Annotated in this window: 48 protein-coding genes and 1 pseudogene (2 of these 49 only partly in view); 20 read left to right on the plus strand and 29 right to left on the minus strand. The window is 70.3% G+C overall.

What is annotated here, in order from left to right; translation table 11 throughout:
• On the plus strand, positions 1-74 hold the 3' portion of the coding sequence (locus ACWC2T_RS02115; protein WP_450668536.1) for a bifunctional DNA primase/polymerase. It extends 649 nt beyond the left edge of the window; the window shows 74 of its 723 coding nt (coding positions 650-723); its start codon lies off the left edge, out of view; it ends in the stop codon at positions 72-74.
• Between the two features lie 40 nt (positions 75-114).
• On the opposite strand, the gene ACWC2T_RS02120 is transcribed toward ACWC2T_RS02115, so the two are convergent.
• Positions 115-1,107 (minus strand): hypothetical protein, encoded by a 993-nt coding sequence (locus ACWC2T_RS02120; protein ID WP_450668537.1) that lies wholly within the window; start codon positions 1,105-1,107, stop codon positions 115-117.
• Between the two features lie 167 nt (positions 1,108-1,274).
• On the opposite strand from ACWC2T_RS02120, the gene ACWC2T_RS02125 reads away from it, so the two are divergent.
• The gene (locus ACWC2T_RS02125) at positions 1,275-1,919 is read left to right on the plus strand and encodes a PhzF family phenazine biosynthesis protein (RefSeq protein ID WP_450668538.1); all 645 of its coding nucleotides are present in this window, start codon (positions 1,275-1,277) and stop codon (positions 1,917-1,919) included.
• Between the two features lie 10 nt (positions 1,920-1,929).
• Here the strand turns inward: ACWC2T_RS02125 and ACWC2T_RS02130 are convergent, their stop codons facing one another.
• Together ACWC2T_RS02130 and map are read right to left on the minus strand one after the other, a co-directional pair.
• Entirely contained in the window at positions 1,930-2,577 is a 648-nt protein-coding gene (locus ACWC2T_RS02130; RefSeq protein WP_450668539.1) for a biliverdin-producing heme oxygenase, read from the minus strand.
• Positions 2,578-2,707: 130 nt separating this feature from the next.
• Entirely contained in the window at positions 2,708-3,565 is an 858-nt protein-coding gene (map, locus tag ACWC2T_RS02135) for a type I methionyl aminopeptidase (protein ID WP_450668540.1), read from the minus strand.
• A gap of 58 nt (positions 3,566-3,623) precedes the next feature.
• On the opposite strand from map, the gene ACWC2T_RS02140 reads away from it, so the two are divergent.
• Positions 3,624-3,857, plus strand: a complete 234-nt coding sequence (locus ACWC2T_RS02140) for a hypothetical protein (protein WP_450668541.1) — start codon at positions 3,624-3,626, stop codon at positions 3,855-3,857.
• Here the strand turns inward: ACWC2T_RS02140 and ACWC2T_RS02145 are convergent, their stop codons facing one another.
• Together ACWC2T_RS02145 and ACWC2T_RS02150 are read right to left on the minus strand one after the other, a co-directional pair.
• On the minus strand, positions 3,858-5,132 hold the full coding sequence (locus ACWC2T_RS02145; protein ID WP_450668542.1) for an MFS transporter: 1,275 nt from the start codon (positions 5,130-5,132) through the stop codon (positions 3,858-3,860).
• Between the two features lie 55 nt (positions 5,133-5,187).
• Positions 5,188-5,784, minus strand: coding sequence for a hypothetical protein (locus tag ACWC2T_RS02150; RefSeq protein ID WP_450668543.1), 597 nt, complete (start codon positions 5,782-5,784; stop codon positions 5,188-5,190).
• A gap of 114 nt (positions 5,785-5,898) precedes the next feature.
• Between ACWC2T_RS02150 and ACWC2T_RS02155 the strand changes: the two genes are divergently transcribed.
• The 3 genes from ACWC2T_RS02155 to ACWC2T_RS02165 all read left to right on the plus strand — a co-directional run bounded on the left by ACWC2T_RS02155 (position 5,899) and on the right by ACWC2T_RS02165 (position 8,035).
• Complete coding sequence (locus ACWC2T_RS02155; protein WP_450668544.1) at positions 5,899-7,065, plus strand: sialidase family protein; 1,167 nt, start codon at positions 5,899-5,901, stop codon at positions 7,063-7,065.
• Positions 7,062-7,784, plus strand: a complete 723-nt coding sequence (gene npdG / locus ACWC2T_RS02160) for an NADPH-dependent F420 reductase (protein WP_450668545.1) — start codon at positions 7,062-7,064, stop codon at positions 7,782-7,784. Before ACWC2T_RS02155 ends, npdG begins: the two co-directional genes overlap by 4 nt.
• Before the next feature lie 71 nt (positions 7,785-7,855).
• Positions 7,856-8,035 carry a hypothetical protein gene (locus ACWC2T_RS02165; protein ID WP_450668546.1) on the plus strand — a complete coding sequence of 60 codons (180 nt, stop codon included), beginning with the start codon at positions 7,856-7,858 and terminating at the stop codon, positions 8,033-8,035.
• Here ACWC2T_RS02165 and ACWC2T_RS02170 read toward each other — a convergent pair.
• Positions 8,017-8,787, minus strand: a complete 771-nt coding sequence (locus ACWC2T_RS02170; RefSeq protein ID WP_450668547.1) for a site-2 protease family protein — start codon at positions 8,785-8,787, stop codon at positions 8,017-8,019. The two genes, ACWC2T_RS02165 and ACWC2T_RS02170, sit on opposite strands and share 19 nt — an antisense overlap.
• Positions 8,788-8,906: 119 nt before the next feature.
• Between ACWC2T_RS02170 and ACWC2T_RS02175 the strand changes: the two genes are divergently transcribed.
• Together ACWC2T_RS02175 and ACWC2T_RS02180 are read left to right on the plus strand one after the other, a co-directional pair.
• Positions 8,907-9,125 carry a DUF6578 domain-containing protein gene (locus tag ACWC2T_RS02175; protein WP_450668548.1) on the plus strand — a complete coding sequence of 73 codons (219 nt, stop codon included), beginning with the start codon at positions 8,907-8,909 and terminating at the stop codon, positions 9,123-9,125.
• Positions 9,126-9,139: 14 nt separating this feature from the next.
• Positions 9,140-12,406 (plus strand): BTAD domain-containing putative transcriptional regulator, encoded by a 3,267-nt coding sequence (locus ACWC2T_RS02180; protein ID WP_450668713.1) that lies wholly within the window; start codon positions 9,140-9,142, stop codon positions 12,404-12,406.
• 11 nt (positions 12,407-12,417) lie between these two features.
• Here ACWC2T_RS02180 and ACWC2T_RS02185 read toward each other — a convergent pair whose 3' ends face one another.
• The 3 genes from ACWC2T_RS02185 to panB all read right to left on the minus strand — a co-directional run bounded on the left by ACWC2T_RS02185 (position 12,418) and on the right by panB (position 15,365).
• Entirely contained in the window at positions 12,418-13,239 is an 822-nt protein-coding gene (locus ACWC2T_RS02185) for an ABC transporter permease (protein ID WP_450668549.1), read from the minus strand.
• The gene (locus tag ACWC2T_RS02190; RefSeq protein ID WP_450668550.1) at positions 13,236-14,261 is read right to left on the minus strand and encodes an ATP-binding cassette domain-containing protein; all 1,026 of its coding nucleotides are present in this window, start codon (positions 14,259-14,261) and stop codon (positions 13,236-13,238) included. The genes ACWC2T_RS02185 and ACWC2T_RS02190 overlap by 4 nt, the downstream gene beginning before the upstream one ends.
• 237 nt (positions 14,262-14,498) lie before the next feature.
• A complete protein-coding gene (panB, locus tag ACWC2T_RS02195) occupies positions 14,499-15,365 on the minus strand; it encodes a 3-methyl-2-oxobutanoate hydroxymethyltransferase (RefSeq protein WP_450668551.1) in 867 nt (288 codons plus the stop codon).
• 214 nt (positions 15,366-15,579) lie between these two features.
• Between panB and ACWC2T_RS02200 the strand changes: the two genes are divergently transcribed.
• From ACWC2T_RS02200 to ACWC2T_RS02215, 4 genes are all read left to right on the plus strand, one after another.
• Entirely contained in the window at positions 15,580-17,166 is a 1,587-nt protein-coding gene (locus ACWC2T_RS02200; RefSeq protein ID WP_450668552.1) for an MFS transporter, read from the plus strand.
• A gap of 95 nt (positions 17,167-17,261) precedes the next feature.
• Complete coding sequence (locus ACWC2T_RS02205; protein ID WP_450668553.1) at positions 17,262-17,888, plus strand: TetR/AcrR family transcriptional regulator; 627 nt, start codon at positions 17,262-17,264, stop codon at positions 17,886-17,888.
• Positions 17,889-18,075: 187 nt separating this feature from the next.
• A complete protein-coding gene (locus ACWC2T_RS02210; protein ID WP_450668554.1) occupies positions 18,076-19,116 on the plus strand; it encodes an endonuclease/exonuclease/phosphatase family protein in 1,041 nt (346 codons plus the stop codon).
• Between the two features lie 120 nt (positions 19,117-19,236).
• Positions 19,237-20,454, plus strand: coding sequence for an MFS transporter (locus ACWC2T_RS02215; protein WP_450668555.1), 1,218 nt, complete (start codon positions 19,237-19,239; stop codon positions 20,452-20,454).
• Between the two features lie 70 nt (positions 20,455-20,524).
• Here ACWC2T_RS02215 and ACWC2T_RS02220 read toward each other — a convergent pair whose 3' ends face one another.
• Together ACWC2T_RS02220 and ACWC2T_RS02225 are read right to left on the minus strand one after the other, a co-directional pair.
• Entirely contained in the window at positions 20,525-20,884 is a 360-nt protein-coding gene (locus ACWC2T_RS02220) for an ATP-binding protein (protein ID WP_450668556.1), read from the minus strand.
• Positions 20,881-21,104 (minus strand): annotated as a pseudogene (locus ACWC2T_RS02225) (hypothetical protein). The gene ACWC2T_RS02220 and the pseudogene ACWC2T_RS02225 overlap by 4 nt, the downstream one beginning before the upstream one ends.
• A 112-nt stretch (positions 21,105-21,216) precedes the next feature.
• Here ACWC2T_RS02225 and ACWC2T_RS02230 point away from each other — a divergent pair.
• A complete protein-coding gene (locus ACWC2T_RS02230) occupies positions 21,217-22,080 on the plus strand; it encodes a helix-turn-helix domain-containing protein (protein WP_450668557.1) in 864 nt (287 codons plus the stop codon).
• The gene (locus ACWC2T_RS02235; RefSeq protein ID WP_450668558.1) at positions 22,052-22,261 is read left to right on the plus strand and encodes a DUF397 domain-containing protein; all 210 of its coding nucleotides are present in this window, start codon (positions 22,052-22,054) and stop codon (positions 22,259-22,261) included. Before ACWC2T_RS02230 ends, ACWC2T_RS02235 begins: the two co-directional genes overlap by 29 nt.
• A gap of 64 nt (positions 22,262-22,325) precedes the next feature.
• On the opposite strand, the gene ACWC2T_RS02240 is transcribed toward ACWC2T_RS02235, so the two are convergent.
• A complete protein-coding gene (locus tag ACWC2T_RS02240; protein ID WP_450668559.1) occupies positions 22,326-24,266 on the minus strand; it encodes a S53 family peptidase in 1,941 nt (646 codons plus the stop codon).
• A 310-nt stretch (positions 24,267-24,576) separates the two neighbouring features.
• Positions 24,577-25,260: a DUF3105 domain-containing protein gene (locus ACWC2T_RS02245; protein ID WP_450668560.1), complete on the minus strand. Its 684-nt coding sequence runs from the start codon at positions 25,258-25,260 to the stop codon at positions 24,577-24,579.
• A gap of 152 nt (positions 25,261-25,412) precedes the next feature.
• Between ACWC2T_RS02245 and ACWC2T_RS02250 the strand changes: the two genes are divergently transcribed.
• The gene (locus tag ACWC2T_RS02250; RefSeq protein ID WP_450668561.1) at positions 25,413-25,865 is read left to right on the plus strand and encodes an RrF2 family transcriptional regulator; all 453 of its coding nucleotides are present in this window, start codon (positions 25,413-25,415) and stop codon (positions 25,863-25,865) included.
• 12 nt (positions 25,866-25,877) lie between these two features.
• Here the strand turns inward: ACWC2T_RS02250 and ACWC2T_RS02255 are convergent, their stop codons facing one another.
• On the minus strand, positions 25,878-27,074 hold the full coding sequence (locus ACWC2T_RS02255; protein WP_450668562.1) for a globin domain-containing protein: 1,197 nt from the start codon (positions 27,072-27,074) through the stop codon (positions 25,878-25,880).
• A 306-nt stretch (positions 27,075-27,380) separates the two neighbouring features.
• On the opposite strand from ACWC2T_RS02255, the gene glnA reads away from it, so the two are divergent.
• Entirely contained in the window at positions 27,381-28,742 is a 1,362-nt protein-coding gene (gene glnA, locus ACWC2T_RS02260; RefSeq protein ID WP_450668563.1) for a type I glutamate--ammonia ligase, read from the plus strand.
• Between the two features lie 444 nt (positions 28,743-29,186).
• Here the strand turns inward: glnA and ACWC2T_RS02265 are convergent, their stop codons facing one another.
• The gene (locus tag ACWC2T_RS02265; protein WP_450668564.1) at positions 29,187-29,885 is read right to left on the minus strand and encodes a type 1 glutamine amidotransferase domain-containing protein; all 699 of its coding nucleotides are present in this window, start codon (positions 29,883-29,885) and stop codon (positions 29,187-29,189) included.
• A gap of 429 nt (positions 29,886-30,314) precedes the next feature.
• Complete coding sequence (locus ACWC2T_RS02270) at positions 30,315-31,175, minus strand: alpha/beta fold hydrolase (protein WP_450668565.1); 861 nt, start codon at positions 31,173-31,175, stop codon at positions 30,315-30,317.
• A gap of 573 nt (positions 31,176-31,748) precedes the next feature.
• Between ACWC2T_RS02270 and ACWC2T_RS02275 the strand changes: the two genes are divergently transcribed.
• Entirely contained in the window at positions 31,749-32,432 is a 684-nt protein-coding gene (locus ACWC2T_RS02275; RefSeq protein ID WP_450668566.1) for an alpha/beta fold hydrolase, read from the plus strand.
• Positions 32,433-33,211: 779 nt separating this feature from the next.
• Here the strand turns inward: ACWC2T_RS02275 and ACWC2T_RS02280 are convergent.
• Genes ACWC2T_RS02280 through ACWC2T_RS02295 form a run of 4 tightly spaced genes read right to left on the minus strand, consistent with a single transcriptional unit; the run spans position 33,212 to position 36,721 of the window.
• Positions 33,212-33,502 (minus strand): hypothetical protein, encoded by a 291-nt coding sequence (locus ACWC2T_RS02280; protein ID WP_450668567.1) that lies wholly within the window; start codon positions 33,500-33,502, stop codon positions 33,212-33,214.
• Between the two features lie 54 nt (positions 33,503-33,556).
• Positions 33,557-34,576, minus strand: coding sequence for a TolB family protein (locus ACWC2T_RS02285; RefSeq protein ID WP_450668568.1), 1,020 nt, complete (start codon positions 34,574-34,576; stop codon positions 33,557-33,559).
• Positions 34,573-35,832: an MFS transporter gene (locus tag ACWC2T_RS02290; RefSeq protein ID WP_450668569.1), complete on the minus strand. Its 1,260-nt coding sequence runs from the start codon at positions 35,830-35,832 to the stop codon at positions 34,573-34,575. Before ACWC2T_RS02290 ends, ACWC2T_RS02285 begins: the two co-directional genes overlap by 4 nt.
• Before the next feature lies 1 nt (position 35,833).
• Positions 35,834-36,721 (minus strand): alkaline phosphatase family protein, encoded by an 888-nt coding sequence (locus tag ACWC2T_RS02295; protein WP_450668570.1) that lies wholly within the window; start codon positions 36,719-36,721, stop codon positions 35,834-35,836.
• Between the two features lie 610 nt (positions 36,722-37,331).
• Here ACWC2T_RS02295 and ACWC2T_RS02300 point away from each other — a divergent pair.
• A complete protein-coding gene (locus ACWC2T_RS02300; protein ID WP_450668571.1) occupies positions 37,332-40,325 on the plus strand; it encodes a bifunctional [glutamine synthetase] adenylyltransferase/[glutamine synthetase]-adenylyl-L-tyrosine phosphorylase in 2,994 nt (997 codons plus the stop codon).
• Here the strand turns inward: ACWC2T_RS02300 and ACWC2T_RS02305 are convergent.
• The 7 genes from ACWC2T_RS02305 to ACWC2T_RS02335 form a co-directional block, all read right to left on the minus strand.
• Entirely contained in the window at positions 40,313-41,176 is an 864-nt protein-coding gene (locus ACWC2T_RS02305; protein ID WP_450668572.1) for a phosphatase PAP2 family protein, read from the minus strand. The two genes, ACWC2T_RS02300 and ACWC2T_RS02305, sit on opposite strands and share 13 nt — an antisense overlap.
• 68 nt (positions 41,177-41,244) lie before the next feature.
• Entirely contained in the window at positions 41,245-42,279 is a 1,035-nt protein-coding gene (locus tag ACWC2T_RS02310; RefSeq protein ID WP_450668573.1) for a LacI family DNA-binding transcriptional regulator, read from the minus strand.
• 25 nt (positions 42,280-42,304) lie between these two features.
• A complete protein-coding gene (locus tag ACWC2T_RS02315) occupies positions 42,305-44,008 on the minus strand; it encodes a glycoside hydrolase family 13 protein (RefSeq protein WP_450668574.1) in 1,704 nt (567 codons plus the stop codon).
• Positions 44,009-44,097: 89 nt separating this feature from the next.
• Complete coding sequence (locus ACWC2T_RS02320; protein WP_450668575.1) at positions 44,098-45,015, minus strand: sugar ABC transporter permease; 918 nt, start codon at positions 45,013-45,015, stop codon at positions 44,098-44,100.
• 12 nt (positions 45,016-45,027) lie between these two features.
• Positions 45,028-46,026 (minus strand): carbohydrate ABC transporter permease, encoded by a 999-nt coding sequence (locus ACWC2T_RS02325; protein WP_450668576.1) that lies wholly within the window; start codon positions 46,024-46,026, stop codon positions 45,028-45,030.
• Between the two features lie 134 nt (positions 46,027-46,160).
• Positions 46,161-47,450, minus strand: coding sequence for an extracellular solute-binding protein (locus ACWC2T_RS02330; RefSeq protein WP_450668577.1), 1,290 nt, complete (start codon positions 47,448-47,450; stop codon positions 46,161-46,163).
• 379 nt (positions 47,451-47,829) lie between these two features.
• Positions 47,830-49,899, minus strand: a complete 2,070-nt coding sequence (locus ACWC2T_RS02335) for a carbohydrate-binding module family 20 domain-containing protein (protein WP_450668578.1) — start codon at positions 49,897-49,899, stop codon at positions 47,830-47,832.
• A gap of 190 nt (positions 49,900-50,089) precedes the next feature.
• On the opposite strand from ACWC2T_RS02335, the gene pulA reads away from it, so the two are divergent.
• Both pulA and ACWC2T_RS02345 read left to right on the plus strand, forming a co-directional pair.
• Positions 50,090-55,498, plus strand: a complete 5,409-nt coding sequence (pulA, locus tag ACWC2T_RS02340; RefSeq protein WP_450668579.1) for a pullulanase-type alpha-1,6-glucosidase — start codon at positions 50,090-50,092, stop codon at positions 55,496-55,498.
• A gap of 32 nt (positions 55,499-55,530) precedes the next feature.
• Positions 55,531-55,893, plus strand: coding sequence for a 5-carboxymethyl-2-hydroxymuconate Delta-isomerase (locus tag ACWC2T_RS02345; protein WP_450668580.1), 363 nt, complete (start codon positions 55,531-55,533; stop codon positions 55,891-55,893).
• A 1-nt stretch (position 55,894) separates the two neighbouring features.
• Here the strand turns inward: ACWC2T_RS02345 and ACWC2T_RS02350 are convergent, their stop codons facing one another.
• Positions 55,895-56,584, minus strand: a complete 690-nt coding sequence (locus ACWC2T_RS02350) for a TetR/AcrR family transcriptional regulator (RefSeq protein WP_450668581.1) — start codon at positions 56,582-56,584, stop codon at positions 55,895-55,897.
• Between the two features lie 36 nt (positions 56,585-56,620).
• Positions 56,621-56,848 carry the 3' portion of a PDR/VanB family oxidoreductase gene (locus ACWC2T_RS02355; protein ID WP_450668582.1) on the minus strand. The gene runs 795 nt beyond the window's last position, so 228 of the gene's 1,023 nt are visible here — the last part of the coding sequence; its start codon lies beyond the right edge, outside the window — the gene reads right to left on this strand; its stop codon occupies positions 56,621-56,623.

The following is a 56,848-nucleotide window of genomic DNA, read 5'->3' on the forward strand; positions in this document are numbered from 1 at the left end:
TGCTGGAGGCGCTGACCGACGCGTGTTCGCGGTACGCGGGCACGGAAAGGGCGGGCTGGCCCCTCCGGCACTAGGAGCCCGACGGTGCTGGGACGCTCCGCTTCGGGGCGTTGATCACTCGCCCTGCGCCGAAGTGAGCCCCGGCACCCGGCCCAGCACCGACACCTTCCCGCTCCCCGCCGGGTCCAGTGCGACCTCTCCCGACATGAACTCCAGGGTCAGGGACTGCTTCACCTCGCCCTTGGTCAGGGCCTGTACGTCCTTGTTCGTGACCGGCACGGTGGTTCCGGCGGCGGCGGTCTGCTTCTCGTAGTGGTGTGTGGTGAAGAACACCAGCGCCCCGCCGTCCGCCGTGCGCAGCGCCAGCGGTGCGTAGCTGCCGTTCGTCAGCGGCCCGTCGATGAACTGCGTGACCAGGCCCGGCTTGCGGTCCCGCCTGGCCCGGTCGGCACGCTCGCCGCTGGTGTAGCTGCCGGCGGCGAAGGTCTGGCCGCCCTGTTGCAGATACGTCGCGTACGCCTGGCTCAGCTTCCCCGGGGCGACGGCGAACTGCTGGGAGCCGACCGGTACCGCCTCGGCCCAGCCGTCCTGGTCCGTCTTGAACTCCGGTACCGCGGACGGCACCACGAGGGTGACGTAGGCCACTCGCCAGCGCTCGCCGAGGTCGCCCCGGGTGAACACCATCAGCCAGCGCTGGTCGCCGGTGGTGCTGCCCTTGGCGTCGGCGACGAACCAGCGCGGCCAGCCGGCCTTCTTCGGGATCGTGATCTTCACGTCCGACAGCTTCAGCGGCACGTGGTTCGGGTTGCCGGACGGGCTGTTGGTGTGCCTGGCCTTCAGCCGGGCGGCCGTGATGTCGCCGAACGGGCCGGTGAGATAGGGCGCGTCCAGGGAGTTGTCGTAGGCCTTGTCGGCCTGGTTGTACGCGGTCGTGAACGCGGTGAGCGCCTTGGCGGCCTCGGCACGGGTGGCGGCGGGGAGCACCTCGCGCTCCCCGTGCACCACCATGCACCCGCTCGCCGTCAGCGACAAAGCGGTCAGCGAAGCCGCTATGAGTGCCTTTCGGTCACGCCTGCGGAGCCTGCGCGGGCTGCGATCCCTGCTCATCGGGTCCCTTCACCTTCCCCTTCCCGGAGGCGAACCCTACCCTGGCCGACCGCCGGGGCCGGAGCCGTCTGGTTCTTGACATCCGGGGGCCGGAGCCGCCGTCGCTCGGTTGCTCGGCCGGTCGGTCTGGGACGCGCTCGCGGGCGCCGCGATGTTTCAATTCCCCCGTGACTGACTACGACGTACTCCGCGTCTTCTGCGGGCCGAACGGCGGCTACGGCAACGAACTCGGTGTCGTCCGCGACGGCTCGGTGCTGCCCGAGCGCGGCGACCGGCAGGAGCTGGCCGCCAAACTCGGCTTCAGCGAGACCGTGTTCGTGGACGACCCCGAGCGCGGCGTGATCGACATCTACACGCCCACCCTGCGCCTGCCCTTCGCCGGTCACCCCTGCGTCGGCACCGCCTGGCTGCTCGACGTGCCCGAACTGGTCACGCCCGCCGGGGTCGTCGGCGCCCGGCTGGACGGGGAGTTCAGCTGGATCGAGGCCCGCGCGGAGTGGGCGCCGCCGCGCACCCTGCGCCAGTACGGCACGGCCGCCGAGGTCGACGCCCTCGACGTGCCACCCCCCGGCGAGTGGATCTACGCCTGGGCCTGGGAGGACGAGGCGGCCGGCCGGGTCCGCGCACGTGCCTTCCCCGGCCGGAACGACGGCATCGACGAGGACGAGGCCACCGGCGCCGCCGCCCTCCTCCTCACCGACCGGCTGGGCCGCGCCCTGAACATCACCCAGGGCCGGGGCTCGCAGATCCTGACCGCCCCGCAGCCGGAGGGATGGGTGGAGATCGGCGGGCGGGTGTACCTGGAGCGCTGAACGACAGAACCTAGGCGCTCAGCGGGAACTCCTCGCCCAGGGCCCGGAACACGCCCGTGTTCAGGGCGAACGCCCGCTTGCACTCCGTTGTCACCCGCTGCTTCTCCAGCTCGTCCACGTCCAGCGCATCCAGCAGTTCGCGGTAACTCCGCTTGAACGCGGCCGGGTTGGGGACGCCCTCGAAGACGTAGAAGCGGACGCCGTCGCCCTTCCTGGCGAAACCCCAGGTCTTCTCCGCCCGGTCGCGGATGATCTGACCGCCGGACAGGTCGCCCAGGTAGCGGGTGTAGTGATGGGCGACATAGCCGGCGGGCCAGCGCTCGGCGCACTCGCGCACCCGGGCCGCGTACTCCTGCGTGGCCGGAAGGGCGCTCAGGGTCGCCCGCCACCCCGGCCCCCGCAGATGCGCCAGGTCCCGCTCCAGCGCGGCCAGCCGGAACAGCTCGGGCCGGACGAACGGCCCCGCCACCGGATCCGCCGCCAGCCGCCCGGCGCCGCCCTCCAGGGCCTCGTACACGAACCACAGCTGCTCGGTGTAGCGGGCGTAGGCGGCCACGCCCAGCCGGCCGCCGAGCAGGTCGCTCATGAACGTCGAGGTCTCCGCCTCCACGTGCTGCTCGTGCGACGCGGTGCGGATGAGGGACGAGAACGACTCCATGGACACTCCCCGGTTTGCCGACAGCCTGTCGGTAAGTTTACCGACAGGCTGTCGGAAACGCATCAGGGGGGGCGAGCGCGCAGCAAAAAGCCCGCCCTCCGAAGAGAGCGGGCCAAAGCCGAGTGCAGCGTTACGGCAGGGTCAGGATGTCCGCCCCGGTCTCCGTCACCACCAGCGTGTGCTCGAACTGGGCCGTCCGCTTGCGGTCCCTCGTCACGACCGTCCAGCCGTCCTCCCACATGTCGTACTCGTGGGTGCCCAGCGTCAGCATCGGCTCGATGGTGAACGTCATGCCCGGCTGCATGACCGTCGTCGCCTGCGGGCTGTCGTAGTGCGGGATGATCAGGCCCGAGTGGAAGGAGGAGTTGATGCCGTGGCCGGTGAAGTCGCGGACGACTCCGTAGCCGAAACGCTTGGCGTAGGACTCGATGACCCGGCCGATGACATTGATCTGCCGGCCCGGCCGGACCGCCTTGATCGCGCGGTTCAGGGCCTCCCGGGTCCGCTCCACCAGCAGCCGGGACTCCTCGTCCACGTCCCCGACCAGGTACGTGGCGTTGTTGTCGCCGTGCACCCCGCCGATGTACGCCGTCACGTCCAGGTTGACGATGTCGCCGTCCCTGAGGACCGTCGAGTCCGGGATGCCGTGGCAGATGACCTCGTTGACCGAGGTGCACAGCGACTTCGGGAAGCCGCGGTAGCCGAGCGTGGAGGGGTAGGCGCCGTGGTCGCACATGTACTCGTGGGCGACCTTGTCCAGCTGGTCCGTGGTGACCCCCGGCGCGATGATCCTCGCGGCCTCCTCCATCGCCTGCGCGGCGATACGGCCGGCGATCCGCATCGCCTCGATGGTCTCCGGGCTCTGCACCTCCGGACCGGTGTACGGCGCCGGCGCGGGCTTGCCCACGTACTCGGGGCGGCGGATGTTTCCGGGGACCGAACGGGTGGGGGACAGCTCCCCCGGTACGAGCAGCGACTGGCCAGACATGACAGCGAGTCTATCCAGCCGGCATGGGGGAACATGACGTTGGTGAGAGGAGCTGTTCATGCCCCTGTTCAAGAAGCGCACCGTCGGCAAGCCGGGCGAGTGGTACTACTGCCTGGAGCACAAGAAGGTCGAGGAGGGCCCGGAGTGCCCGGCCAAGGACCGCTTCGGGCCGTACGCCTCCCGGCAGGAGGCCGAGCACGCGATGGAGACCGCCGCCGAGCGCAACCTCCAGTGGGAGAACGACCCGCGCTGGCACGACGCGTCGGCGGGCGGGAGCACCGAGGAGGAGTGATCACACCTCGGTGGGTACGGCGGCGCGCTGCTCGCGCATCCGTACCGCGTGCTCGTTGGTGCGGGCGTCGTACGTCATGAGCCCCGGCAGGCACAGCGCGAGCAGGCCCATGGCGCCCGCGCACGCCAGCCCGCCGGAGACGACGGAGGTCCGTACGCCCGCCCAGGCGGCCATGCCGCCCGCCCGGACCTGGCCGAGCTGCGGGCCGACCGAGTAGGACAGCAGTTCGATCCCGGCGAGCCGGCCGCGCAGCTCGTCCGGGATCGTCTGGTTCCACATCGCCGACCGGAAGATCCCGCTGACCATGTCGAAGCCGCCGCCGACGGTCAGGAGGACGAGGACCAGCCACACGTTCCGGCACGCACCGGCCGCCGCGACCGCGAGCCCCCAGCCCGTCGCCGACAGCACCACCATCAGCCCGTGCCGGTGGATCCTCGACGCCCAGCCGCTGGTCAGGCTGACCAGCATCGCGCCGGCCGGGACGGCGGCGTACATCAGGCCGAGCGCCCAGTCGGCGTGCAGTTCGTCGGCGAGGAACGGCAGCACCGCGAGCGGCATGGCCAGGAACATCGCCGCGAGGTCGACGACGTAGGTGCCGAGGAGTTCCTTGCGGCTCCAGGCGTACCGGGCGCCCTCCAGGATGGCGTGCAGCGAGGGCTTCGAGGCCTCGTGCGAGGCGGGGGAGGGGGCGATACGGACGATGTACGCCAGCGAGACGGCGAAGGTCAGCAGGTCGGCGGCGTACGCCGAGCCGAGGCCCGCGTAGGCGACGACCACGCCCGCGAGGGCCGGGCCCGCGACTCCGCCGACGGTCCAGCGCAGCGAGTTCAGCGAGGCCGCGGCGGGCATGTCGGCATGGGCGACGATCCGGGGCCACAGGGAGTCGAGGGCCGGGCGCTGGACGGAGACCAGGGCGGAGGAGAGGGCGGCGACGGCGTACAGCGGCCAGACCATGGGGTGCGGGGCCAGCGCGTTGAGCAGCAGGACGGCACTCAGCACACCCTGCCCGGCCTCCGTCCACACGATGAGCTTCCGCTTGTCGAGCGCGTCGGCGAGGGCGCCGCCGTACAGGCCGCACACGATGAGGGGCAGCAGCTCCACGGCGCCGATGGCGCCGACGGCTGCGGTCGACTCCGTCAGATCCTTCAGCTGGACCGGGAGCGCGACGAAGGTCAGGAAGCTGCCGAAGTTGCTGATCAGCCCCGATTTCCAGAGCCGACGGAAATCTGCGGAGGCCTTCCAGGGGGAGAGGTCGGGGAGGAGGGCGCGGGTCACCTCAGGGATGGTGGGCCGAGCGGGATCACCGGGCAACTGGTTTTCGCGGGCACGGTCACCAAGGGGCCGGCGGCGGTGCCGTCAGGATCTCCGCCAGCCTTGCCAACCTGTCCCGGAACCCCCGTCGCACCCTCGGAGAGCCGCCGTTCTCGCCGGCCGCCGCGCTGACCAGGTGCTGGACGGTGTCCAGGTCCAGCTCCGCCCCGTCCGGCACGGCCAGCGTGTCATGAGCCATGGCCGCGAGGTCGCCGTCGCCCGGCCCCAGGGCCAGTACCGTCACCCCGGCCCGCCGGGCCGAGTGGACCCGTTCCAGCAGCGGCGCGGGCTCCTCGGGAGCCACGACCAGCAGGGTCTCGCCCCGCCGCGCCGCCTCGATCCGGCCCGGCCCCACGGCCAGGTGAGGCGGGTCGGAGGGGCGCGCGTGCTGCCGTACCAGGGTCGGCGCCAGCTCGGGCGTCCCCGACCATGCGGCCTCGTCCACCAGATGCGCCGCCAGATGCCACGGCTCGTACTCCGGCGTGCCCACCAGCAGCAGCCCGCCCCCGTGTGCCACCACCGACCCGCGCAGCATCCCCGCGAATCTCCGGGTGGCCCCCAGCCACTCGGTCCCGGCGAGCACTTCCCGCAGCAGCGCGACCCGTACGGCGTCCATACGCCCGCATCCTGCCGCAACCGGTCACTCGTGACGCGGAGTTCACCCGGAATTCGCCCGCCCCGGGGACGTACCCCGCTCCACGGGTACCACCACCTGCTCAGGAGCCGCCCGATGACCGAGGTCACCGTCCCCTTCCGCGCCGGACACGAGGGGTACGCCAGTTTCCGGATCCCGGCGGTCGTGGCCACCGGCGCCCGCACCCTCCTCGCCTTCTGCGAGGGCCGCGTCGACTCCGCCGCCGACCACGGGCACATCGACATCGTGCTCAAGCGGTCCACGGACGGCGGCCGCACCTGGGGGCCGCTCCAGGTCGCCGCGAGCAACGGCACCGATCTCGCCGGAAACCCCGCCCCCGTCGTCCTCGACACCGGCCGCGTCCTGCTCGTGCACATCCGGGCCGCCGCCACCGCCACCGAGGCCGCCATCGTGCGCGGCCGGGTCGGCGACGCCGACGGGCGGCGCGTCTGGGTGCAGCACAGCGACGACGACGGCGTGACCTGGTCCGCGCCGAGGGAGATCACCGCACAGGTGAAGAAGCCCGGCTGGCGCTGGTACGCCACCACTCCCGGCCACGCCCTCCAGCTGAGCACCGGCCGGGTCCTCGTCCCCGCCAACCACACCCTGCCGCCCACCGGCACCGACACCGGCGCCGAACCGCGGTACAACAGCGGCCACTGCCTGCTCAGCGACGACCGCGGGGAGTCCTGGTACCTCGGGTGTCTCGACGAGCACACCGACGGGTACATCAACGTCAACGAGACCACCGCCGCCGAACTCCCCGACGGGCGCGTCTACTTCAACACGCGCAACGACTCGCCCGCCCGTCTCCCACCACCGCCCTTGCCGGAGGCGCTTCGCGCCGCCCCTCTCATGCCCGGCAACCGCGCCGACGCCCGTTCGCAGGACGGCGGGCGGACGCTCGTCACACCCTTCCGGTCGCAGGCCGGGCTGACCGCACCCGTCTGCCAGGCCTCCGTGCTCCAGCTCCGCGACCCGGACCTGCTCCTCTACTCCGGCCCGGCCGACCCCGCCGCCCGCGCCCGGATGACGATCCGCGCCTCCGCCGACGGCGGCACCACCTGGCGCCCGGCGCTCACCGCCGACCCGCTGCCCGCCGCCTACTCCGACCTGGTCCGCGTCGATGCGGACACCGTCGGACTCCTCTACGAGACCGGCGACTTCGGCGCCTACGAGACCATCACCTTCCGCCGGGTTCCGGTGGCGCGGCTCGCCTGGGCCGGTGCCGTCCCCCGCACGGACGTAGAGTCGCACTCATGACCTCTACGACCTCTTCCGACAGCGCACAGACCCCGGCCAAGGCCCCCACCAAGGACCCCTGGGACCTGCCCGACGTCTCCGGGTACGTCGTCGGCGTGCTCGGCGGCACCGGACCGCAGGGCAAAGGCCTCGCCTACCGGCTCGCCCGGGCCGGCCAGAAGGTGATCATCGGCTCCCGCGCCGCCGAGCGCGCCCGGGCCGCCGCCGAGGAGTGCGGCCACGGTGTCGAGGGCGCCGACAACGCCGAGACCGCGCGCCGCAGCGACATCGTGATCGTCGCCGTACCGTGGGACGGCCACGGCGACACGCTGAAGGCACTGCGCGACGAACTGGCCGGCAAGCTCGTCGTGGACTGCGTCAACCCGCTCGGCTTCGACAAGAAGGGCGCCTACGCGCTCAGGCCCGAGGAGGGCAGCGCCGCCGAGCAGGCCGCCGCCCTGCTGCCGGACTCCCGCGTCACCGCCGCCTTCCACCACCTGTCCGCCGTGCTGCTCCAGGACCCTCAGATCGAGCAGATCGACACCGATGTGATGGTGCTCGGCGAGGAGCGGGCCGATGTCGAGATCGTGCAGGCCCTCGCCGGGCGCATCCCCGGCATGCGGGGCGTCTTCGCGGGCCGGCTGCGCAACGCCCACCAGGTGGAGTCGCTGGTCGCGAACCTGATCTCCGTCAACCGCCGCTACAAGGCCCACGCCGGGCTCCGCGTCACCGACGTCTGAGCGGATGGGGGACACTGGTCGGCGAAGCAGTGAAGCAGTCCCGAGCAGTGTCCCCTACAGGAGCCACCCCCATGCCCCGCATCGCCCTCTACACCCTCGTCGTCTGCGTCCTCGCCGTGGCCGCCGCCGTCGTCTCCTTCGCGCAGGGCAGCTGGCTGGGGATCGTCTGGGTGCTGCTGGCGGGTCTGACGTCCAACATGACCTGGTACTACGTCAAGCGCGACCGGGCGACTCAGGCCCAGAACCGGTAGAGGCTCCAGCCGTACGAGGTGTCCAGGTCGCTCACTCCCAGTGCGCGCAGGATGGCGTGGATCATGTCGAAGAACGCGATGTTGATCGACGGCACCCACAGCAGCGCGAACGCGAACAGCAGGCCGAACGGCGCGAACGGCTCCACCTGGCGCTTCACCTGGTACGACAGCCAGGGCTCGAGCACGCCGTAGCCGTCCAGGCCCGGTATCGGCAGGAAGTTCAGGATCGCCGCCGTCACCTGCAGCAGGGCCAGGAAGGCGAGCGCGCACCGGAAGTCGACCGGTACGCCGTCCAGCGCGTCCAGCCAGAAGGGGGCCGTGCACACGGCCGCGAACAGCACGTTCGTCAGGGGGCCCGCCGCCGAGATCAGGCTGTGCCGCCAGCGGCCCCGGATCCGGCCGCGCTCGATGAACACCGCCCCGCCGGGCAGCCCGATCCCGCCCATGATCAGGAAGACCACCGGGAGCACGATGCTCAGCAGCGCGTGCGTGTACTTCAGCGGGTTCAGGGTGAGGTAGCCCTTGGCGCCGATGGTGATGTCACCGCTGTGCAGGGCCGTGCGCGCGTGCGCGTACTCGTGCAGGCACAGGGAGACGATCCAGGCCGCCGTCACGAACAGGAACACCGCGACGCCCCGCTGCGCCGCATACCCCGTCCAGGTGGCCCAGCCCGCCACCGCCGTCACGGCCAGGATCCCGACGAACACGGGACTGACCCGGCGATCGCCGCGAGGGGTGGTGGCGGTGGCCATGGCGGGCTCCCGTGCTCAAGGGGGGACGGTCAAGGACTGCGACCGTACCGGCCGCGCGCTCGTCGGGGAAACGTCTCGCGCCCGCCGTCCGGTTCCTGGACCCTGGAGGAATGCCACGGATGAGGGTGTTCTACGAGAACTGGCAGATGGAGTGCTGCGGCACGCCCTTCGCGGTGGGCGACGAGGTGGCCTGGCGGCTGGTCGCCCACGACGCCGAGGACATCCGGGAGGGGTGGGGCTACGGCGCCGAGGCCTGGGTGGAGCGCCACGGCTCAGGCCCGGACGTCACCCCGGACGTTCCGGACGGCACGCCGCCGAAACCCGGTGACCACCGGTGACCGCTCCGGCGACAATGGTCCCCGTGCGCTTTTCGCTGCTCGGCACCACCCAGGTACTCCGCCCCGACGGCACGGCCGTCCCGGTCGGCGGGGCGCGGCTGCGTGCCCTGCTGGGCGTGCTCGCGCTCCGGGCCGGGCGGACCGTGCCCGTGGGCGTGCTGGTCGACGAGGTCTGGGGCGCCGACCCGCCCGCCGACGCCGCAGGGGCGCTCCAGGCGCTGGTCGGCCGGCTACGCCGCACCCTCGGCGCGGACGCCGTCGCCTCCGCCGAGGGCGGCTACCGGCTGACCGCCGCGCCCGACGACATCGACCTCAACCGCTTCGAGCGGCTGACCGGCGACGGCCTCGCCGCCCTCGCCGACGGCGACCCGGCCAAGGCCGCCGCCGTCCTGGACGACGCGCTCGCCCTGTGGCGCGGCCCCGCGCTCGCCGACCTGCCCGACCACACCGCCGAGGCGGCCCGCTGGGAGACCCGCCGCCTGGACGCACAGCGCGCCCGGCACACCGCCGCACTCGCCCTCGGGCACGCCGAGCAGTCCCTGCCCGAGCTGACCGCCCTGTGCGACGACCATCCGCTGGACGAGCCGCTCCAGGCGCTGCGGCTGCGCGCCCTGCGCGACACCGGCCGCCCGGCCCAGGCGCTCGCCGCCTACGAGGACGTACGACGGCTGCTCGCGGACCGGCTCGGCTCCGACCCCGGGCCCGAACTGCGCGCCCTGCACACCGAGTTGCTGACCGAGACGCCCGCCGAACCCGAGCACCGGGCACTCGGCAACCTGCCCGCCCGGCTCACCTCCTTCGTCGGCCGGGAGACCGACATCGAGGCCATCGGCGCCGACCTGGGCGCCGCCCGCCTGGTCACCCTGCTCGGTCCGGGCGGCGCCGGGAAGACCCGGCTGTCCCAGGAAGCCGCCGAGGCGGTACGGCACACCGTCCCGGACGGGGTGTGGCTGGCCGAACTGGCGCCCGTGGACGACCCCGAGGCCGTACCGCAGGCCGTGCTCACCGCGATCGGCGCCCGCGACACCGTGCTGCACGGCGCCGGCGCCGAGAGCATCCGCGCCGTCACCGACCGGCACGACGACCCCCTCGAACGGATCGTGGAGCACTGCGCCCGGCGCCGGATGCTGGTCGTCCTGGACAACTGCGAGCATGTGATCGAGGCCGCCGCCCACCTCACCGAGCACCTGCTGGCCCGCTGCCCCGAGCTGACCGTCCTCGCCACCAGCCGCGAACCCCTCGGAGTGCCGGGGGAGTTGGTGCGCCCGGTGGAGCCGCTGCCGGAGCCGGTCGCGCTGCGGCTGCTCGCCGACCGGGGCGCGTCCGCCAGGCCCGGATTCCGCGTCGAGGACGATCCGGAGGCGTGCGCGGAGATCTGCCGGCGGCTCGACGGACTCCCGCTCGCCATCGAGCTGGCGGCGGCCCGGCTGCGGATGCTCACCCCGCGCCAGATAGCCGACCGGCTCGACGACCGCTTCCGGCTGCTCACCTCCGGCAGCCGCACCGTCCTGCCCCGCCAGCAGACCCTGCGGGCCGTCGTGGACTGGTCCTGGGAGCTGCTGGACGCCGACGAACGGGACGTCCTCGCCCGGCTGTCCGTCTTCGCGGGCGGCTGCGACCTGGCCGCCGCCGAGGCCGTGTGCGGGCCGGTCGCCCTGGACGCGCTCGGCTCGCTGGTCGACAAGTCCCTGGTGGTGGCCGCGCCGTTGCCGGACAAGAGGGCTGGGGGCGGGATGCGCTACCGGCTGCTGGAGACGGTCGCCGAGTACGCCGGTGAACGGCTGGCGGAGACCGGGCACCGCGCCGACGCAGAGCGCGCCCATCTGACGTACTACCGCGAACTCGCCCGCGCCACCGACCCGTTGCTGCGCGGACCCGAACAGCGCACCGCCATCGAGCGCTTCCAGCTGGAGTACGAGAACCTGCGCACCGCACTGCGGCACGCCGTCACCACCCGCGACGAGCAGGAGGCGCTGTGTCTGCTGCTGTCCCTTGTGTGGTTCTGGCAGATGCGCGACCAGCGCATCGAGACCCGCACCTGGTGCCGGGAGGTCATGGCGCTGGGCCCCGACCCCTTCGCCGAACCCGTCCGGCCCGCCGAGCCGGTGTGGCAGCGCTGCACCGACGCCCCGCCCCCGTACACCGGCGAGGTCCTCGCCGAGGCCCGGCGCGGCGTCCACCTCGCCCACCTCGCCTGCATGGACCATGAGCTGGAGGCCTGGCAGACCCCCGAGGCCCAGGCCAAGCTGCGCGCCATCACCCGGGTCTACCACCCCGGCCTGCCGCAGACCTGTCGCGCGCCCGGCATGCTGTGGTTCTTCGCCGTGATGCTGACCGGCGGTGTGGACCCGATGCGGGAGGTCATCGACGCCTGCGTGCAGACCTGCCGGGAGACCCCCGGCTTCGAGTGGGAGCTGGCCGGCGCCCTGCAGATGCGCGCCAACATCCTCGCCAACCGCTCCGCCTGGGCCGGCAACGCCACCCGGGACGCCGAGGAGGCCCTGGAGATCTACCGCCGCCTCGGTGACGCCTGGGGCACCGCCGAGGCGCTGTCCGCCCGGGGCGAGGCCCATGAGCGCCGGGGCGAGTACCCCGAGGCCGCCGCCGACTACCGGGCGGCCGTCGCACACGCCGAACGCCTCGGCGCCCGCGGCCAGATGGCCGTTCTCCGCGCCCGCCTCGGCAGCGTGCTCATGGAGGCGGGGGACATGCAGCGCGGCGAGCAGATGCTCCGGGACGTCATCGCGAGCCGGGACGGCTCCCTCAACGAAGCCATGCCCGCCGCCCGGCTGTTCCTGGCCTGCTGGCTCGGCCTGACCGGCCGCACCGCCGAGGCACGTGAGCAACTGCGCCTGCTGCGCGAGGAGTTCAAGATCTCGTACTTCGTCGTCTTCGACGCCATGATTCTCACCCAGGAGGCCTGGCTGGACGCCCTCGACCGCCGTGCCGAGGACGCCCTGGAGCGGATCAGGCGGGCCCTGCACCTCGCTCGGGACCCGCTGGCCGAGGCCATCGCCCCGCAACTGGACTCCATCTGCCTCTACGCCGCGGCGATGGCCCTCGCCCGCCTCGACGGCGGCAGCCGCGCCGTCGACGCCGCCCGCTGCCTGGGCGCCGCCCGCGCCCTGCTGCCCTCCGGGCATGTCCTCTCCGGCGTCGAACGCCGGTGCCACGACATGGCCGAGGGCCGGATCCGGGAGTCCCTGGACGAACCCGCCTACCGGGCCGCGTACGCCGAGGGCGGTGGCCTCTCCCTCGCGGAGGCCACCGCCCTGGTGTGACACCGGGAGTGTCAGCTCTTCGTACGGAACTTGTGGATGGCCACCGGCGCCATGACCGCGGTGATGCCCACCGACCAGGCCAGGGTCACCCACAGGCCATGGGCGACCGGTCCGCCGTTCATCAGGCCGCGTGCGGCGTCGGCCAGGCCGGACATCGGGTTGTAGTCGGTGAAGTGGCGCAGCCAGCCCGGCATCGAGTTGGTCGGCGCGAAGATCGACGAGCCGAACTGGAGCGGGAACAGCGTCAGAAAGCCCATCGCCTGCACGGACTGGGCGTTCTTCATGATCACACCGAGGGTCAGGAACACCCACATGATGGACGAGGCGAAGAGCGTCGCCAGACCCACGGCGGCGAACAGCCCCGCCCAGTGGGTGACGTCGAAGCCCACCAGCACACCGACGACCAGCAGCACGGCTGTCGCGATCAGCATCCGGGCCAGCTCCACCGCGATCTTCGCGAAGAGCACGGAGCCGCGTCCGATCGGCAGGGAGCGGAAGCGGTCCATGACCCCGCTGTTGAAGTCCTGGTTGAAGCCGGTGCCCACCCCCTGGGCCATGGACAGGCTGGTCATGGCCATCAGGCCGGGCACGACGTACTGGACGTAGGCCTGCTGTCCGCCGCCCAGCGCCTTGCCGATCGAGCCGCCGAAGACGTACACGAACAGCAGGGTGAAGATGACCGGCATCAGCAGCGCGTCGAACATCGACTCCGGGTCCTGGCGGATCCAGATCAGGTTGCGGCGCAGCAGGGCTCCGGTGTGCCGCAGGTGCCCGCGCAGCGGGATGCGGGTGTCGGCCGAAGTGACTGCGGACGTGACGGTGGTGGCGCTCATACGGCGACCTCCTCGCGGGCGTCGGCGGGCAGGGCGTCCTGCGGGGCACTGGCGCGGTGGCCGGTGAGGGACAGGAACACCTCGTCCAGGCTGGGCAGTTCGGTGGTGATGGAGGAGATGGTGATGCCGCGCGCGGTGACCGCGCCGACCACGGCGGTCAGCTGCTCGTCGCTGAGGATCGGCACCAGCAGGGTCCCGGACTCGGTGTCCACGGTGGTGGTCGCGAGCCCGGTGATGCCGAGCTCGTCCAGCATCGAGGCGAGCGGGCGCAGCTGCAGCGGGTCGACGGGCCGGACCCGGAGGGTGCGCCCGCCGACGCGGGCCTTGAGCTCCTCGATCCCTCCGGTGGCGATGACCTTGCCGCGGTCGACCACGGTCAGCTCGGAGGCGAGCTGCTCGGCCTCCTCCATGTACTGGGTGGTCAGCAGCACGGTGACGCCGTCGCCGACCATCGCCTGCACCTCGTCCCACACCTCGTTGCGGGTGCGCGGGTCGAGCCCGGTGGTCGGCTCGTCCAGGTACAGCACGGCAGGCCGCCCGATCATCGAGGCGGCGAGATCGAGCCGCCGCCGCATACCACCGGAGTACGTGCTCGCCGGCCGCCTGGCCGCCTCCGTCAGGGAGAAGCGCTCCAGCAGCTCGTCGGCGCGGGCGCGGGCGTCCTTGCGGGACAGGTCCAGCAGCCGGCCGATCATGTACAGGTTCTCCCAGCCGGGGAGCTTCTCGTCCACGGAGGCGTACTGCCCGGTGAGCCCTATGACCCGGCGCAGCTGCCGGGGCTGCCGTACGACGTCGTAGCCGGCCACGGTGGCCCGGCCGGCGTCCGGGGTGATCAGGGTGGACAGGATCCGTACGAGGGTGGTCTTGCCGGCGCCGTTCGGGCCGAGCACGCCCATCACGGTGCCCTCCCGCACGTCCAGGTCGACACCGTCCAGTGCCTTGGTCTCGCCGTAGTGCTTGACCAGTCCCCGCACCGTCACGGCGTGGCTTTCGCCGACAGGGATGTCTTCGATTCGTGTCATGCGTCAGACAGTGCCAGCGCCCACCGACAAACCACCGACAAGCGACCGACAGCGACCGACAACTCCCCGACGACCACCCCGACCATCACCCGAAGACCACCGCAACCATCAATTGAGCAACCACGACGGCGAGCAACCACGTCCGCGAGAGCGGCGCCGGCTCAGGCGCAAAAAAGGGGTGGCAGCCCCGCTGACGGGGGAAGATCAGCGGGGCTGCCGGGGTGTTGCCGCAGTGGCTCAGTGGACGGAGTGCTCCTCCAGCGGGAACGCTCCGGAGACGACCTCCTCGGCGAACGACCTCACCGCGTTGCCCATGACCTCACGCAGGTCGGCGTACTTCTTGACGAACTTCGGCACCCGGCCGGAGGTCAGGCCCAGCATGTCCGTCCAGACCAGCACCTGCGCGTCCGTCTCGGGCCCGGCGCCGATGCCGACCGTCGGGATGTGCAGCACCCGCGTCACCTCGGCCGCCAGCTCCGCCGGGACCAGTTCGAGGACGACGGCGAAGGCGCCGGCGTCCTGCACGGCCTTCGCGTCGCGCAGCAGCTGCTGTGCCGCCTCCTCGCCGCGCCCCTGCACGCGGTAGCCCATCGCGTTGACGGACTGCGGGGTCAGGCCGATGTGCGCCATGACCGGGATGCCGGACTCCACCAGCAGCCGGATCTGCTCGTGCGAGCGCTCGCCGCCCTCCAGCTTGACCGCGCCGACGCCCGCCTCCTTCACCAGCCGGGTCGCCGAGCGCAGCGCCTGTACCGGGCCCTCCTGGTAGGAGCCGAAGGGGAGGTCGCCGACGATCAGGGCGCGCTGCGTGCCGCGGACGACGGCCGCCGACAGCATGGTCATCTCGTCGAGGGTGACGGGCACGGTCGTCTCGTACCCGAGGTGGCAGTTGCCCGCCGAGTCGCCGACCAGGATCACCGGGATCCCGGCCTCGTCGAAGACGGACGCGGTCATCGCGTCGTAGGCGGTGAGCATGGGCCACTTCTCGCCGCGTTCCTTGGCGAGGGTGATGTCGCGGACGGTGATGCGGCGGGTGCCCTTCCCCCCGTACAGCGCCTTGCTGCCGTCGGAAGGCTTGTTCTGGGCAGCCGAAAGCTGCGTCATGGCAACGGCTCCTTCAGTCATCTCGAGGCGCCCTGACGGCGTCCCCGGATCGACTCCATGGTGGCACCTCGTGCCAGCCAGGGCCAGAGGGGTCCCCTGTGATCCCCACCCGCGGCCGATCGGCACTCATGCGTAAGGCCTTGACGTGTAAGGCCTTGGTAAAGAAGTGAGATACGAGACCGTTCCGTATCGAAATGGTCGTACGCTCGAACACATGACAAGTCCCGTCCCTGCCTCCCGGATACCGGAAGCGGTGCACCGGCGCCGCTGGGCGATCCTCGGCGTGCTGATGCTGAGCCTGCTCATCGTGGTGCTCGACAACTCGATCCTGAACGTCGCCATCAAGACCATCTCCAGCCCCGCGCCGACCGGCCTCGGCGCCTCCCAGGGGCAGATCGAGTGGGCGATCAACGCCTACACCCTCGTCTTCGCCGGCCTGCTGTTCACCGCCGGCCTCATCGGCGACCGCCTCGGCCGCAAGAAGGTGCTGCTGGGCGGCATCGCCGTGTTCGGCATCGGCTCGATGCTGGCCGCCGAGTCCGGCTCGCCGGACCAGCTGATCGCCTACCGCGCGCTGATGGCCCTCGGTGCCGCGTTCGTCATGCCCGCCACCCTCGCCGTGCTGATGAACGTCTTCGAGCGCGAGGAACAGCCCAAGGCCATCGGCATCTGGGCGGGCGGGGTCGGCCTCGCCATCGCCATCGGGCCGATCACCGGCGGCGCGCTCCTCGACCACTTCTGGTGGGGCTCGGTCTTCTTCGTCAACGTGCCGATCGTGATCGTCGCGCTGGTGCTGATGACCTGGCTGGTGCCCGACTCCCGGGACCCGAGGCCGGGCCGCCTCGACCCGGTCGGCGTCGTCCTGTCCGTCGTCGGCCTGGTCCTGCTGGTCTACGGCATCATCAAGGGCGGCGAGCTGGCCGACTTCACCGATGCCAAGGTGCTGGCGACCATCGTCGCCGGTCTCGTCGTGCTGACCGGCTTCGTCCTCTTCGAGAGGCGCAGCGACCACCCCTCGCTCGACGTCACCTACTTCAAGAACAAGGTCTTCTCGGCCGCCATGAGCGCCATCGCGCTGGTCTTCTTCGCGCTGATGGGCGTCACGTTCTTCGGTGTCTTCTACACCCAGAGCGTGCGCGGCTACTCCCCGCTGGAGTCCGGTGTGCTGATGCTGCCGCTCGCCTGCGCCCAGCTGATCTTCGCGCCGCGTGCCCGGCTGCTGGTCGACCGGTTCGGCAACAAGGCCACCACCACCGCCGGCCTGGTGCTCATCGCCGCCACGCTGGCCGCGTTCGCCGGCTTCCAGGCCGACACGCCGATCTGGATCCTGGAAGTCGTCTTCTTCCTCATGGGCACCGGCATGGCGCACATCATGACGCCGACCTCGGTCGTCATCATGCAGGCGCTGCCGCGCGAGAAGGCCGGCTCCGCCTCCGCGCTCAGCAACACCTTCCGCCAGGTCGGCGGCGCGCTCGGCATCGCCGTCCTCGGCTCGGTGCTCGCCACGTCCTACCGCAACGGCATCCAGGACAAGCTCGGCATGCTGCCGCCCGCCCTGCGCGACAAGGCGGCCGAGTCCATCGAGGCAACCCTCGGCATCGCCGGCAGGCTCGGGCCGCAGGGCAAGGCCCTGGTCACCCCCGCCGACGACGCGTTCCTGCACGCCATGCACGTCACCGCGCTGTGCGGCGTGGGCGTCGCGCTGATCGGCGCCGTGGTGACGGCCCTGTTCCTGCCCGGCAAGCCGCCGGCCGCTCAAGCGGGCGAGCAGGAAGCGGAGTTGGTCGCGGCCGCGGACTGACGCGGACGCGGCCGTAGCAGTCGTACGCACGGTCAGACGGGGGAAGGAGGCCGCTGCGGGACAATTCCCGCAGCACAGCGAGAGGACGGAACGACGTGAGCCTTGCCGAGAGCCGGCCGCGACCGGACGGGCCCGTGCGGGGACGACCCCGCAGCGAGGCCGTGGAACGGGCCATTGTGGAAGGCGTGATGAAGCTCCTGGAGGACGGCGTACCGCTCGCCGAACTCTCCATCGAGCGCGTCGCGCGCACGGCCGGGGTCGGCAAGGCCACCATCTACCGCCGCTGGAGCGGCAAGGAGGAGTTGTTCGTCGACGTCATGCGGGCCGCCGAACCCCCCGACCCCGTGCTCCCCGGCACCTCCATGCGCGACGACCTCGTCGCCCTGCTGGAGACGCTGCGTCAACGCGGCCTGGTCAGCCGCTCGGCGATCCTGCACAACGTCTACGCCCAGATGAAGTCCAGCCCCAGGATCTGGGCGGCGTACCACGCCGCGGTCGTCGAGCCCCGGCGCGCCCTCGGTCTCGAGGTGCTGCGCCGCGGACAGCGCGACGGCGAACTGCGCGCGGACGTCGATCTGGAGCTGGCCAACGACCTGTTCGTCGGCCCCATGCTCGTGCGTGCCGTGATGCGTCCCGAGGGCGAGCTGCCCGAGGGCCTGGCCGAAAGGATCGTCGACACCGTCCTGGAAGGCCTACGGCCCGTCAGCTCGACAGCCTCGTAGCACCCATGTGCGCGTTGTGTCACAGACCCACGCGTTCCGGGGCCGACCGGAACTCCCCGCCGCGCTTCGTTCGTCCTCGTCTTCCGTACGGCCGTCATGGGACGGCGGGGTCGGAGCCGATCATCCCCTAGGGTCGGATGAACGCGGGGGGACGACGGTGTGCACGGCAGGCAGTGAGGCAGACGGTATGGCGCAGCAGGCGTACACGACGGAGACGGTGGGCGGCGGCTCGGGGCCCGAGCGACCGGGATCCCGGCTTCGGCGCCTGCTGTACGGCGGCTGGCGGGACGACCCGCGCATCTGGCGCCGGGGCATCCTCCTCGCGGTCCTCGCCCTCCTCCTCGCCCTGGTGATGCTGCTGCACTCGCGCATCCCGAACCGGGTGGGCAACCTCGGCAGCCTCACCGAGACGTTTCTGCCGTGGCTGGGCCTCGCCATCCCGGTCCTGCTGCTGCTCGCGCTGCTGCGCAGGTCGGCCACCGCGCTGGTCGCCGTACTCCTCCCGGCGGCCGTGTGGCTGAACCTCTTCGGCGGGCTGCTCACCGACAAGACGGGCTCCGGCGGCGACCTGATGGTGGCGACCCACAACGTCAACGCCCAGAACCCCGACCCCGCCGCGACAGCCCGCGAGGTGGCCGCCTCCGGCGCCGACGTGCTGGCCCTGGAGGAAGTGCCCGGGACGGCCGTGTCCACCTATGAGAAGGCGCTCGCGCCGACGTACCGGTACCACGGGGTCGAGGGCACGGTCGGCCTGTGGAGCAAGTACCCGATGAGCGATGTGCGGGCGGTGGACATCAGGCTCGGCTGGACGCGCGCGATGCGGGCCACCGTCACCACGCCCAAGGGCCCCGTCGCGGTGTACGTCGCCCACATGCCCTCGGTGCGGGTGAAGATGGACGCCGGGTTCACCGCTCAGCAGCGCGACACGAGCGCCGACGCGCTCGGCGAGGCCATCGCCGCCGAGCCCCTGAAGCGCGTCGTCCTGCTCGGCGACCTGAACGGCACGATGAACGACCGTTCGCTCAACGCCGTCACCTCCCAGATGCGCTCCACGCAGGGCGCGGCGGGCAGCGGCTTCGGGTTCAGCTGGCCGGCGTCGTTCCCGATGGCGCGGATCGACCAGATCATGGTCCGGGGTGTCGAGCCGGAGAGCTCCTGGACCCTGCCGCGCACCGGCAGCGACCACCTTCCGGTGGCTGCCCGTGTGAAGCTGGACACGTCGTCGTAACCCCTTGGAATACCGGGCCTGAGAGGCTTTGTTCCGTACCTGAACATATGCTGGTACGGACTCCGCTCTCGTCGACTCCCACGTCGGGTCGACCCTTACGTTGAAAGGCACAGGCCCTTCATGCCCCTGGCCCTGCTCGCTCTGGCCGTCGGCGCTTTCGGCATAGGTACGACCGAGTTCGTGATGATGGGCCTGCTGCCCGACGTCGCGAACGACCTGCACATCTCGATCCCCACCGCCGGACACCTGGTCTCGGCGTACGCGCTGGGCGTGGTGATCGGCGCCCCACTGCTGGCCGCGCTCACGGCCCGCATGTCCCGCCGTACGGTGCTGATCGCCCTCATGGGGATGTTCGTCGTGGGCAACGCACTGTCGGCGTTCGCCCCCGGCAACGACGCGTTGCTCGCCGCCCGCTTCCTCAGCGGCCTGCCGCACGGCGCCTTCTTCGGCGTCGGTGCCGTCGTCGCCACGGCGATGGTCCCGCCGGAGCGCAAGGCCCGCTCGGTCTCCCTGATGTTCCTCGGCCTGACCGTCGCCAACGTCGCGGGCGTGCCGGTGGCGACGCTGGTCGGCCAGCACCTGGGCTGGCGGGCCACCTTCCTCGGCGTGAGCGTGATCGGCCTGGCGGCGATCGCGTCCCTGGCGCTGCTGATCCCGCACGACCGGGGGCAGGCCGCCCCCTCGGCCGGCCTGCGCGGCGAACTGGCCGCGCTCAGGTCGGTACCGGTCTGGCTGGCTCTGGGCACGACGGTGGCGGGCTTCGGCGCGCTCTTCGCGGCCTACAGCTACGTCACCCCGATGCTGACGGAGTCGGCCGGGTACGCGGAGGGCGACGTGACGCTGCTCCTGGCCCTGTTCGGTGTCGGCGCGACGGCCGGCAACCTGCTCGGCGGCCGCCTGGCGGACCACTCCCTGCGGGGCACCCTGTTCGGCGGCCTGGCCTCGCTGGGGCTCGTGCTGCTGCTGTTCCCCGTGCTGATGCGCGCCGAGTGGAGCGCGGCGCTCGCGGTCGCCCTGCTGGGCATGGCGGCGTTCGTCACCGGTTCCCCGCTTCAGCTGATGGTCATGGAGAAGGCGGCCGCGGCCCCGTCGCTCGCCTCCTCCGCCAACCAGGCGGCCTTCAACCTGGCCAACGCCGGTGGCGCCTGGGTCGGCGGCCTGGCCCTGGCGGCGGGCTTCGGTACGACGTCCCCCGCGCTGGCGGGCGCGATGCTGGCGCTGCTGGGGCTGGGCGTGGCCAGCGTGGCGTGGGCGGTGGACCGGAGGCGGATGACTCCGTCGGTGGGGCGGGTCATCAGCTCCCACGTGCCGGGGGAGGCGGGGGTGTTGCAGCCCTGAATTCTTTGCCCACCCGCCCACCCGACTCGGCCGGTCGAGAGGTGAGCGAGCGGGCGGCCCCACGGCAACTTCACAGCTCGCACCACACCGTCTTCCGGTCCGCCCACTGCTCCACGCCCCACCGCTCGGAGAGCGCGTCGAGCAAGGCCAACCCCCGCCCGGACTCCTCCGTTTCCGTGGCGGGCAGCAGGACAGGCGCGGCGCACGGGGCGGGGTCGGTCACCTCGATGCGGGTGCGGGGGCCGTGGTCCGTCGCCGTACCCATGACGCGTACGGTCACCGGTGTGCCCTCGCCGAGGTGGTCGATGACGTTCGTCAGTAACTCCGTCGCGCACAGCCGGACCTCGAAGTCGTGGTCCCGGAGGTGCCGGCGCAGTTCCGGCGCGGTCTTCGGCGTGGCGAGCAGGCGGAGTTCGAGCACCGTCCTCACCGGCCCGCCGTCTTCCTGAGCGCGGCGGCCAGCGCCCGTGCCGTGGCCGTGTTGCAGTTCCCGAGCGTGACGAGTCCGGCGGGCCGGCCGTATCTACCCGCGAAACTCGGCAGATCCACGCGGAGGGACGGGAGCGTGATGTCGTGCAGGGCGAGGCCGAGCGGAGTTCCTCCACGCAGAGGGTGATGTCGTAGGCGGTGGGGGAGCGGTGGTCGGGCATGGGGGTTGGCCGCCTTCTGTGCGTTGTGTGACGAACTCCTCACAGACTGTCCCCCTGCTGGCTACCGTAAAAGTGGTTTCGCGTTCGCGACCGGGGCAGCGAAAGGTGAACGATGGCACGGCGCAAGGACATCGACGGCTCGATGAGCGTTCCGACCTTCTACGGCGCGGAGTTGCGGTGGAAGAGGGAGGCGGCGGGGCTGTCGCTGGAGGCGTTCCTCGAAGGCAGCTTCTACGGCAAGACCTACCTCAGCGACATCGAGCGCGGGGAGCGGAGGATGCCGCTCGACCTGGCCCGGCATGCGGACCGGGTGCTGGGGACTGACGGGTTCTTCGAGCGGCATTGTGAGGATGTGCGGAAGGCGAGGAGAGGGCCGCATGCCGCGTACTTCGAGAAGGTCCTGGAGGCGGAGAAGTACGCGGAGGCCATTGAGGAATGGTGTCCCATTACCTTCCCCGGACTGCTCCAGACCGCTCCGTACGCCCGGATGCTGGTCCGGTCGGCCCACCCGGCGGCCTCCGACGAGTGGGTCGAGGAGAAGGTGACGGCCAGGCTCGGCCGAGCCTGCCTCTTCGAGGAGGATCACTCCACGCCGGAGTACTGGGCAGTCCTGCACGAGTCGTTGATCGCGGATCCGATCCTCCCGCCACTGGAGATGGCCACTCAGTTGGACCGGATCGTGGAGCTGGCCGAGCGGCATCGGATCACTCCGCAGATCGTTCCGCGGACATGCGGGGCGTATCCCCTGATGGCCGCGTCCGTCAAGATCATGGACTTTCCAGATGCTCCACCGCTGCTTTACATCGAGGCGTCCTACAGCGGGGACACCATCGATGATCCGGCCCTCGTGAAGCAGTACCGCAAGGCATACGATCGGCTCAGGGCCGTCGCACTGTCACCAGACACGTCCCTCGCCATGATCAATGCAGCGGCAGAGGATTATCGAAATGGCAAGCAACCGGATCGACTTGAGTGACGCTCTCTGGTTCAAGAGCAGCTACAGCAACGGTGACGGCGGGGATTGCGTCGAAGTGGCGCCCAGCATCCCCGGCCTGGTCCCCGTCCGCGACTCCAAGTCCCCCGGCGGCCCCGTCCTCCTCCTCACCCCCACCGCCTGGACCCCCTTCATCACCGCGCTGAAGTCCAAGTCCGCGTAACGCAAAGGGGGCGTGAGGTCACCAGGACCCCACGCCCCCCGCGCCTCAGCGGAGCGTCAGCGCGTCAGTGCTTCTTCGCGTACGACTGCACGTAACCGTTGGCCGGCGAACCGACACCCGTCACGTCGTCGTAGCCCTTGACCGCCGACAGGGAGCTGTCCTTGCCGAGGCTGCGGACCGAGTACAGCAGGCCGCCCTTGGCGTCGAAGCCGTTGGCGAAGTCCACCCGGACCTCCGCCAGGCCGGAGCCGGTCGGGTTGTCCGTGACATCGTGGAAGACGCCCTTGTCGTACTTGGCGTAGATCGTCGGGTTGGCGAAGCCGATCGCCGTGCCGCCGCGCGCCTCCTGAGCCAGGGCCTGGACCGCCGCGATGACCGGAGCGGCGAGCGAGGTGCCGCCGATGCGGTACTCGCTGTACTTCTGCGAGCCGTCCGGGAACGTCTGGGTCTGGCCGACCAGGAAGCCGGTGTTCGGGTCGGCGATGGCCGCGATGTCCGGGACGACGCGGTTGCCGTCGGCGCTGTTGGCCTTGGCGAGCGAGTCCGGGACGACGCCCTTCTGGTAGTACGGCTCGGCGACCGTCTTGCTGGTGCCACCGCCCGCGCCCGAGGTGAAGGCGCCGGGGAAGTTGGTCCAGCTCTTGCCGTCGGCCGACAGGGTCGCCTTCTCGGTGCCCCAGCCGGTCTCCCACTGGTACTTGTCGCCCTTGCCCACGGCCAGGGACGTACCGCCGACCGCGGTCACCCAGGCGGAATTGGCGGGGGTGTCGACCTGCTTCGTGCCGGTGTTGGCGACCTCGTCGCCGTTGTCACCGGAGGAGAAGTAGAAGCCGATGCCCTGCACCGCGCCCAGCTGGAAGACCTGGTCGTAGGCGGCCGCGAGGTCCGGGGTCTGGTTGGCCTCGACGTCGCCCCAGGAGTTGGAGACGATGTCGGCCAGGTGGTTGTCCACGACCTTGCTGAGGGAGTCCAGGAGGTCGTTGTCGAAGCAGGAGGCCGCGCCGACGTAGGTGACGTCGGCGTCCGGCGCGACCGCGTGCACGGCCTCGACGTCGAGGGTCTCCTCGCCGTACCAGCCAGCGGCCTTGCACTCCTTGATCTTGGTGTAGTTGGCCGGCAGCACCTGGTGCAGCTGGCTGGTCTTCCACGCCGCGTCACCGTGCTTGACCGCGTACGTGCCCGCGTCGTAGGCGATGGTCGGCGAGGCGTAGGCGTCGGTGATGGCGACGCGGACGCCCTTGCCTGTGTAGTCGCCCGCACCGTAGGCGGCGCGCAGCTGCTTGCCCGTGTAGCCCCTGATCGCGTAAGGAGCCTTGCCGCCGTACGCGTCCGGCAGCGTGCTCGCGATGTTCGAGCCGTAGTACGACGAGAACGGCCCGGAGTTCTTGAACACGGCGTCCGGCTGCGGCAACTGGTCGTCGTGGTGCGACACGTGCGGGGCGTTGTCCAGGCCGGTGACGGTCAGGACGGCGCCCTTCAGGCCCTCCGGCACGGTGGCGGTCTGCGCCGGGGCGCGGTAAGTCGCCGAGCCCTTGGCATAGTTGTGCAGCTGGGTGCCGAAGGCCTTCTCGGCGGCGGCCACGTCACCGGAGACGGCGACGTAGTGCTGGGTGACCTCGGTGACCTTCAGGCCGGCCGACGTCAGCCAGGACTTGACGGCGGCCACCTGGGCCTTCGTCGCCCCGAACTGGGCCTGTGCCTTCTTGGCGCTCAGGTACTTGCCGTAGAGCGGCGAGCTGGGGTCGGACACGGCCTTGGCGTAGGCGGCGAGGCCCGCCGCGTCCTTGCCGGCCAGGTAGACCCGGGCGTTCACCGCGGCGCTGTTCGCGGTCGCGCCCTTGTCCGCCTTGGGCGTGGCCCACAGCGGCTTGGTGCCCTTGATTGCGGAACGAGCGGGGCTGTCCGCGGCGTGTGCCGCGGGTATGCCCAGCGCCAGAGCGCCGGCGACCATGGGCAGTGTCGCTGCCATGCTCACGGCGCGCAGCTTGGCGCGGTTGGATCTCATAGAACCCCCTGCGATGCGGTTCGCATGCATGTCGTGGTCGGTACGTCATGCGTCCGCGTGCCGGCCCGCGGCGGTTCGGCCGGCCGTATGGATCACACGATGGGGGTCACTCTTTCGATGAACTGTTCATGCCAGGGGAACGGAAAGGTCAAGAGAAGCTCAAGGAACCGTCAGATGGGGGGATTTGGGGCTTTTGTTCTTGCGGTGGTGTTGTGAAAGAGCTTGCCCGTTGTTCACAAACGGCTGTGCGGGGGCGGCTGTTCACGAACGCGGCGCGGAACCCCGCTCCTGCCGACGTGCCGGCGCCTCACTACATCGCCCCATTGGTGCAGGGGGCATCCGCCTCCGGGGTCTGCGGGCCATGGACGTAGGCGGCGAAGAACTTGTTCACCTCGGGGTCGTCCGCGCTCTTGACGGTCACCTGGTGGCCCCAGGCCGACAGGATCAGCGGCGCCGCCTGGTTCTCGTACGGGCTCATCATCGAGTACGGCGTCTTCTTCACCTTCGCCGCCAGCGCGGCTATGTCGGCCTTCGCCGCCTTGCTGGTGTACGTCACCCAGACCGCGCCGTGCTCCATCGAGTGCACGGCGTTCTCGTCCTGCAGCGGCTTGGTGTAGACGGTGCCGTCGCAGGTCGCCCAGACCTGGTTGTGGTTGCCGCCGACCGGGGGGTGCATGGGGTACGACACCTTGGTCTGGACGTGCGTGCGCGCCAGTGTGCCGGACCAGATCCGCACGCCGTCCTTGCCGGTGGTCCAGTGCCCGGAGTCCCCGGAGTCCCCAGGGGTCTTGGAGTCGATCGCGCTGTTCGTCGTCTTCTTGCCGTCGGACCGGGAGTTCACGAGCACCACACCGCCGACCACGAGGCCGGCGACGACCACCACGCTCGCGGCGACGGTGAGCACGCGGTTGCGGCGCTCGCGCGCACGCTCGGTACGGCGCATCTCCTCTATGCGCGCCTTGCGCGCCGCGCTGCTGTTCTTGGTGGAGCCCATGAGTGTCCTTCTGGGGGAAAGGGCCGGCAATGGGAAGGGTGGGGCCCGCTGATCGTAAGGGGGAAGGAGTTGCCTTCCGTAGGCAGGAGAGGCAAAGAACGGGGACCCAGGGATAATTTGAACCGTGGATGCGTATTACCTAGGCTCGTGGTATGCGGCTCCTGCGCTCCACCGACCTGGCCCTGCGCGTCCTGATGCGCCTGGCCGTGACCGCCGACGCCATGCCCACCACCCGCCAGGTCGCGGAGGACATGGACGTGCCCTACACGCACGCCGCGAAGGTCGTGGCCGAGCTGCAGCACCTGGGCCTCGTCGACGCCCGGCGCGGCCGGGGCGGCGGCCTCACCCTGACCGCCAAGGGCCGCACGGCCTCGGTCGGCGCGGTGGTGCGCACCTTCGAGGGCGACGGCGACGTGGTCGACTGCGAGGGTACGGCGGGTACGGCCCCCTGCCCGCTGAACACCGGCTGCCGCCTGCGCGGCGCCCTGCGCCGGGCCCAGGAGGCCTTCTACGCCGCCCTGGACCCGATCACGCTCGCCGACCTCGTCACCGACCCGACGGGCCCGCTGCTGCTGGGCATCTCCCGGGCACCGCAGGGCGGTTGACGGCCCGTACGGTCAGGCGGCCTGCTGCGCCAGCCACAGGTCCGGGCCGAACACCTCGTAGTGGATGTCGGCCGGGGCCACGCCCTTCTCGATCAGCTGGGTGCGGACCGCCCGCATGAAGGCCAGCGGGCCGCACAGGTACGCGCGCGTGCCGGCCGGTACGGCGATGTCGGCCAGGTCGACCAGGCCGCTGCGGGTGCCGGGCTCGGCGTCCCGCTCGTAGAAGAAGTGCACGGACGCGTCCGCGAGCTTGCCCGCGTACGTCTCGTGGTCGGTGCGCAGGGCGTGGTCGGCGGGGGAGCGGTCGCCGTGCACGACGGTGACCGGGCCGCCGTGGCCGCCGGCCGCGAGGTCGGCCAGCATCGCGACCATGGGGGTCACACCGATGCCGGCGGAGGCGAGCAGCAGGGGGGTCTCTGTGCCGTCGGTGTCCAGGGCGAGGTCGCCGTACGGCTCGGACAGGTCCAGGACGTCACCGACGCGCACGCGCGCGTGGAGGTGGTTCGAGACCTCGCCGTCGGGCGCCGCGTCCGTGCCCCGCACGCGCTTGACGCTGAACTGGCGGAGCGTCTCGCCGGGCGCGCCGGACAGGCTGTACTGCCGTATCTGCCGGGCGCCGTCGGGCAGCTCGACCTGGACGGAGACGTACTGGCCGGCGCGGAAGTCGCGCACCGGGCCGCCGTCGGCGGGCCGCAGCCGGAAGGTGACGACGTCCGCGGTCTCCTCGACGCGCTCCACGACCTCCCAGGGCCGGCGCTCGGTGCTGCCGCTCTCCTCGTACAGCCGCTTCTCGATGGCGATGAGCGCGTTCGCCATCAGCCAGTAGACCTCGGTCCAGGCGGCGGCCACCTCGGGGGTGACGGCCTCGCCGAGGACCTCGGCGATGGCGGCGAAGAGGTGCTCGTGGACGATCGGGTAGTGCTCGGGGGCCACGCCCAGGGAGGCGTGCTTGTGGGCGATGCGGCCGAGCGTCGCGTCCGGCCGCTGGTCCGGGTGGTCGACCAGGTGGGTGGCGAAGGCGGCGATGGATCCGGCGAGGGCCTGCTTCTGGGCGCCGGAGGCCTGGTTGCCGCGGTTGAACAGGTCCCGCAGCAGCTCGGGGTGGGCGGCGAAGAGGCGGGCGTAGAAGCGCTCGGTGATCTCGCCGATGGCCGCGCCGACGGCGGGAAGGGTGGCGCGGACGGTGGCTGCGGACTGCTCGGACAGCATCGGGGGCTCCTTACGGCTCGACTCGTCGGCACACTATGAAAACTTGCATTTGAGATGCAAATTAAAGAGCTGTGGTCTCGCTCACGGGAGAAGCGGACCGGCCATTACGGATGTCGGTGTGAGAAGGCAAGATGGGCGGCAGAGCAGTACACCTGCCGTACGACAGGCGTTCAGGCCGAGGACGCATCCGCGATCAAGGTCCGCAACGCGCATGAAATGGTGTTGTGGTGGGATGCTCAGGTGCCCGACCGCCTCCCGCGGGACGGGGGACAGGCGGCCTGACCAGCAAGGATGGGGTAGCGGAAGATGGACAAGCAGCAGGAGTTCGTGCTCCGTACGTTGGAGGAGCGCGACATCCGGTTCGTACGCCTGTGGTTCACGGACGTGCTGGGCTTCCTCAAGTCCGTCGCCGTGGCCCCCGCCGAGCTGGAGCAGGCCTTCGACGAGGGCATCGGCTTCGACGGCTCGGCCATCGAGGGCTTCGCCCGCGTCTACGAGTCCGACATGATCGCCAAGCCGGACCCCTCGACCTTCCAGGTCCTGCCGTGGCGCGCGGAGACCCCCGGCACCGCCCGCATGTTCTGCGACATCCTCATGCCGGACGGCTCCCCGTCCTTCGCGGACCCCCGCTACGTGCTCAAGCGCGCCCTGGCCCGCACCTCCGACCTGGGCTTCACCTTCTACACCCACCCCGAGATCGAGTTCTTCCTGCTGAAGGACCGCCCGCTGGACGGCTCCCGGCCCACGCCGGCCGACAACTCGGGCTACTTCGACCACACGCCCACCAACGTCGGCATGGACTTCCGCCGCCAGGCGATCACCATGCTGGAGTCGATGGGCATCTCGGTGGAGTTCTCCCACCACGAGGGCGCGCCGGGCCAGCAGGAGATCGACCTGCGCTACGCCGACGCGCTCTCCACGGCGGACAACATCATGACGTTCCGCCTGGTCATGAAGCAGGTGGCGCTGGAGCAGGGCGTCCAGGCGACCTTCATGCCGAAGCCGTTCTCCGAGCACCCGGGCTCCGGCATGCACACGCACCTCTCCCTCTTCGAGGGCGACCGGAACGCGTTCTACGAGTCCGGCGCCGAGTACCAGCTCTCCAAGGTCGGCCGCTCCTTCATCGCGGGCCTGCTGCGGCACGCGGCGGAGATCTCCGCGGTCACCAACCAGTGGGTGAACTCCTACAAGCGCATCTGGGGCGGCTCCGAGCGCACGGCGGGCGCGGGCGGCGAGGCCCCGTCGTACATCTGCTGGGGCCACAACAACCGCAGCGCCCTGGTCCGGGTCCCGATGTACAAGCCCGGCAAGACCGGCTCGGCCCGCGTGGAGGTCCGCTCCCTGGACTCGGGCGCCAACCCCTACCTGGCCTACGCCGTCCTCCTGGCGGCGGGCCTGAAGGGCATCGAGGAGGGCTACGAGCTCCCGCCGGGCGCCGAGGACGACGTCTGGGCGCTCTCCAACGCCGAGCGGCGGGCCATGGGCATCGAGCCGCTCCCGCAGAACCTCGGCGAAGCCCTGACCCTCATGGAGAGCAGCGACCTGGTCGCCGAGACCCTCGGCGAACACGTTTTCGACTTCTTCCTGCGCAACAAGCGCCAGGAGTGGGAGGAGTACCGGTCCGAGGTCACGGCCTTCGAACTGCGGAAGAACCTGCCGGTGCTGTAGAGGCAGGTCGGGCGGGTTTCCGTCGAAACGATCCCTTGGGGCCGACGGTCGCGGACCGTCGGCCCCGGTGCGTCTCGCGGGAGCCGGGCCGTCTCTGGGCCGTCGGAACGGATACTGAGCGCGCCGTAGCCGCGTCCCATGCGGCCTCGAGAGTCTGCTCAGAGAATCCCTTGGCGTTGCTAGGGCGAGCCGAGCGCGGTTAAGACGTTCACTGCCGCCCTCGTCAAGGCACCCGGCTCCGCTGCGCGCTGCGCTCCTGCCTTCGGCCCGCTCCGCGCGCTGCGCCGACGCGCGCCCACGTGCGGATAGGGCCGGTGGCCAGGAGTCGATCACCGCGTACACGGCCGGTCAGGACAGTGAGCTGTTCCAGCAGGAACAGTCAGCCCTGCCGGGCCTCAACCCGACGGGAACCCGGGTCCTGTGACCGAGAGTCAGCAGATGCTTTCAGGAGGACAGAGCCGTGACGAGTTCCTTGGCGAGAGGCCCCGAGGACGCCGGGTTCTGGCCCGTGATGAGGTTGCGGTCCGCGACCGTGTAGGGCTCCCAGGCAGGGCCCCGCGAATAGTCGGTAGGCAGCTTCTTCAGCTCGTCCTCCAACAGCCACTTTGCCTTGTCGGCAAAACCGACACCGGCCTCCTCCTCGTTGCAGAAACCCGTCACCTGGTAGTTCGCGAAGGGCGTGTCGCCGTTCGCGTCACGGGTCGCAAGGAAAGCGGCCGGGGCATGACACACAACGCCGAGGGGTTTGCCGGAGGCAAGTGCCTCCCGCAGGAGCGCCGCAGAATCCGGGTCGACCGAAAGGTCTTCCATCGGGCCGTGGCCTCCGGGGTAGTAGACCGCGTCGTAGTCATCGAGACGCACGTCCTTGAGGGAGATGGGGTGCCGCAGCTCCTCGGCCTTCTCGATGACGGCTTCCTCCCGGAGGGAGTTTTCCTCGCCACCTGCCATACTCGGCCGCAGGCTCATCGTGTCCACAACGGGAATGACGCCCCGCGGAGTTGCCACGGTGACCTCGTGTCCGGCATCGGTGAACACGGTGTAAGGCGCCACGAACTCCTCGGCCCAGTAGCCGGTGGGGTGCCGATGCCCGTCCTTCAAGGTCCAATAGCTTGCGCCGGTCATCACGCACAAGATCTTGGCCATGGGATGCTCCTCTAGAAGATGCCACCCGGGGAGGGCGCAGTATGGCCAGTTTGAGACTTACATAACAAGCGTGAGTAGAAAACTCCTAAACTGCAACTTGCGACCGATTGGTTTATGCGTAGCGTATGTGGGCGTCAAAATGATAATGGAATTCTGGCGCCGAAAAATAGGATGCGCGTGGCCCCGACAGCAGAATATTTCGGTTGGGCGGTGACCAATCTGCCCGCCTTCGTGACCGACCTTCCGGCCGGGGCGGGGGGCGGCAGGGATCTGCCGGGTGGCGCGGTGACACTGGCCAACGACGCGGCTACAGAAGGTACCTCGGTCCGGGAACGCCTCCAGGTAACGGCCCGGACCGCTACTTCCTTGTGGTACACGCCTGCCTACCTGGAGTTCCTCGGCACCTTTGAGCGGGCCCAGCCTTTCATTTCACTTCTTCCGCATATAGTCCTCTGCGGCGTCGACGATCAGGTTCTTGACCGCCTGCGGGTGGGAAACGAGGGACACGTGCGAGGAGTTGATCTCCACTGTCTTGCGGGCGTTCGCGCGCTTCGCCTCGAACAGCTCCAGGGCCGGGTTGATCGCCTGGTCCTGTCTGCCGACGAGGACGTATACGGGCTTGTTCCGCCAGGCGGCGCCGGTGAGCTTGGCCGCGAACGCCGACAGCGCGATCGGGCGCTGGGTGGCTCCCATGAGGTTGGTCTGGCTGGTGGGCAGGTCGGCGGCGAAGACCTGGTGCAGTTTGTCCGGCTGTACGTAGACGTCCGTGCCGGTGGTGCTGTCACCGTTGCTGAAGGGCACCTGCTTTAGGGCCTTGGTGAGCGGGGCGGCCGGGAACTTCGCGGAGAGGCTGGAGAAGGACTCTCCCGTGTCCGGCATGATCGCGTTGATGTAGACGAGGGCCTTGACGTTGTCGTTTCCGGTGGCGGCCTGGGAGATCACCGCTCCGCCGTAGGAGTGGCCGACCAGGACGATCGGTCCCTTGACGGACTTCAGGAAACTTGCGAGGTAGGCCGAGTCCTGGGGAATGCCGCGGAGCGGGTTGGCCGGCGCGTCCACGGCGTAGCCGTGCTGCTGGAGCCGCTGCACGACCCCGTTCCAGCTGGACGCGTCGGCGAAGGCGCCGTGCACGAGCACGATGGTGGGCTTCGCCCGGCCGGGATCGCCGCTCGGACCACCGGCCTGCGCCGTTTCGACTGTCAGTGCGGAGGTGATTCCCGATACGGCCAGAAGAGCCGCAGCCCAACGGGCCGTGTGCACGCTACGGAGGGACTCGCGGGATATTCGCATGCCGGTCCTTCGGTGCGGGGACGTCGGACGACGCCCGGGATTCCATATTCGATGGCACCTGACGGCTCGTCCTGGCGCAGGGGCCATTCGAGTGAACTCAGAATCTCGCGACATCACTGCCGCGGGCTGTGGTGGGCAAAGATTCGTCGCCGAATTCCCGGAAGGTCGCCGGCCTCGACGCCACTTTATCTCGGCGCCTTCGGTTTCCCCGTCCGGCCGACGGCCACGAACTCGATTTGGATTTTTTTCCGAGTCACGGAATACGGCCGCCGAGTACACGAACGGTTCCTTTTCATCCCTGATCGGAGGACGCCCGTCGGGCCGCAGGTCGTTCGTACAGTGGCGCGCTCCACCTGGACGCCAGGAACCACGCCCGCTCCACTGTGTGGGTCGACGGCGTACGGGATGGGAGCTGGGGTGAGTGGTGGGTGAGGCAGGGGGCAGGCCGGTCGGAAGACCTGGACCTCGTGTCGGGCGAGCGGCACCTGTAGTTCCCACCTAGGGTTGAACAAAGAGGATCAAACGAAGTGGATCTCCGCTACAGGTAGCGACGTAGCGACAAAGGAGGCACTCATGGCCGGAAAAGCCAGCATCGTGCTGGCTCACGGCTTGTGGGCCGATGGCTCGTGCTTCGCAAAGCTCATCCCCGCACTCCAGGCCGAGGGGCGCGAGGTCTTCGCGTCGCAGCATGGGCTTGACTCGCTCGCAGGCGACGTCGACTGCGTAACCCGCGCGATCAACCACGTGGCCGGCCCGGTCGTGCTCGTGGGCCACTCCTACGGCGGCACGCTGATCACCAAGGCGGGCGTGCATGACCGGGTGGGCGCCCTGGTGTACATCTGCGCGCTTGCCCCGGACGACGACGAGACCTCGCAGCAGCACCTGGCCGCGTTTCCCAGCTCGCCGGTTTTCGAGCACCTTGAGGTCGCCGACAACCGCATCTACCTCAAGGAGTCGGGCATCGGCGACTTCTGCGGCGACCTGCCGCTGGAGGAACAGAAGCTCGTGCTGGCGACCGCCAACCCGCCGATCGCGGACCTCTTCGACCAGCAGGTACCCGGCAATGCCTGGCGAGCGAAGCCGAGCTGGTACATCGTGGGCACCCAGGACCGCACGGTGAACCCGGACCGGGAGCGCGCTTCCGCCGAACGGATGAAGGCCACGACCGTCAGCCTCGACAGCAGCCACGTCCCGATGCTCTCCCAGCCAAACGCTGTCCTTGAGGTCATCCGCAACGCTGCGAAGACCCTGGAGTAGGGCCGAGGACCGCGGGGCATGCCGCCTTTGGATCCGTGCGCGTCGCGGCCGGCCGCGATCCGATGTGAGTCGGGATCGCCAGCTGGTCTGAAGTTCCCCCTTGATCTTGGACAGCGGGTTTCTACGCTGCGGGGGTGAAGTCCTACTGCAGTCTCCAGCCGAGAGTCTTGCGTGGGCGCGCGTTGGGAGCCGCCGCGACGGCGTCGAGGTTGAAGCTCCAGTCCAAAGCCGCTCCGTCGATCGCGTGGACCAGCTTCCTGCATCATCAGCTTCCTGCATCAAGGTTCTCTATGAACCGTGACGAGCCGTCAGCCACAGTCAACCTGACTGAACGAACGAGCCCACCCAGTCACGCAGGCTTCCCGGCACGAGTGAAAGGGTGGGCGTGAACCTCTCGGAGGCTCAGACATGAGTGTGGCTCTGTCACCATGCGGCTTGTCAAACCCCAGGCTCAAACTGCGGGTGATCACGGTAGTGATCGTCATCGTGATCGCGTTCCATGCAGTCCTGGACATAGGGGGCGCATGCGCCGATGTGCTTGGCCTGGCGACGGCCCTTCTCGTCGAACGGGTACAGCAGCCAAATGCAGCAACCACGCGGACCGTCAATGAACGGCCTGGACCGTCGATGGCCGCCTGACCAAGCCTGCAGACCCGAGCGGCCTTTGTCCCATAGTTCGCTTCGAGGAGGCAGTCGTGCCCCAAGGGCAGGTCGGAGCAGGCGGCCGCGTCTGCCCGCAACAGGCGGCCCGCCGCTCGGGGCGAGCCGCCGCTTGCTTTTCAACGCCAGTCCGAGACCGAGACCGAGTTCGAGTCCGGGGCGGAGTCGGAGCGGGCCTGCTGGGAGCGCTCGGGGTGGACGTGTGGGCGGTTGTTGCACGCGTCGTGCACCGAGCTGCCCGTCCACGGTGCGGTGAGCGGGACGATCCCGAGGGCCGTCTCGCAGAGCTTGTCCGGGGACAGGGGCCGGCCGGCGATGTTGATGCGGCCGTGGGTGCCGTCGGCGTGGGCGGGGGCGGCGAGCGCGAGACCGGCGGCGGTGAGCGCGGCGAGAGCGGTGATCTTCTTCACGACTTGGTCAACGAGACCGAATCGACCCAGGTCACGCGGCTGACGACGGTGCGGTTATCCGACGTATGCCGGCGACACCGCGGCCGTGGCGATCCGCCGCGCCGCCCCCGACCCGTCCGCCGGGACCGCGTACAGATCGGCGCCGTAGTCTGCGGGCAGTGCGTACACGAGCGTACGGGAGTCGCGCCACACCACCTGGTCGTCCACACTCCTGCGCTCGGCCAGCGGGGTCTCCCGCAGGGTCCGCAGGTCCAGGACGTACAGCCGCCAAGGGGCGTCCTTCGGGGCGCCCTTGACCCGCTTCTTGTAGGCGATCCGCGTGCCGTCGGGCGAAAGGGACGGGCACTCGACGTTCGTGTGCAGGGTGGTGACCGTACGCGCGCGCAGGTCGCCCCGGATCAGATACGTGGTGCCCTGGGTCGCCAGCGTCGCGTAGAACGTGCGGTCGTCCGCCGCGAACGTCACGCCCCAGAAGTTGACGTCCGCCGCACGGTAGGGATGTCCGTCCTTGACGATCCGGAAGTCCTCCAGCGACGGGATCAGCGCGCCGCTCCTCGTGTCCACGATCGCCGCGCGCGTGGAGAAGTTCGTGCCGGCGTACGAGTCACCGCCCACGAACGCCGTCCAGGCGGCGAAGTGACCCGTCGGCGAGACCCGGGCCCGGGACGGAATGCCCGGGACGTCGTACCGGTGCACGGTCCGCAACCGCGCGTCCAGAACCAGCGCGCGATACGTGTCCGAGACCGGCCCGTGCACCGCCTGCAGGCAGACACCCGTGCCCGAAGCGGCGTAGAAACGCAGGCACTTGACCCCGGACGCCGTCCGCGCCCCCGACGGGTCGCCGGCCGGCACGCTCACGAGCTCGTCGCGATGCGGCCCCCAGGCCATGTTCCGGAACACCATGCGCCCGTGCCCGGTCAGCGTCACCGCGCCCGCCGTGACCCGTGGACCGCCCGCCTGCGCCTGGTCACGGCGGCCGGCCCGGGCCGAGGCGTGCAGCACGGACGCCAGCCCCACCGCCGCGAGCACGGCGACGGCGGCGACCAGGATCAGGACGCGGTTGCGTACGGTCATGCGGGCACCGTCCCCTTCGGGCGCAGGGTGAGGGAGAAGGCGGCACACGCGGCCAGCGCCACCGCCGCGCCCGCCAGCGCCGCCCGGTCGCCCCACACCGTCCAGGCCGCGCCGAACAGCAGACTGCAGGCGAACCGGGCCGCGGCCTGCCCGGTCTGCACGAGGGCCAGCCCCGACGAGCGCAGCGCCTCCGGCACCCCGTCCGAGGCGGCCGCCATCAGCACGCCGTCGGTGGCCGCGTAGAAGGCGCCGTGCAGGGCGAGGACGACGTACGGCAGGGCCGGGCCGTGCCACGCCGTGAGCAGCAACGCGTACGCGACCAGCAGGGCACCGTGCCCGCCCACGAAGACCGCCCACCGGCCCACCCGGTCCGCGAGCCGCCCGAGCGGCACCGCCAGCAGCAGGAAGGAGGCGGCCGTACCGAGCGGCAGCAGCGGGAACCACCGGTCCGGTACCCCGAGACGCCGCTGGAGCAGCAGGTACACGAACGAGTCGCTGACCGTGGCCAGCCCCAGCAGCAGCGCGCACACCGCGATCCGCCGCAGCCCGCGCCGGCGCAACAGCCCCACCGCACCCCGCAGAGAGGGCCGCTCGGCCGCGACCGTCCCACCGCGCCGGCCCGGCACGAACAGCAGCAGGATCACCACACCGAGCACCGCGACACAGAAGCTGACGGTGAACACCGCGTCGTACCCGTCCACGGTCGCCCGCAGGATCAGGAAGGCCACCAGGGGCCCGAGCAGTGCGCCCGCCGTGTCCATGGCGCGGTGCACCCCGAAGGCCCGCCCCCGGGACTCGGCCGGACTCGACAGCGAGATGAGGGCGTCCCGGGGAGCGGTCCGCAGCCCCTTCCCCGTGCGGTCGGCGGCGAGAACCAGCCCGATCGGCGTCAGCGAGTGAGCGACCAGCAGCAACGGCTTGCACACGGCCGACACGGCGTACCCGAACCCGGCGACCCACTTGTGCCGCCCGCCACCCCGGTCCGCGAGATGCCCGCCCACGAGCCGTACGACCGCCGAGAACCCGTTGTACACACCGTCCAGCAGCCCGAACCCCAACGGCGACAGGCCCAGCCCGCTGACCAGGTACAACGGCAGAACTGCGGTGACCATCTCGGACGAGATGTCCGTCACCAGGCTGACCGTTCCGAGCGCGAGCACGGTCGGGGCGATCGCGGCACGGCGCCGCCCGGCCAGTGGCCGGACGGCACCGTCCGCGGACGCCGGCGTACTCGCCCGGCTGTCCGCTACGTACACGTCAGGACGCCCAGATGCCGGTGATGTCCTGGGCGGAGGCGGCGTTGCCCGCGTGCGTGCTCAGGCCCTCCAGGTCCTCCAGGGTGCGCAGCAGGTCGTAGTGGTTGTAGGTCGTGGAGCTGGACGACCCGGCCGCCACCGGCTGCCCGTACAGCACGGTCGGAATCCGGTTGCCGCTCAGCCGGTTGTCCTCGTCGAAGGTGACGACGAGCAGGCTGTTGTGGGTCTTGGCCCAGGTCGCGTACGCGCCCAGGTTGTTCTTCAGCCAGGTGTCACCGGTGGACACCGAGCAGTCGTGCATGTCGCTGCACAGGTTGGGGATCACGTACGACATCTGGGGCAGCGTCGAGTAGTCCGTCGGGAACTGGTCGAACGTCATGGCGCTGTCCGTCGGCACGTTGCTGAACCCGAACCACGGGTTGTGCTTCTGGGCGTAGTCGCCGCTGCTGCACGAGGTGTCGCCCTGGCCGGGCAGATCCTCGTTGTAGCTGGCCCAGGTGCGGCCGGCGTCGAGCACCTCGGACGCGAGGTTCGGGGCCGACGAGAAGCCCGGGGTGACACAACTGTCGTCCGTGATGCCCTGGGTGTCGCCGGAGAACATGGCGTAGTAGTTCGGCTGGCTCGGGTGGGTCTCGGCGTACGACTGCGTCAGGTTGGCGCCTCCCGACTTCAGGGAATTGATGTACGGGGCGCTGGAGGAGCCGATGACCTGGCTGTACGCGTGGTTCTCGAAGACCACGACGACCACGTGGTCCGGGCTCGGCACGGCGCCCGCGGCGTGCGCGGACCCTGCGCCGATCCCGGTCCACAGCCCGAACGCGGCCGCGGCGAGGGCCGCTGTGGACGCCACGACGGTACGGGCACGGCGGTACACGGAACTGCCGGACACATCAACCTCCGGTGTGGGGGGCGGGACGGGGCTGGCGGTGCGGACAGAGCATGCACACGTCAACATTCCCGCGCGGTACGGCGTCCAACCGAGAGAGTGAAGACCGGATGAACTACTGACTTCACCCGCGCACGGCTGGCAGGCGACGCGGCCGGCGAAAACCCCTTGTCACCCACAAGGAACAGCCCACCGCACGCCACGGGGCGCGGCACCGACACACAGACAACCGCAGACGCGACACCACCCACAGCGCACCCGCAGCGACCACGCCCCCGCCCGGCGAGGAACGCGCAGGCGCAGTGACCACGGCCCCGCCCTCGCGAGGGGCGCGCACGCGCAGCGACCGCACCACCCACGAGGGACACGCACCTGCAGCGACCACGCCGCATCCCTGCGAGGGCCACGCCCCCGGAGCCGGCCGCGCCTCCATCCCGCGAGGGCCACGCGCCCGGAGCCCGCCACGCCCCCCACCCCGCGACGGCCACGCAGCCGGAGCCCCTCGCGCCCCCATCCCTGCGAGGGCCACGCGCCCGGCGCCCGTTGCGTTCCCTCCGGTTAGGCTCTGGCCAGGACGATCGGTCGTAGCCGCACGCAAGGGGAGGCCACGGAGATGACGCCGGGGCGCAGAAGCAGTACCTTCACCCGCCTGCTCCGACACGGCTTCACCGACCCCTCCGCCGCGGAACGCCTCCTCGACGGGCCGGAACTCACCGCCGTCCGCAACGATCCCGTCCTCCTGGAAGCCCTGGGCGCCACCGCCGACCCCGACCTCGCCCTGCACGGCCTGGTCCGGCTGCTGGAGGCCCAGGACGGCCCCACGGCCCACCGCGAACTGCTGGACACCCTCATCGCGGCCAAGCCGCTGCGCGACCGCCTCCTCGGCGTCCTCGGCGCCTCCGCCGCCCTCGCCGACCACCTGGCCCGCCATCCGGGCGACTGGCATGCCCTGGTCACCTACGAGCCGAGAGACCTCCACCCCGGCGTCGAGGAGTTCGAGCGCGGCCTGGCCGAGGCCGCCGACCCCGTCTCCCTCCGTATCGCCTACCGCCGCTGTCTGCTCTCCATCGCCGCCCGCGACGTCTGCGGCACCACGGACGTCGCCGAGACGGCCGCCGAACTCGCCGACCTCGCCACCGCCACCCTCCGCGCCGCCCTGGCCATCGCGCAGGCGCAGGCCCCCGCCGACGCCGCCGCCTGCCGCCTCGCGGTGATCGCGATGGGCAAGTGCGGCGGCCACGAGCTGAACTACGTCTCCGACGTGGACGTGATCTTCGTGGCCGAGGCGGCCGAGGGCACCACCGAGGCCAAGGCGCTCACCGCCGCCACCCGCCTCGCCGCGCACCTGATGCGGATCTGCTCGGAGACCACCGTGGAGGGCTCCATCTGGCCGGTGGACGCCAACCTCCGCCCCGAGGGCCGCAACGGCCCCCTGGTCCGCACTCTTTCCTCCCATCTCGCCTACTACCAACGCTGGGCAAAGACCTGGGAGTTCCAGGCCCTGCTCAAGGCCCGCCCGGTGGCGGGCGACGCGGAACTGGGCCACGCCTACGTCGACGCCCTCGAACCCATGGTCTGGAAGGCGGCCGAGCGCGAGAACTTCGTGACGGACGTCCAGAAGATGCGCCGGCGCGTGGTCGAGAACATCCCCGCGTCCGAGATCGAGCGAGAGCTCAAACTCGGCCCCGGCGGCCTCCGCGACGTCGAATTCGCCGTCCAGCTCCTGCAGTTGGTGCACGGCCGCACCGACCAGAGCCTGCGCAGCGGCACCACCCTCGACGCCCTCCAGGCCCTGGCCGCCGGAGGCTACGTCGGCCGCGAGGACGCCGCCCGCCTGGACGAGGCGTACCGCTTCCTGCGCGCGATGGAGCACCGCATCCAGCTCTACCGCCTGCGCCGCACCCACCTCGTCCCGGTCGCCGAGGAGGACCAGCGGCGCCTCGGCCGCTCCCTCGGCCTGCGCACCGACCCGGTGGCCGAGCTGAACCGCGAGTGGAAGCGGCACACCGGCGTCGTACGCAGGCTGCACGAGAAGCTCTTCTACCGCCCGCTCCTCGACGCCGTCGCCCAACTCGCCCCCGGCGAGGCCCGCCTGAGCCCCGAGGCGGCCCGCGAGCGCCTCGTCGCCCTCGGCTACGCCGACCCCGCCTCGGCCCTGCGGCACCTGGAAGCGCTCGCCTCCGGCGTGACCCGCAAGGCGGCGATCCAGCGCACCCTGCTCCCCGTCCTGCTCGGCTGGTTCGCCGACTCGGCGGACCCGGACGCGGGCCTGCTGAACTTCCGCAAGGTCTCCGACGCGCTCGGCAAGACCCCCTGGTACCTGCGCCTGCTCCGGGACGAGGGGGCGGCCGCGGAGAACCTGGCCCGCGTGCTGTCGGCGGGCCGTCTCGCCCCCGATCTCCTCATGCGCGCCCCCGAGGCGGTGGCCCTGCTGGGCGACGGCGACGGCGGCGGCCTCGAGCCCCGCGGGCGCGCCCACCTGGAGCAGGAGATCCTGGCCGCCGTGGGCCGCGCGGAGAACGCCGAGCAGGGCGTCACCGCGGCCCGCGGCGTGCGCCGCCGCGAGCTGTTCCGGGTGGCCGCCGCCGACATCGTCGGCTCCTACGGCACCGAGACCAGCCCCGCCGAGGCCGACCAGGGGGCTCTGGTGGACCGGGTGGGGGCCGCCGTCTCCGACCTCACCGCGGCCACCCTCGCGGGCACCCTGCGCGCGGTGGTCCGCGACGGCTGGGGGGACACGCTGCCCACCCGGTTCGCGATCATGGGGATGGGCCGGTTCGGCGGCCACGAGCTGGGCTACGGCTCCGACGCGGACGTCGTCTTCGTGCACGAGCCGCAGGACGGCGTGGACGAGCACGAGGCGGCCACCGCCGCGAACAAGGTCGTCGCCGAGATGCGCCGCCTGCTCCAGCTGCCCAGCGCCGACCCGCCGCTGCTCATCGACGCCGATCTGCGCCCGGAGGGCAAGTCGGGCCCGCTGGTGCGCACCCTGAAGTCGTACGAGGCGTACTACCGCCGCTGGTCCCTGGTCTGGGAGTCCCAGGCGCTGCTGCGGGCCGAGCCGGTCGCCGGGGACGAGGACCTGGGCCGCCGCTTCACCGAGCTGATCGACCCCCTGCGCTACCCGGCCCACGGCCTCGGCGAGGACGCCGTACGCGAGATCCGGCGGCTGAAGGCCCGGATGGAGTCCGAGCGCCTGCCGCGCGGCGCCGACCCGAAGCTGCACACCAAGCTGGGCCCGGGCGGGCTGTCCGACGTCGAGTGGACCGTCCAGCTGTTCCAGCTCCGGCACGGCTGGGAGCAGCCCGGTCTGCGCACCACCCGCACCCGGGAGGCCCTGGCCGCCGCCCGCGAGGCCGGGCTGCTGTCCGCCGAGGAGGTGGAGATCCTGGACGAGGCCTGGGTGCTGGCGACGAGGGTGCGCAACGCGGTGATGCTGGTGCGCGGCCGGGCCGGGGACACCTTCCCCACCGAGCCGCGCGAGCTGTCCGCCGTGGGCCGCTACCTGGGCTACGGCGCCGGGCACGCCGGGGACATGCTGGACGCCTACCGCCGTACCACCCGCAGGGCACGCACGGTGGTGGAGGAGCTGTTCTACGCGGACTGAGCGGCACCGACCGGTTCGCGGGCCGCCGCCGGAACCACCCGCGGCAGCCCGTACGGCAGCGTGCCGTACCACACCCGCGCCACCGTGAACCCGAAGGACAGGCAGAGCACGCCGCCCACGGCGTCCAGCCAGAAATGGTTGGCGGTGGCGACGATGACCAGCAGGGTGGTCGCCGGGTAGAGCAGGCCCAGCACCCGCACCCACGGCACGGACGCCAGTGCGAAGATCGTCAGGCCGCACCACAGCGACCAGCCGATGTGCATCGACGGCATCGCCGCGTACTGGTTCGACATGTGCTTCAGATCGCCGGAGGCCATCGACCCCCACGTGTGGTGCACCATCACGGTGTCCACGAAGTGCCCGCCGCGCATCAACCGGGGCGGCGCGAGCGGAAACAGGTAGTAACCGGCGAGCGCCACACCGGTGGTCGCGAACAGCGTCAGCCGCGCCGCCGCGTAACGCCCCGGATGCCACCGGTACAACCACACCAGCACGCCGATCGTGATGACGAAGTGCAGCGTGGCGTAGTAGTAGTTCATCCCGATGATCAGCCAAGTCACCGAGTTCGCCGCATGGTTGACGGACTGCTCGACGGCGACCCCCAGATGGTGCTCGGCCCGCCAGATCCAGTCGGCGTTGCGCAGAGCCTTGCCCTTCTGCTCCGGGACGGCGTTGCGGATCAGCGAGTACGTCCAGTAACTCACCGCGATCAGAAGGATCTCGAACCAGAGCCGGGGCCGGCGCGGCCGGCGCAGCCGCCCCAGCGGCCCCCGTCCGTCCTCGCCCGTGACGGTGCGAGGAACGGCCACCTCCTCGCGACCTTCCGACTGCGTCACGGTCGAGTCACTCATAGCCATCAAGTCTGCCAGAAAAGGTTTCCTCGCCCGATCATCCCAAGGTCGGGTCCGGCACGCACCTTCTACGACGTACGGACGACATTCGGCGCCGAAGCGGTCGAACCGCGCACCACCAGCTCCGGCATGAACACGAACTCGCTGTGCGGCGCGGGCGTCCCGCCGATCTCCTCCAGCAGCGTGCGCACCGCGGCCTGGCCCATCGCCGGCACCGGCTTGCGGACCGTGGTCAGCGGCGGGTCGGTGAAGGCGATCAGCGTCGAGTCGTCGAAGCCCACCACCGAGATGTCCCGGGGCACCTCCAGACCCAGCTGCCGCGCCGCTCGTATCGCGCCCAGCGCCATCATGTCGCTGGCGCAGACGACGGCCGTGCAGTCCCGCTCGATGAGCGCCTTGGCCGCCGCCTGACCGCCCTCCAGCGTGTACAGCGAGTGCTGGATCAGCCGGGACTCCGTCTCCTGCGGGGTCAGGCCCAGCTGGTCCTGCATCGCGCGCACGAAGCCCTCGATCTTGCGCTGCACGGGGACGAAGCGCTTGGGTCCGAGGGCCAGGCCTATCCGGGTGTGCCCCAGCGACACCAGGTGCGTCACCGCCAGGTTCATGGCCGCCCGGTCGTCGGGCGAGATGAAGGGCGCCTGCACCTTGGGCGAGAAGCCGTCGACGAGGACGAACGGCACGCCCTGGGCCCGCAGCCGTTCGTAGCGCTCCATGTCGGCGGTGGTGTCCGCGTGCAGCCCGGAGACATAGATGATGCCCGCCACTCCCCGGTCGACGAGCATCTCGGTCAGCTCGTCCTCCGTCGACCCGCCGGGGGTCTGCGTGGCCAGGACCGGGGTGTAGCCCTGCCGGGTCAGCGCCTGGCCGATGACCTGGGCCAGGGCCGGGAATATCGGGTTCTCCAGCTCCGGGGTGATCAGACCGACCAGACCCTCGCTGCGCTGCCGCAGCCGTACCGGGCGCTCGTAGCCCAGGACGTCCAGCGCGGCGAGCACGGACTGGCGGGTGGTGGCGGCGACGCCCGGCTTCCCGTTGAGGACCCGGCTGACGGTCGCTTCGCTCACCCCCGCCTGCGCAGCAATGTCGGCAAGCCGTGTGGTCACAGGATTGGACTGTACCGGCCGCATGTCAGACTGCCCACCAGACGGTGGAATCCGCGGGGAGCTGCGTCGTTGCGGGGCCCGGCTGGACGTCGGTGCTGGCGAGCAGCAGGGTGCCGGGCGTGGCCAGGGCGACGGGTGCGGCGGTGAGGTTGACGGTGCAGACGAAGGAACCCTCGCCGGTGTCACGGCGGAAGGCCAGCACGCCCTCGGGGCTGTCCAGCCAGGTGATCTGGCGGCCCGCACCGAGCGCCGGGTGCTCGCGGCGCACGGCGAGCGCGCTGCGGTAGAACTCCAGCGTGGAGGTGGGGTCGCCGTCCTGTGCCTCGACGGTCAGGTGCCTCCAGTCCGCGGGCTGCGGCAGCCAGCTGGGGCCGCCCGCGACCGGACCGAAGCCGAACGGCGGCTCCTGGCCCGACCACGGCAGCGGCACCCGGCAGCCGTCGCGCGTGCCGTCCTGGCCCGAGCTGCGGAAGAAGGCGGGGTCCTGCCGGACCTCGTCGGGCAGGTCGACGACCTCGGGCAGGCCGAGCTCCTCGCCCTGGTAGAGGTACGCCGAGCCGGGCAGCGCGAGCATCAGCAGCGTCGCCGCCCTGGCCCGGCGCAGGCCACGCGCCTCGTCCCCTTCCGCGAGGCGCGTGGAGTGCCGGACCACGTCGTGGTTGGACAGCACCCAGGTCGCGGGCGCGTGCACGGCGTTCATGGCGCTGAGCGAGCGGTCGATGACGTCGCGCAGGTCGGCCGCGTTCCAGCCGGTGGTCAGATAGGAGAAGTTGAAGGCCTGGTGGAGTTCGTCGGGGCGGATGTACAGGGCGCTGCGCTCCACCGTCGGCGTCCACGCCTCGGCGACCGCAATGCGCCCGCCCGTCGCCCGCCACCGCCCTTCTGAGGAAGGCCCTTCGGGCCCCCATTCATTTCCCTGGTATTCGTCGAGGATGCGCCGCCAGCCCCGGTAGATCTCGTGCACGCCGTCCTGGTCGAAGTACGGCACCGCCTCGGTGCCGAGCAGCTTGACCTGCTCCTCGCGGCCGATGTCCGGCAGCCCCTGCGCCTTCACCAGACCGTGGGCGACGTCGATGCGGAAGCCGTCGATGCCCAGGTCGAGCCAGAACCGCAGGATGGAGCGGAACTCGTCGTGCACGGCGGGGTGGTCCCAGTTGAAGTCGGGCTGCTCCGGCGCGAACAGGTGCAGGTACCACTCGCCGTCCGCGACCCGGGTCCAGGCCGGGCCGCCGAAGATCGACTCCCAGTCGTTGGGGGGCAGTTCCCCCCTCGCGCCCTTGCCCGGCCGGAAGTGGAAGCGCTCCCTCAGCGGCGAACCGGGCCCCTCGCGCAGCGCCTGCTTGAACCACTCGTGCTGGTCGGAGCAGTGGTTGGGGACCACGTCGACGATGACCCTCAGGCCCAGGGCGTGCGCCTCGCGCACCAGGTCGTCGGCGTCCGTGAGGGTGCCGAACATCGGGTCCACCGCGCGGTAGTCGGCGACGTCGTAGCCGGCGTCCGCCTGCGGCGAGGCGTAGAACGGCGAGAGCCAGACGGCGTCGACACCCAGCTTCTTCAGGTACGGCAGACGGGAGCGGATGCCGGGCAGGTCGCCCATGCCGTCGCCGTTGCCGTCGGCGAAACTGCGCGGATAGACCTGGTAGATGACCGCGTCGCGCCACCACTCCCGGCGCCCGGGGGCGGCGGAGGAGGCGTCGGTGGGGACTGCGTCGGTGACGTGCTGGGTCATGGATTCCCTTAAGGATGCGGGGGGAACGACAAAAGCGCTTGCTGAAGAGTGGGGGCCGGGCGGGGTGCCCGCCCGGCCGGGGCCGGCGCTCAGGACTTGGTACCGCCGGCCGTCAGCCCGGAGACCAGGCTGCGCTGCACCAGCATGAACACGATGGCCGCCGGGATGGTGATGATGATCGCCGTGGCCGAGGTCCACGCCCAGTCGGGCCGCTGGTCCTGCGCGAAGGTGCGGATGCCGACCGCGAGCGTGTAGTGGTCGGACTGCATGAACTGGGTGGCGTAGGCGACCTCGCCCCAGGCGGTGAGGAAGCTGTAGAACGCGGTCACCGCCAGACCCGGCCTGGCCAGTGGCACGATCAGCCGCCAGAAGGTGCCGAACGGGGTGAGGCCGTCCACCCGGCCCGCCTCGTCGATCTCCTTGGGGATGGTGTCGAAGTAGCCCTTCATCATCCAGGCGCAGAACGGCACCGCGGTGGTCGCGTACGCCAGGACCAGGCCGAGGTAGTTGTCCAGCAGGTTCAGCTCGGACATCAGCAGGTACAGCGGCACGATCAGCACGATGCTGGGGAACATCTGGGTGACCAGGAAGGTCCACATCAGCTGCCTGCTGCCCGGGAACCTCATCCGGGAGACGGCGTAGCCGGCGGTCGCCGCGAGGAAGACGCCGAGCACGGTGGTGCCGCCCGCCACGATGACGGTGTTCAGGAACCACTTGGGCAGGTCCGAGTGGGACAGCACGTCGCTGTAGTTGTGCAGGCCGAAGTCGTCCAGCACCTTGCTGGGCTGCTGCCAGGCGTCCTTCGGGCCGAGCGAGATGAAGAGGATCCACACCACGGGGAAGGCCGCGATCAGGGTCGCGAGGATCAGGGTGCCGTGCAGGGCGAGGGAGGCCCCCATGCCGCGCTCCTCCCGGCCGCGCACCTTTCGGGGGCGGGGGCGGGCGGCGGAGGCGGGCTGGGCGGCGGAGCCGGCGGGCGCGGCGGTCTCGTGCGTTGCTGCGGTCATGACGAGGGCTCCTTACGCCTGCTCGGACTTCAGGGTGCTGCGGCGGTAGAACGTCGAGAAGGCCATCAGGAGGGCGAGGATGATGATCCCGTACGTCGCCGCTCCCGCGTAGTCCGAGACGCCGGTGAAGGCCTTGCGGAAGGCGAAGGTGACGAGGATGTCGGTGTCGCCGGTGGTGTTGTTGCCCAGCAGCAGGTAGATGACGTTGAACATGTTGAACGTCCAGATGCAGCCCAGCAGGATCACGGTGTTCGTCACCGGGCGCAGGCCGGGCAGGGTGACGTTGACGAAGCGCTGCCAGGGCGAGGCGCCGTCCATCTCGGCCGCCTCGTACAGCTCCTTCGGGATCGACTGCAGACCGCCGAGGACGGCGACCATGTTGAAGGGGATGCCGATCCAGACGTTCACCATGATGACGGCGATCTTCTGGGCCAGCGGGGTGCCGAGCCAGTCCTGCTGGGGCAGGCCGACGGCGGTGATGATGTCGTTGAAGACGCCGTACTGGGAGTTGAGCATCAGCCGCCAGGCGAAGACGCCGATGAAGGAGGGGACGGCCCAGGGCAGGATCAGCATCGCGCGGTAGAAGCCCCGCAGCCGCATCTTGCGGTTGAGCAGGACCGCGAGCCCCATGCCGAGGCCGACCTGGAGGGCGACGCAGGACACGGTCCAGATGATCGTCCAGACCAGCCGGGGGTAGAAGTCGCTGTCCGCGCCCGACAGGACGTGCCAGTAGTTGTCGAGGCCGACGAAGTGGTAGGTCGCCGGGCGGTGGAAGGCGCCGATGGTGGTGGCGACGTTGGCCTCGTTGGCGTCGGTCAGCGACTGGTAGACGCCGTACCCCAGCGGATAGAGGACCAGTACGGCCATGACGACGGCGACCGGGGTCACCATCGCCCAGGCGTACCAGTACTTGTCCCACGACCGCCTGAGCGCCGAAACGCGTGCGGGGCGCGGGGGCTGCTCGCCTCGCGCTGTCTTGTCGGTGTGTCCGGTGCTCGCTGCGGTCGTCATGGTCATCGGCTCTTTCGCGGCGGAAGTCTGGTGGTTCCCGCAGCCCCGGGGAGCCCCGGTCGGGGCGGCAGCGGGGAAACGTGAGTCCCCGGGGCTGCGTGGCTTCGATTACCGTTCGGCTACAAAGACGCGGATCAGCCGATGGAGTAGCCGGGCAGCAGCTGCTGGAACTGCTTGGCGGTGGCGTCCAGACCGGCCTTGACCGACTCGTCGCCCTGCAGGATCTTCACGTAGTTCTGGGCGAGCGGCGTGAAGAGCGAACCGACCTGCGGAAGCGCGACGCGCGGGCGGGCGGTCTGCTCCAGGATCGGCTTGAAGCCGGCGATCTTGGCGTTGGCCAGGACGGCGGAGGTGTAGGCCGACTTGCGGGTGGGCAGGGTGCCGGTCTTCTCCGCGATGGTGACCTGGCTCGCGGTGGACGTCATGAACTGCGTGAACAGGTAGCTGGCGTCGAGGTTCTTCGAGCCCTGGTACACGGCCAGGTTGTGACCGCCGGTCGGGGCCTGGGCCTTGCCGCCGGCGCCGGCCGGGACGGGCGCGTAGCCGAGGTTGTCCTCCTTGCCCTTGAACGCCGAGCCGGTCAGGTCGTCGCTGACGGACCAGGGGCCCTGGATCAGCATGGCGACCTTGCCGTCCTTGAAGGCCGTCTGCATGTTCTGGTAGGCGTTCGCGAAGTCGACCTTCATCGAGGCCTCGTCGTTGATCTGCTTGGCGGTGGTGAGCGCCTTGACCGCGGCGGGGTCGCTGATCGTGATCTTCTTCGCGGAGGGGTCGGCCATGTCCGCGCCGTTGCTGTAGAGCAGGGGCAGCAGGAAGTAGGAGTCGGGGTTCAGGTAGGTGCCGTAGGCCCCGGTCTTGCTCTTGATGGTCTTGGCGTCGGCGACGAACTCGTCCCAGGTGGTCGGCGCCTTGCCGATGCCGGCCTTCTTGAACAGGTCCTTGTTGTACAGGAGGCCGAGGGTGTCGGTGACCGACGGGGCGCCGTAGGTCTTGCCGTTGTACTTGGCGGTGTTCATCGGGCCGGAGTTGAAGTCCGAGGCGTTCTGCAGTGCGGGCGTGCCGTCGAGCGGGGCGATGTAGCCCAGCGAGGCGTACTCCGCCATCAGGCCCACGTCGGTGCGGACGACGTCCGGGGCGCCCTTGCCGCTCTTGGCGGCCGACTTGAACTTCTGCTCGACGTCGGTGAACGGGACGTTCTGATAGTTCACCTTGATCTTCGGGTACTTGGCCTCGAACTGCTGGATCAGGGCCTTGTACGTCGGGGCTTCGGTCGCCGCGTCCGAGGTGTCCCAGTACGTGATCGTGCCGGAGACGGCCTGCGGGTCCTTCGGCTTGCCCGACGAACTGCTGTCCGAGCTGCCGCAGGCGGTGGCGGAAAGGGCGATCACGGTGACCGCGGCGGCGATCGATATGCCACGTCGCATATGGACTCCTAGAAGAGGGGTGCCCGGATCATCCCTTGGGAGGACCGCGGGTGCCGTCTGTCCCAATCGACGGCCGCCGGGCGCGGGAGGAAAGTAGCAAGCCTGCAACTCCTTGCGAAAGACGTTGCAAGAAGATTTCTGCAAGATCCTGCAAGCGTGACGTTTCCGTTACCGGCACGTTCCGTTTCCCTCCGCCGGCCGTCACGGCAGGGTCGCGATCAGGTACGCCCGGTGCCGTCAGGAGCGGAAGCTCAGGCGGGCCCGACGGGCCGCGCCCAGTGCAGGTGGACCGTCGTCACGATCGGGAACCCACCCGCACTGGGCTCGAGCGCGGCGCTCGCGAGCTGCGCCGGGACGTCGGGCCGCTGGGCCCGGGCGCTCACTTCCAGGTGTCGCTCGTCGTGTAGCCGGACGAACTGCCCGTCGTGTACGAGCGGTTCGTCCCGGACTCCCAGGTCACGTTCCCGGAGCCGTCCTTCTTCAGGTACTTGTATGTGAAGGTCGTGCTCTTGGGGACGATGACCAGCTTGCTCCAGTTCGGGTACGACGCCGAGGACAGGGGGATGGCGTCGCTCGTGTTCCAGGAGCCGAGGGACGGGATCGAGCCGACGACGTAGACGTTGGTGCCCCAGTCGGTCGTCGCGTTCTCGTTGAAGGTGACGTCGGTGGCGTCGGTGTCCGCCACGTTCCAGGAGTTGTTGAGCGAGAGGGCCGCCGTGGTCGTCGCCGCCGACCTGTTGGCGTTCGACTCCCAGGTCACGTTGCCGGAACTGTCCTTCTTCAGGTACTTGAAGGTGAAGGACGTGTTGACCGGCACGCTCACCTCACCCGACCACTCCGGGTAGCCGGAGGAGGACAGCGCCACCGCCTTCGAGGTGTCCCAGCCGCCCAGGGCCGGGATGGAACCGACGACGTACACGTTGGTGCCGGACGTCGTCGACGCGTACTCGTTGAACGTCGCTTCCACCGTGTCGCCCGAGCTGCCGCCCGCGTCGGAGCAGCCCACCGTGCAGGTGTAGGACGAGTTGTAGAAGGCGACCGCGCTTTTCGCCGGGATGGTGATCGAGGCGCTGCCGCCCGAGACGGTGACCGTGGAGGCGCCGCCGTCGATCACGTTCTTGTACGTGCCGTCGGCCATCCCGGTGGTGAAGGTGTAGGTGGCCGCGCTCGTCCCGTTGTTCAGCGCGAAGAAGCCCTTGCCGCTGCGCCCGAAACCGATGACGTTCGACGACATGGTCTGCCAGTCGGACACCGCGGCCGTGTCGGTCGCGTTGTGCCAGGCCACCATGCCGACCACGGCCGTGTCGCGGTCCAGGCAGTACCAGGCGCCGCTGGAGCAGTCCGTGTCCGTCACGAAACCGGACGAGTTCGGCGGGGCCTGGTCGCTCTGGGTCCACTCCCAGCTGGCGTACACCGTGGGCGTCGACCACTTGTAGGCGAGCTCGAAGAGGTTGGCGAGCTTGTAGGTGTCGCCGTCCTTGTAGGACAGGTGGAGGCCGTTGCGCTCGGTGTCGTGGTTCGTCACGAAGGACACCGAGTTCGCGGCCGGCAGGATGCCGCTGCTCCCGATCGAGGACAGGTCGGACACATTGCCCTGGAACGCCGACTTCAGCTTGCTCGCGTAGGTGAAGTCCAGGACGTCACCGGAGGCGTAGTAGTCGGAGGGCTGTGGTGTGGAGCCCGGGTACACCTCCTGGAACACGTACGGCGCCGAGCCGGACGTGGTGTTCGTCAGCTTGGACTTGATCGCCGCGAGATCGGCCTCGGGGATGTGCTTGGCGGCGTCCACGCGGAAGCCGTCCACGCCCAGTGCCAGCTGGGAGTTGAGGTAGTTCGCGAGGCCCGCGCGGACCGTGTCCGAGCCGGTCTTCAGGTCCGGCATGCCGAGCAGTTCGCAGTTCTGGACCTGGGTGAGGTTGGAGTAGTCCTGGATGGTGAGGTCGGAGGTGGGGCAGTCGGTCGAGTCGTGGTAGTCCGAGCGGTTCCACTCGGGGGTGGCGTACTTGCTGGTGATCGTCGTGCCGTTGTAGCCGGTGCCGGTCTGTGCGGCCGTGTGGTTGATCACCGCGTCCGTGTAGACCTTCACGCCCGCCTTGTGACAGGCCGTGATCATCGCGGCGAACTTCGCCTGCGAGCCGAAGCGGCTGTTCAGGTCGTAGGAGTAGGGCTGGTAGACGTCCCACCAGTAGTACGACGACTGCTTGAGGGACTCCTCGGGCGGTGCCACCTGGACGGCTCCGTAGCCGGCCGGGCCCAGCACGTTGGTGCACTCCGAGGCGATGGAGTCCCAGTTCCACTCCCACAGGTTGGCGATGACATCGCCCTTGGCGGTGGTGGCCGCCTGTGCGGGGGTGGAGGGGAGGGCCATGGCCCCGGCCAGTGCGAGGGCGCCTGCGGCCGCGGCGGTCGCGGTGCGGCGGAAGACACCTGGGGGGTGGTGTCCGGTCATGTGCGGCTCCGAAAGGAGAGTGTGGGGTTTCAACAACCGGTGAGACTGCGCCTGTTGAGAAGGGCACGTCAAGGCAGCGGGTGAAAGTTCTTGCTGTGAATTGCAAGACCCTTGCTGTAAACCTTTCGTTAGCGATACGGTCCCGCGGGGTCGGACCCAAGAGAGCCGCGATCGCTAGGAGTTCCCGCCCGTGATACCGAGATGGCCGGCGCTTCGCACACGCCGTACCCCGCACCGCTCAAGGGCCGCGGCCGTCACCGCCGTAGCCCTGGCCGCCGCACTGATCCAGCCACTGGCGGCCCACGCCGCCGCGGTCCCGCCCGCGCCTTTGTCGGACAAGGACCTGGCCGCCCAGCCCGCCCGGCACGACGACACCCGCGAGCAGTTCTACTTCGTCATGCCGGACCGTTTCGCCAACGGTGACACCTCCAACGACAGGGGCGGACTGACCGGCTCCCGGCTCAGCACCGGCTACGACCCCACCGACAAGGGCTTCTACCAGGGCGGCGACCTCAAGGGCCTGACCAAGAGGCTCGACTACATCAAGGGCCTCGGCACGACCGCCATCTGGATGGCGCCGATCTTCAAGAACAAGCCCGTGCAGGGCACCGGCACCAACGCCTCCGCGGGCTACCACGGCTACTGGATCACCGACTTCACCCAGGTCGACCCGCACTTCGGCACCAACCAGGACCTCAAGACCCTCATCTCCAAGGCGCACGCCAAGGGCATGAAGGTCTTCTTCGACGTCATCACCAACCACACCGCCGACGTCGTGGACTACAAGGAGAAGTCCTCGGACTACCTGTCCAAGGGCGCCTTCCCGTACCTGACCAAGGACGGCAGGCCCTTCGACGACGCCGACTACGCCGACGGAAGCAGGAAGTTCCCGGCCGTCGGCACCGGCTCCTTCCCTTACACCCCGCAGGTCACCAGCCAGTCCAAGGTCCCGGCCTGGCTCAACGACCCGACGATGTACCACAACCGGGGCGACTCGACCTACGCCGGCGAGTCCACCACCTACGGCGACTTCTCCGGCCTGGACGACCTGTGGACCGAGCGTCCCGAGGTCGTCCACGGCATGGAGAAGATCTACGAGCGGTGGGTGAAGGACTTCGCCGTCGACGGCTTCCGGATCGACACCGTCAAGCACGTCGACATGCCGTTCTGGACCCAGTGGGCGACCGCGCTCGACAAGTACGCGGCCGAGCGCGGGCGGAAGAACTTCTTCATGTTCGGCGAGGTGTACTCGGCCGACACGAACATCACGTCCCCGTACGTCACCCAGGGTCGCCTCGACGCCACCCTCGACTTCCCGTTCCAGGACGCGGCCCGCGCCTACGCCTCCCAGGGCGCGAGCGCCCAGCGGCTGGCGGGCGTCTTCGGCGACGACTACAAGTACACGACCGACAAGGCCAACGCGTACGAGCAGGTCACCTTCCTCGGCAACCACGACATGGGCCGCATCGGCTACTTCCTGAAGCAGGACAACCCGAAGGCGACCGACGCCGAGATCCTGAAGAAGGACGAGCTCGCCAACGAGCTGATGTTCCTCAGCCGCGGCAACCCGGTCGTCTACTACGGCGACGAACAGGGCTTCACCGGCTCCGGCGGCGACAAGGACGCCCGCCAGACCATGTTCGCCTCCAAGGTCCCCGACTACCTCAAAGACGACGAGATCGGCACCGACCGGACCCACGCCAGCGACTCCTACGACACCTCGGCGCCCCTCTACCGGCAGATCGCCGCGCTCTCCGGACTCCGCAGGGCCAACCCGGCCCTGACCGACGGAGTCCAGACGCAGCGTTACGCGGCCGACGGCGCCGGGATCTACGCCTTCACCCGTACGGACGCCAAGACGGGCCAGGAGTACGTCGTCGCCCTCAACAACGCCGGCTCGGCGCAGAAGGCGACCTTCACGACCGGCTCGGCGGGAATGTCGTACCGGGGCATCTTCGGCGCCACCGGCTCCGTGACGTCCGACGCCGACCGCAGGGTCACCGTCACCGTCCCGGCCGAGTCCGCCGTCGTCTACAAGGCCGCCGGCCCCCTCGCGAAGCCCGCCGCCCAGCCGACGATCACCCTGACCGCCCCGGCCGCCGGCGCCACCGGCACGGTGGACCTCACGGCCGGCGTCGACGGCGGACAGCTCGACCGGGTCGTCTTCGCCGCCCAGGTCGGCGACGCGAAGTGGCAGGTGCTCGGCTCCGCCGACCACGCCCCGTACAAGGTCACCCAGACCCTCGGCAAGGACGTACCCGCCGGGACCGCGCTGCGCTACAAGGCCGTCGTGATCGACTCCGCCGGGCACACCGCGAGCGCCACGGCGGCCGGCACCTCCGGCACCCCGCCCGCGCCCGAGGTGCCCACGGCCTCCTCCCGCGACTACGCGATCGTGCACTACAAGCGCGCCGACGGCGACTACGACAACTGGGGTCTGTACGCCTGGGGTGACATCGCCGACGGCGAGGCGACCACCTGGCCGGCCAGTCACCCCTTCATCGGCCGTGACGCCTGGGGCGCCTTCGCCTACGTCAAGCTCAAGCCCGGCGCCTCCACCGTGGGCTTCCTGGTCATCGACAAGAACGGGAACAAGGACGTCTCCGCCGACCGGAGCATCGACGTCACCAGGACGGGTGAGGTCTGGGTCGAGCAGGGGAAGCCGGACGTACTGACGCAGAAGCCCGACTATCCGGCGCAGGACAGGACCAAGGCGGTCATCCACTACCACCGGGCCGACGGGAACTACGACGGCTGGGGGCTGCACGTCTGGACGGGTGCCGCGAACCCCACCGACTGGTCGAACCCGCTGAAGCCGGTGAAGACTGATGCCTATGGCGCGGTCTTCGAGGTGCCGCTCACCGCGGGTGCCACCAGCCTCAGCTACATCATCCACAAGGGCGACGAGAAGGATCTGGCGGCCGACCAGTCCCTGGACCTCAAGGCCAATGGCTACGAGGTGTGGCTGTTGAACGGCCAGGAGAAGTACCTGCTGCCGCAGCCGGCGGGCAGCTCGGCCGCCCTCGACCTGAGCACCTCCAAGGCGATCTGGATCGACCGGAACACCCTCGCCTGGAACGGCGTGGACGGCGCCGCCTCCACCCAGCTGCTGTACTCGGTGGACGGCTCGATCGCCGTCAAGGACGGGGCGCTGACCAGCGACGACGAACGCTGGATCCGGCTGGAGAAGACCACGCTGACCGACGCCCAGAAGGCGAGGTTCCCGCACCTGAAGGACTACACCGCCTGGTCCGTCGACCCCCGCGACCGGGACCGGGTGCGCCAGGCGCTGAAGGGCCAGCTGGTGGCCTCGCAGCGGGCCGCAAACGGTGCCGTCCTGGCCGCGACCGGCGTGCAGATCGCGGGCGTGCTGGACGACCTCTACCCCGGCGCCACCAAGGCCGCGCTCGGACCGGTCTTCCACGACGGCAGGCCGACGCTCTCCGTGTGGGCGCCGACGGCACAGAGTGTGGCACTGGAGCTGGACGGCTCGGCCCACGCCATGCACCGTGACGACACCACCGGCGTCTGGTCCGTCACCGGCCCGGCGTCCTGGAAGGGCAAGCCGTACCGGTACGTCGTGAAGGTGTGGGCGCCCAGCGTCCGCAAGATGGTGACCAACAAGGTGACCGACCCCTACTCGGTCGCCCTCACCGCCGACTCCGAACGCAGCCTCGTCATCGACCTGAACGACAAGGCCCTCGCCCCGAGCGGCTGGTCGACCCTGCGCAAGCCCAGGGCCGTACCGCTGAAGGACGCGCAGATCCAGGAGCTGCACATCCGGGACTTCTCGGTCGCCGACAAGACCGTCCCGGCCCAGGACCAGGGCACCTACCTGGCCTTCACCGACAAGAACACCGACGGCTCCAAGCACCTGAGGGAGCTGGCCAAGGCGGGCACGTCGTACGTCCATCTGCTGCCCGCCTTCGACTTCGCCACCGTCCCGGAGAAGAAGGCCGACCAGCAGAGCCCGGCCTGTGACCTGGCCTCCTACCCGGCCGACTCCGACCAGCAGCAGGCGTGCGTGGCGAAGACCGCCGCGAAGGACGCCTTCAACTGGGGCTACGACCCGTACCACTACACGGTCCCCGAGGGCTCGTACGCCACCGACCCGGACGGCACCGCCCGTACGGTCCAGTTCCGGAAGATGGTCCAGGCGCTCAACCAGGACGGCCTCAGGGTCGTCATGGACGTCGTCTACAACCACACGGCGGCCAGCGGCCAGGCGGACACCTCCGTCCTGGACCGGATCGTGCCCGGCTACTACCAGCGGCTGCTCGCCGACGGCTCGGTGGCCAACAGCACCTGCTGCTCCAACACCGCCCCCGAGAACGCGATGATGGGCAAGCTGGTCGTGGACTCGATCGTCACCTGGGCCAAGGAGTACAAGGTCGACGGGTTCCGCTTCGACCTCATGGGTCACCACCCGAAGGCCAACATCCTCGCGGTCAGGAAGGCGCTGGACGCGCTGACCGTCGCCAAGGACGGCGTCGACGGCAAGAAGATCATCCTGTACGGCGAGGGCTGGAACTTCGGCGAGGTCGCCAACGACGCCCGGTTCGTGCAGGCCACGCAGGCGAACATGGCCGGCACCGGCATCGCCACCTTCTCCGACCGCGCCCGTGACGCGGTGCGCGGCGGCAGCCCCTTCGACTCCGACCCCGGCGTCCAGGGCTTCGCCTCCGGGCTGTACACCGACCCCAACTCCTCCACCGCCAACGGCACCAAGGAGGAGCAGAAGGCCCGCCTGCTGCACTACCAGGACCTGATCAAGGTCGGGCTGACCGGAAACCTCGCGAAGTACCACTTCACGGACACCGACGGTAAGGAGGTCACCGGAGCCGAGGTCGACTACAACGGCTCGCCCGCCGGCTACGCGGACGCACCCGGCGACGCCCTCGCCTATGTGGACGCGCACGACAACGAGTCCCTCTTCGACGCCCTGACCTACAAGCTCCCGAAGGGCACCTCCGCCTCCGACCGGGCTCGCATGCAGGTCCTGGCCATGGCCACGGCCGCCCTCTCCCAGGGGCCGTCCCTGTCCCAGGCGGGCACCGACCTGCTGCGCTCGAAGTCGCTGGACCGCAACTCCTTCGACAGCGGGGACTGGTTCAACGCCATCCACTGGAACTGCGCGGACGGCAACGGCTTCGGGCGCGGGCTGCCCATGGCCGCCGACAACCAGTCGAAGTGGGACTACGCCCGGCCGCTGCTCACGAGCGTGAAGGTCGGCTGCCCCGAGATCACCGGCGCCTCCGCCGCCTACCAGGACCTGCTGACCATCCGCACGACCGAAAAGGCGTTCTCGCTCGACACGGCCGCGCAGGTGCAGGACGCGCTGTCCTTCCCGCTGTCCGGCAAGGACGAGACGCCGGGTGTGATCACGATGCGGCTCGGTGACCTGGTCGTCGTCTTCAACGCCACGCCGGAGCGGCAGGAGCAGCGGATCGGCGACCTGGCCGGGACGCCGTACCGGCTGCACCCGGTGCAGGCCTCCGGCGCCGACCCGGTGGTGAAGACCTCCTCCTACGCGGCCGGCTCGGGGACGTTCACCGTCCCGGCGCGGACGGTGGCGGTGTTCACGCGGGCGGCGAAGTAGGGTCGGACCGACGCCGTAGAACAGGAGTGCGCATGCCGCAGATCACCATCGACTACTCGGACATCGTGGAGAACGCCTTCGACCGCGAGGGCTTCGCCCGGGCGCTGCACGAGGCGACCGTGGAGATCGCGGCGGCGAAGCCGGAGACCTGCAAGACGCAGTTCCGGCCGAGCGCGTACACGGTGTTCGGGTTCGAGGACCCCGAGGCGCGCGGGCACGCCATCGTGCACGTGACGATCGGGCTCCTCGCCGGACGCAGCGACGAGACGAAGGCGAGGCTCACGGAGACGGCCCTGGAGCTGCTCCGGAAGCATGTGGCGGACCCGCACGTCGCGCTGCACGCCTCCGCCGAGGTCCGCGACCTCGACCCGTCCTACCGGAAGTTCGACCGCTAGTTCAGGGCGCGAGGGACAGCAGCCGGCCGACGAGCTCCGCGAAGGGGCCGTCGGCCGGCTCGTCCTTGACCATCTCCTTCAGCAGGGTCGCCATGTCCTCGTCGTGGGCGGCGCTGACCGCGGCGAGCGCCGCGAAGTCGTGCACGAGCTGGACCTGAAGTTCGGCGCGCGGGATGCGCCGGCCGTCCAGCCAGATCAGAGCCGTGGACTCGGCGAGGGAGATCCAGGAACGGACGACCAGCTCCAGGCGCGGGGAGGCGTCGGCGACGCCGAGGTGCGACAGGATCTGGTCGTACGCGGCCTGGCGTACGGAGTCGATGAGGGCATTCGTGGCCGAGGAGCCGACCGCCGGGCCGCCGCGCATCAGCGCGGAGAAGCCAGGGCCGTGCTCGTCCACGAAGTCGAAGTAGCGGCCCATCACCCGCAGCAGCCGCGCGCCGAGCGGGCCCTCGTGCGGCTCGGCGAAGCGGCCCGCGAGATCCTCCGCGGCGCGCTGCAACGCGGCCTCGTACAGGCTGAGTTTGCCGGGGAAGTAGTGATACACCAGCGGGCGGGAGATGCCCGCGGCCGACGCTATCTCGTCGATGGAGACCTCGTCGGGCGAGCGTCGGCTGAACAGGTCGAGGGCGACGCCGATCAGCTGCTGCCGCCGCTCCTCGACGCCCATTCTGCGGCGAACCCCGGTACTCATGCGAACACCTTACCGATCGGGTTCGGCCGCAGGCGTTCACATGTCAAGCACCAAACGATCGCTGCGGGCCCGCGACACGCAGATCAGCATCGAGTCGGCGCGCTCCTCGTCGGTCAGCAGCTCGTCACGGTGGTCGATCTCCCCTTCCAGCACCCGCTGTTGGCAGGTCCCGCAGAAGCCCTGCTCGCAGGAGTAGGCGGTGCCCGGCAGTTCCCGGCGTACGGCGGCCAGCACGGTGGAGTCGGCGGGCACGGTCAACGTCCG

The organism is Streptomyces sp. NPDC001393, assembly GCF_053597455.1.

Coding starts and splice junctions, on each gene's coding strand:
- ACWC2T_RS02120 (WP_450668537.1), bottom strand. CDS start 1,107: ATGAGCAGGGATCGCAGCCCGCGCAGGCTCCGCAGGCGTGACCGAAAG.
- ACWC2T_RS02130 (WP_450668539.1), bottom strand. CDS start 2,577: ATGGAGTCGTTCTCGTCCCTCATCCGCACCGCGTCGCACGAGCAGCAC.
- map (WP_450668540.1), bottom strand. CDS start 3,565: ATGTCTGGCCAGTCGCTGCTCGTACCGGGGGAGCTGTCCCCCACCCGT.
- ACWC2T_RS02140 (WP_450668541.1), top strand. CDS start 3,624: ATGCCCCTGTTCAAGAAGCGCACCGTCGGCAAGCCGGGCGAGTGGTAC.
- ACWC2T_RS02150 (WP_450668543.1), bottom strand. CDS start 5,784: ATGGACGCCGTACGGGTCGCGCTGCTGCGGGAAGTGCTCGCCGGGACC.
- ACWC2T_RS02155 (WP_450668544.1), top strand. CDS start 5,899: ATGACCGAGGTCACCGTCCCCTTCCGCGCCGGACACGAGGGGTACGCC.
- npdG (WP_450668545.1), top strand. CDS start 7,062: ATGACCTCTACGACCTCTTCCGACAGCGCACAGACCCCGGCCAAGGCC.
- ACWC2T_RS02165 (WP_450668546.1), top strand. CDS start 7,856: ATGCCCCGCATCGCCCTCTACACCCTCGTCGTCTGCGTCCTCGCCGTG.
- ACWC2T_RS02170 (WP_450668547.1), bottom strand. CDS start 8,787: ATGGCCACCGCCACCACCCCTCGCGGCGATCGCCGGGTCAGTCCCGTG.
- ACWC2T_RS02175 (WP_450668548.1), top strand. CDS start 8,907: ATGAGGGTGTTCTACGAGAACTGGCAGATGGAGTGCTGCGGCACGCCC.
- ACWC2T_RS02180 (WP_450668713.1), top strand. CDS start 9,140: ATGGTCCCCGTGCGCTTTTCGCTGCTCGGCACCACCCAGGTACTCCGC.
- ACWC2T_RS02185 (WP_450668549.1), bottom strand. CDS start 13,239: ATGAGCGCCACCACCGTCACGTCCGCAGTCACTTCGGCCGACACCCGC.
- ACWC2T_RS02190 (WP_450668550.1), bottom strand. CDS start 14,261: ATGACACGAATCGAAGACATCCCTGTCGGCGAAAGCCACGCCGTGACG.
- panB (WP_450668551.1), bottom strand. CDS start 15,365: ATGACGCAGCTTTCGGCTGCCCAGAACAAGCCTTCCGACGGCAGCAAG.
- ACWC2T_RS02200 (WP_450668552.1), top strand. CDS start 15,580: ATGACAAGTCCCGTCCCTGCCTCCCGGATACCGGAAGCGGTGCACCGG.
- ACWC2T_RS02210 (WP_450668554.1), top strand. CDS start 18,076: ATGGCGCAGCAGGCGTACACGACGGAGACGGTGGGCGGCGGCTCGGGG.
- ACWC2T_RS02215 (WP_450668555.1), top strand. CDS start 19,237: ATGCCCCTGGCCCTGCTCGCTCTGGCCGTCGGCGCTTTCGGCATAGGT.
- ACWC2T_RS02230 (WP_450668557.1), top strand. CDS start 21,217: ATGGCACGGCGCAAGGACATCGACGGCTCGATGAGCGTTCCGACCTTC.
- ACWC2T_RS02235 (WP_450668558.1), top strand. CDS start 22,052: ATGGCAAGCAACCGGATCGACTTGAGTGACGCTCTCTGGTTCAAGAGC.
- ACWC2T_RS02240 (WP_450668559.1), bottom strand. CDS start 24,266: ATGAGATCCAACCGCGCCAAGCTGCGCGCCGTGAGCATGGCAGCGACA.
- ACWC2T_RS02245 (WP_450668560.1), bottom strand. CDS start 25,260: ATGGGCTCCACCAAGAACAGCAGCGCGGCGCGCAAGGCGCGCATAGAG.
- ACWC2T_RS02250 (WP_450668561.1), top strand. CDS start 25,413: ATGCGGCTCCTGCGCTCCACCGACCTGGCCCTGCGCGTCCTGATGCGC.
- ACWC2T_RS02255 (WP_450668562.1), bottom strand. CDS start 27,074: ATGCTGTCCGAGCAGTCCGCAGCCACCGTCCGCGCCACCCTTCCCGCC.
- glnA (WP_450668563.1), top strand. CDS start 27,381: ATGGACAAGCAGCAGGAGTTCGTGCTCCGTACGTTGGAGGAGCGCGAC.
- ACWC2T_RS02265 (WP_450668564.1), bottom strand. CDS start 29,885: ATGGCCAAGATCTTGTGCGTGATGACCGGCGCAAGCTATTGGACCTTG.
- ACWC2T_RS02270 (WP_450668565.1), bottom strand. CDS start 31,175: ATGCGAATATCCCGCGAGTCCCTCCGTAGCGTGCACACGGCCCGTTGG.
- ACWC2T_RS02275 (WP_450668566.1), top strand. CDS start 31,749: ATGGCCGGAAAAGCCAGCATCGTGCTGGCTCACGGCTTGTGGGCCGAT.
- ACWC2T_RS02285 (WP_450668568.1), bottom strand. CDS start 34,576: ATGACCGTACGCAACCGCGTCCTGATCCTGGTCGCCGCCGTCGCCGTG.
- ACWC2T_RS02300 (WP_450668571.1), top strand. CDS start 37,332: ATGACGCCGGGGCGCAGAAGCAGTACCTTCACCCGCCTGCTCCGACAC.
- ACWC2T_RS02305 (WP_450668572.1), bottom strand. CDS start 41,176: ATGAGTGACTCGACCGTGACGCAGTCGGAAGGTCGCGAGGAGGTGGCC.
- ACWC2T_RS02315 (WP_450668574.1), bottom strand. CDS start 44,008: ATGACCCAGCACGTCACCGACGCAGTCCCCACCGACGCCTCCTCCGCC.
- ACWC2T_RS02320 (WP_450668575.1), bottom strand. CDS start 45,015: ATGACCGCAGCAACGCACGAGACCGCCGCGCCCGCCGGCTCCGCCGCC.
- ACWC2T_RS02325 (WP_450668576.1), bottom strand. CDS start 46,026: ATGACGACCGCAGCGAGCACCGGACACACCGACAAGACAGCGCGAGGC.
- ACWC2T_RS02330 (WP_450668577.1), bottom strand. CDS start 47,450: ATGCGACGTGGCATATCGATCGCCGCCGCGGTCACCGTGATCGCCCTT.
- ACWC2T_RS02335 (WP_450668578.1), bottom strand. CDS start 49,899: ATGACCGGACACCACCCCCCAGGTGTCTTCCGCCGCACCGCGACCGCC.
- ACWC2T_RS02345 (WP_450668580.1), top strand. CDS start 55,531: ATGCCGCAGATCACCATCGACTACTCGGACATCGTGGAGAACGCCTTC.
- ACWC2T_RS02350 (WP_450668581.1), bottom strand. CDS start 56,584: ATGAGTACCGGGGTTCGCCGCAGAATGGGCGTCGAGGAGCGGCGGCAG.